Here is a 57,671-nt window from a genome sequence, read left to right as displayed (position 1 = left end):
ACAGGTCGCCCTCGTCGGTGATCGCACCGGACTTCAGCAGGTCGATCGCGCCCTCGTAACCCAGCGCCTCGATGTCGAACGCGCCGCGGCCCGCCACGTGGTAGACGCGCTCACGCAGCTGAGCCGGACAGTACTGCTGGTTCGGGCAGCGGATATCGGCGTCCCCCTCCTTCTCCGGCCGCAGTTCGGTGCCGCATTCCGGACAATGCGTCGGCATGACGAACTCGCGCGCGTCCGCGGGGCGCGCGTCCACCACCGGGCCGAGTACCTCGGGGATCACGTCGCCCGCCTTGCGGATGGTGACCGTGTCACCGATCAGCACGCCCTTGCGCTTGACCTCGGCGGCATTGTGCAGAGTGGCCATCGCGACCGTGGACCCCGCGACGGACACCGGTTCCATCACCGCGAACGGCGTGACCCGGCCGGTGCGGCCGACGTTCACCTGAATGTCCCGCAGCTTGGTCGTCGCCTCTTCGGGCGGGTACTTATAGGCGATCGCCCAGCGCGGAGCGCGCGAGGTGGCGCCGAGCCGGCGCTGCAACGCGGTCTCGTCGACCTTGATCACCTGGCCGTCGATCTCGTGCTCGATATCGTGGCGGTGCTCGCCCCAGTAGGCGACCCGCTCGATCACCGCGTCGATGCCCTGCACCCGCCTGGTGTGCTCGGATACGGGCAGGCCCCACGCCGCGAGCGCGCGGTACGCGTCGTACTGCGCGGTCGGCGCGTAGCCCTCCATCCGACCGAAACCGTGGCAGATCATCCGCAGCCTGCGCCGCGCGGTGACCGATGGGTCCTTCTGCCGCAGCGAACCGGCGGCGGTGTTGCGTGGGTTGGCGTACGGCGGCTTACCCTCGGCCACGATGGCGGCGTTGAGCGTCTCGAAATCCGCCAGCCGGAAGTACACCTCGCCGCGTACCTCGAGCAGCTCCGGGATCGGGAACTCGTCGCTGGGCGTCAGCTCCCCGGGGATGTCGTCGATGGTGCGGGCATTGAGCGTCACATCTTCGCCGGTGCGCCCGTCGCCTCGGGTGGCCCCGCGGACCAGGCGCCCGTTCTGATAGACGAGGTTCAACGCGACGCCGTCGATCTTCACTTCGCAGAGGTAATGCAGATCGGGACCGGTTTCCGCCTCTACCCGGGCGGACCAGGCGCGCAGCGCGTCGATATCGAATACGTTGTCCAGCGACAGCATCCGCTCGAGATGGTCGACCGCGGTGAAATCGGTCGCGAACCCGCCACCGACGAGCTGGGTCGGCGAATCGGGTGCGCGCAAGTCGGGATGTTCGTCCTCCATGGCTTGCAACCGCCGCAACAACGCGTCGAACTCTCCGTCGGAGATGATCGGCGCATCCCGCACGTAGTAGCGGAACTGGTGCTCGCGCACCTCGTCCGCGAGCTGCCGCCACTCCACCCGCTGTTCCGGCGTCGCCGGGGGCGCCGCATCGTCGCTGTCACTCACGCATCGCACATTAGCCGAGCCCACCGACAGCCCACCGCCACGTTCCCGCACGTCGCTGCCCTGAACAACCGGAAATCCGGGCGGTTCGTTCCTGCCCGCCCGCCGCCGAGCACCGCCGACCGAGCGGCCCGCTCCACCTGTCGTGCGGTGTGCACACCACCACAACACGCCTAGCCATATTCGCCCAGGCCGCTAGTCTCGGACGACGACCGACCGGGGCCAATCGAGGAATCGACATCGCTCGCGCTGGCACGCCAGTTCCTGAACCGGACGGTGAACCTGACCTTCGACCGGCCTTATGGCAGCCACCACCCGACGTGCGGATTTCGCTACCTGGCCAACTATGGATACGTGCCGGGCACGCTCGCACCAGACAGCAAAGAACTCGATGCCTACTATCTCGGTCCCGCTGAGCCGTTGACCTCGGCACACGGGATCTGCATAGCCATCGTCCATCGGTGGCACGACGATGACGACAAGCTGATCGTCATCCTCAGGCGAACGAAAGCTCTTCCGGCTCTTCGGCGTACGCCCGCGCGACATCGTTGGCCAAGCGGAGAGCGCGGCGACCCCACTCCAGCGAGCCGCCCCCCAAACCGCAGGCGGGACTGACCGCCACGCGCTGCGCCAGGGTTCTACGGGCGAAGCCGAGCCGGTCGATCAGCCGGACACCCGGCTCTGCGTAATCGCGCCAGGTCACGCGGGTGTCCGGGACGCGAGTCGGCACGATGCCGAGCACCAATTGCTTGCCGGCCTCGAGGGTTTCCCCGATTTCGTCGAGTTCGCGCGTGCCGATCGTGTTCAGGTCGAAACCGATCGCGGCGGCGGCGCTGCGGCGTAGCAAACCCAGCGCGGGCGGTTCGGCGCAGCTGTGCACGAGCACCGGGGCGGGCTGGCCGGTGATGACGGTGTCCAGCACGGCGAGCGCTTCCGGCTCGGGCAGTGCGCGCACGGTGTTCAGCACGCTCACGCCCCGCAGCGAGCCGTCGAGCACCGCGGTCGACGACGGTTCGTCCAGTTGCAGGATGACCTGTGCGCCGAGCCGCTTACGCACCTCGGCGACATGCTGGGCCAGCCCCTCGGCCAACGACTCCGAAAGGTCCCGCACCGCACCGGAATCGGTGAGCACGCGATGGCCGCCGGGTAGCTCCAGCTGGGCGGCCAAGGTCAGCGGGCCCGCCGCCTGCACCTTGACCAGGCGGTCGCGGCCGGACAAGCCGGCGTTCTCCCACGCTTCCTCGAGCGCGTCCAGATCGGTGCGCAACAGGTCATGGGCCCGCCGCGAGACCGCCCCCGGGCGCGGTGCGAGCCGGTAGCCCCGCGGTGTGGTGTCGAAACGCAAGTCGACCAACAGCGCGGAGGCGCGCCCGATCAGATCCGCGCCCGCGCCGCGATCCGGCAGTTCCACCAGGTGTGGCAGGTCACCGAGTTCGCCGACAATGGTCGCGGCGGCTTCCCGCGCATCGGCGCCCGGCCAGGAGCCGACTCCGGTGGCGATGCCTCCCGATATCCGCGCCGGCGCGGTCATCGTGTCCGCCCCGCCGTCTTGTGCCACGTTATCCGCGCCGGTCTCCTGCACCGCTGCTGTACTCCGTCCGTTCGATTCCGCCATCACCGGCCTACACCGACTTCAGCGAGCAGATCGGCCTGCTGGTCACCGAACCGGCGGCCAGGTCGAGCGACAACACCGCAGGTCCAGCGTGCCGCAGCCGATCCGGGTCACCGCGCCGCCGCAGACCCCGCTTCGTTCTGGACCGGCTCCCGCGCCGTACCGGAGATGGTCCCGCTACCGATCACCTCGTCGCCCTCCGGATCCGGGCGGTAGAGCACCACGGCCTGGCCCCGCGCGACGCCGGTCAGCGACGCACGCAGGCGCACGACCAATCCGCCATCCACCGCCTCGGCCACCGCCGGCGCGGTGCCGCCGTGCGCGCGAACCTGTGCCACGCATTCGATCGGGCCCGCGGGCGCCGAACCCGACGTCCAGATGGCGCGCTCCGCCTCGACCGTCCAGACGCGCAGGTCGTCGGCCGAACCGACGCGGACCGTGCCGGAATCGGGGTCGATGTCGGTCACATACCGCGGCTTGCCGTCAGCGGCGGGGCCCGGCAAACCGAGACCCTTGCGCTGGCCGACGGTGAACCCGTGCACGCCCTCGTGCTGCCCGAGTACCTGGCCATCGGAATCGACGACCGCACCGGGCCGGATGCCGATCTTCGCGCCGAGGAAGGCGCGGGTATCGCCGGACGGGATGAAACAGATGTCGTGGCTGTCCGGCTTGTTCGCGACAGCGAGCCCGCGCTCGGCGGCCTCGGCGCGGATCTGCGGCTTGGGCGTGTCACCCACGGGGAACATCGCGCGCGAGAGCTGCTGGGCGGTCAGCACGGCCAGCACGTAGGACTGGTCCTTGTCGGCGTCGACGGCGCGGCGCAGCACGCCGTTGTCCAGACGCGCGTAATGGCCAGTGGCAACCGCGTCGAAGCCGAGCGCCACCGCGCGGTCGGCGAGCGCGGCGAACTTGATCTTCTCGTTGCAGCGCAGGCACGGATTCGGCGTCTCGCCCGCCGCGTAGGCGGCCACGAAATCGTCGATCACGTCCTCTTTGAACCGATCGGCGAAATCCCAGACGTAGAACGGGATGCCGAGCAGGTCGGCGGCGCGCCTGGCGTCACCGGCGTCCTCCTTCGAACAGCAGCCGCGCGACCCGGTGCGCAATGTGCCCGGTGTCGCCGACAGCGCCAGATGCACGCCGACCACCTCGTGACCGGCGTCGACGGCACGCGCCGCCGCCACGGCCGAATCCACACCACCGCTCATCGCGGCGAGTACCCGCATCAGACACCTCCTCGCGCACCGGCCAGACCCGCGACCCTGGCCCGCTCCACTACCTGCGGCAGTACACCCAGCACCGTGTCGATGTCGGCGTGGGTCGAGGTGTGTCCCAACGAGAAGCGCAGGGATCCGCGCGCTTCTCGCGGTTCGACACCCATGGCGATCAGCACGTGGCTCGGTGTGGCGACGCCCGCGGTGCACGCCGAGCCGGTCGAGCATTCGATCCCGGCCGCATCCAGCAGCAGCAGCAGCGAATCCCCTTCGCACCCGGGAAAAGTGACGTGCACGTTGCCGGGCAGGCGCCGCTCGCCGACGGGGCCGTTGAGCACCATGTCCGGGACCGCCGTGCGGATACCCTCGATCAGCGCATCCCGCATTGCAGCTAATTCAGCTGTGCGCGTGGGCAATTCGGCTACGGTCTGATGCAGCGCGGCGGCCAGCCCGACGGCCGCCGGCGTGTCCGCGGTCCCCGAGCGCAGGTCGCGCTCGTGCCCGCCGCCGTGCAGCAGTGGGACACACGGCACCTGCCTGCCCAGCAGCAGCACGCCCGCACCGTGCGGGCCACCGACCTTGTGTCCGCCGAAGCTCGCCGCGGACAGCCCGCTGGCCGCGAAATCGATCGGCAGCTGAGCGGCGGCCTGCACGGCGTCGCTGTGCATCGGCACCCCGAATTCCTGGGCAACCGCGGCGAGTTCGCCGATCGGCTGGATGGCGCCGACCTCGTTGTTCGCCCACATGACGGTGACCAGCGCGACATCGTCAGGATTCGCGGCGAGCGCGGCACGCAGTACCTCGGGCGTGACGACACCCTCGGCGTCCACCGGCAGCCAGGTGACGTCCGCGCCCTCATGCTGTTGCAACCACTCCACGGCGTCGATCACCGCGTGATGCTCGATCGCGCCGGCAATGATCCGGTTGCGGCGCGGCTCGGCATCGCGGCGCGCCCAGAAGATGCCCTTGACCGCCAGGTTGTCGCTCTCGGTGCCGCCGGAGGTGAAGATCACCTCCGAAGGCCGGGCCCCCAGATCGGCCGCGATCGACTCGCGCGCCTCCTCCAGCGCCCTGCGCGCGGCGCGACCGGAGCCGTGCAGCGACGACGCGTTACCTGTAGTGCGCAGGGCAGCCGTCATCGCCTCGATGACCGCGGGCAACATCGGTGTGGTAGCCGCGTGATCGAGGTAGACCGTCTGGGGCGCACCGTTGACCGGACCCGAAAAAGCCGACTTCATGACCAGTAAAGGATAGCTGTCACGGGCAGCCGGTTATTCCCGCCCACGGTGCCGGCCCCGACATGCGCATTCGTTCCGTCGCGCCTGCCCGCTGAATCGCTCACATGTTCGATGCGGTCACATTGTGGTCGACCTATCATCCAGCCCCGCGCGGAACCAGGGCCGACACCGCCTCGACGGCCGATTCCCCGGCATCCTCGTAGACGCTGGCGTAGACATCGACCACGATCGCCGGATCGGAGTGACCGAGACCTCCGGCACGTCTTCATATCGACCCCGACGCGAGCCTGAGCGACGCGGCCGCGGGGTCCGTGGCCACCAGCACGGATTCGCCGGCGGCCACGGGCTCGATGCACGATCGTGGAGTCGGTCACCGCGCAGGCAGCGGCGCTTCCCCGACTTGATAGCCCAGGTTGGTCAGCACCTCACCGGTCGCCTTGGCGAAGTTGAGTGTGATGAAGTGCAGGCACGGCGCACCTTCGCGGATCAGGCGTTGCGCCATCTCCGTTGCGATCGCGATGCCCTCGGCGCGTACAGCGGCCTGGTCCTCCTCCGGACCGGTTCCCGCGGCCCGGTGCAAACGGGCAATCACCGGTTCGGGCAGTGGCCGACCACACAGTTGCTCGGCACGAGCTACCGTCCGCAATGAGGTGATCGGCATCAGCTCCGGAATGATCGGCTTGCTCGCCTCGGCCGGGTCCAGCGCAGCGACCCGATCTCGCAATCGCAGATAGTGCTCGACGTCGAAGAACATCTGCGTGATCGAATACTCCGCACCCGCACGGAGTTTGGCCACCAGGAACTTCGTATCGTGGTCCAGGTCCGGCGAGCGGTGGTGTCCCTGCGGGAACGACGCCACACCGACGTGGAAATCACCCAGATCCCGTACGATACGCACCAATTCCTCGGCATAGTCGACCCCGTCGGGGTGTCGCGTCCACGGTCCGAGAGGATCCCCCGGCGGATCACCGCGCAGCACCAGCAGATTCCGGATCCCGGAATCAGCGTAGGAACCGACCAGCGAACGCAACTCGGCCACGCTGTGGCCTACCGCGGTCAGATGCGCCACCGGCAGCAGTGTCGTCTCCTGTGCCAGCTCGCCGGCGATACGCAGGGTGCGGTCCCTGGTGGACCCGCCCGCGCCGTAGGTCATCGACACGAATGCCGGGTGCATGCGCTCGAACTCGCGCACCGCCTGCCACAGCCGGGCTTCGCCTGCGATGTCACGTGGCGGATTGAACTCCACCGAGAACGGCACACCCGCGCCTTTCTGCCTACGCAGGCTCTGCGTCACCGAATGCCCTACGCTGCCTGTGGTCTCACCGCAACCAGGTCGTCGCGAAGCGGTCGTTGTCCTACTTCTGCTCCTGGGCCCGCGCCGAACCCGCACCGCGGGGCGCCCACCCGTGGCGGGCGCCCACCGGCCGACCGGTGGTGAGACGAGCTTCCAGTCTTCGAGGCCCTGGTAGAGCGGGACGCTGCGGGCCAGCTCGCAGACCCGCCCACGCAGGGTCTCCACATCGGAGGTGCCCGCCACAGCGGCGGCAATGATCTCAGCCACCTCGGTGAACTCGGTGTCACCGAAGCCACGGGTGGCCAAGGCCGCGGTGCCGATGCGCAGACCCGAAGTGACCATCGGCGGACGCGGGTCGAACGGAACGGCGTTGCGATTCACCGTGATACCGATCTCGTGCAGCAGGTCTTCGCCCTGCCTGCCGTCGAGCTCGCAGTTGCGCAAGTCGACCAGCACCAGGTGCACATCGGTGCCGCCAGTCAGCACCGACACACCCTTTTCTTCGACATCGGCGCCGGTCAGACGCTCGGCCAGAATGCGGGCACCCGACAGCGTGCGCTGCTGACGATCGCAGAACTCCTCGGTCGCGGCGATCTTGAACGCGGCGGCCTTGGCAGCGATCACGTGCATGTGCGGACCCCCCTGCTGACCGGGGAACACCGCCGAGTTGATCCTCTCGGCGAATTCCTGCTTGGCCAGGATCAGGCCGGAGCGGGGGCCGCCCAAAGTCTTGTGCACGGTCGAGGACACGACATCGGCGTAGGGCACCGGCGAGGGGTGCAGGCCCGCGGCGACCAGACCGGCGAAGTGCGCCATGTCTACCCATAGGTAGGCGCCGACCTCGTCGGCGATCTCGCGGAAGGTCGCGAAGTCCTGATGACGCGGATAGGCCGACCAGCCTGCGACGATCACCTTCGGTTGCGACGCTTTGGCGATGTCACGCACCTCGTCCATGTCGATGCGGTGGTCTTCCTTGCTGACCCCGTAGGAGTGCACCTCGTAGAGCTTGCCGGAGAAGTTCAGGCGCATGCCGTGCGTGAGGTGACCGCCGTGCGCGAGGTCGAGGCCGAGCAGTTTGTCGCCCGGTTCCATCAGCGACATCAGCACCGCGGCGTTCGCTTGCGCGCCGGAATGCGGTTGCACGTTGGCGAATTCCGCGCCGAACAGCTCTTTCGCGCGGTCGCGCGCCAGGTTCTCCACCACGTCGACGTGCTCGCACCCGCCGTAATAACGCCGTCCCGGGTAACCTTCGGCGTACTTGTTGGTGAGCACGCTGCCCTGCGCCTGCAGCACCGCGCGCGGCACGAAGTTCTCCGAGGCGATCATCTCGAGGGTGTCACGTTGACGGGCGAGCTCACCCGCCATCGCGGCGGTCAACTCGGGATCGAGCTCACCGAGAGATTGGGTATTCACCGAACGAGCGGTGGGAGTGGATTCGGCCACGATGTGTTCTCCGTCGGATGGCAGGAACGGCCGTCACCCTGGCGGCGCTCAACCACGAGTCCCGAACTCGAACAACACTATTCGGGACGGAGTCGGCGCGCGCCCGATCCATGAGGCGACGACCGCCGGACACGGTGCGCCCGGCACAGCTTCAGGTCTTCGGACTCACAGGCACCGGCCGGGGACCCCCGCTGCCAGCTACTGACCATCGCTTCCCGGACACATCCGTGCCCAGTACTGTTGACGGCGTTCGTTCCTGCTTACCGCTGCGGGACAACCCCGGATTCCACCGGGTTCCCCTCGCCACCTCGAACGCCACACGGCGCGAGATGCCGATACCGGCGACCGAGCGGGGACTCCCGACATCCAGGTCGCTGGCGAACCAGCTGCACCGACAGAGTACGACACTCCACCCACATCACGCCTGTAACTCACCTCACACTCACGGCCCCCGCCCACCCCGAACCGGCGCATCCACTGATCACGCGCCATCCACACTGAAAATCGTGAGCCAATTCAGGACCGACGCCAATTCAGGACCGACACAGCCGCGCCGGTACGCAGGCCGGACGAGGATCGGTATGCAGCAATGTGTCAACACCTCTGCGAGTTGACCGACTACCGCGAGCCCCGCCGCGAGCTCAGCCGACTGATCGAGCTGGGGATTGCGGCCGCGGTTATGCCTCAGCTTCCGCGACAACCAGCTCGCAATCCGGGATGAGACTCACGAGCTGGTTCGCGATGGTCTGGGCGACGGACACGAACGACCGCACCCTGGCATTCCCGTTCCCCCGCCGATAGCCCACACCGGCCACGCTGTACTGGGCTTCGACCAGGCGAACGGCGCGCAGCGTTTGCTCCCCGTAGCCGCTCAGCCGCCATGCGCTCGCGCTCATCGGATTCACGACCGGGTTTCGCGCCATCTCCATGCTGACGGCGGCCAAGTCCAGTGCGGGCGACGCGATCAGCCGGCCGGAAGCTTCGTTGCGAAGCTCGGTCAGATTCCAGAAATCACGCCAGCCCCGCGGCGCGTGCACAAAGTCGAGCATCGGCTCGCGCAGCACCGACTCCATGGAGACTTCGTGTTCTCGAGCGAGCGGATGGTCCGGGCTGACCGCCAGGAGAGACGGTTCCCGGTAAAGTGGGACCATCCCGAGATCGGGATGGTCGTACGGCGAGCGAACAATCGCGACATCTACGTCGCCGTGCAGGACAGAGTCGAACTGTTCCACGAAGTTCAAAAGCTTGATTTTCATTCGAACATCGGGGTTGCGCCGCTGAAAGGTATGCAGAATCGGACCGGTCATCTCGGCCGCCGCGACCCGCCCCTCGACGAGTCCGATCGTGAAGATCGGACCATCTTCCGCTCCCGCCGATTTCACGGCCGCCTTCGCCTCCTCGGCACATTCCAGAATGTGCCTGGCCCGAGGAAGAAGGGCTGCCCCGGCGGTGGTGAGCGCCATTCCGCGATAGGAGCGTTCGAACAGCCGTGCGCCGATCTCTCGTTCGAGCGCCTTCAGCGCTACGGACAGCGCCGGCTGAGCGATCAGCGCGCGGCGCGCTCCTGCGTGCACACTGCCTTCTTCCGCGACCAAAACGAAATAGCGCAGCGAGCGCAGATCCATGTGTCATCCCTGCCGATCAGCCAGGCTGCGTCAACATGGCGTGCCGCTGCCTTGCTGTGCGTCCGGACACAAATTCGACAGGCAGCGCCCTTTCACGCATGAGCCGCGCGATCAATTCCTGCATTTCGATGGGGCGCTTCAAGAGCATGCGGAGGCCGTATACGACCATAGAGCCTCCTGAAAAGGAGCCGGCGAACAATCCAACAAACATAAGGGCGCAGCAAGGCGGGCGTCAACGGGGCGGGCCTATCCGGCGGACCGTTGTCCATACTCAGATATCCCGGGCACGAACTTGCGTGAGGTACTTCCGCAACGTGTCGGCGGCGTCGACGAGCGCCGTCTCCGTCTTGGTCAGCAACCCCACCATGGCGAAGAAGCCGTGGAACACCCCGTCGTACCGCTGTGCCCGCACTTCCACTCCCGCCGCGGCCAAGGCCTCGGCGTAGGCTTCGGCCCCGTCCCGGACCGGGTCGTGCTCGGCGGTCAGTACGAACGCCGGTGGCAGCTTCGCCAAGTCCGCGTTCATCGGGAATACCAGCGGATCCGACCGGAATTTTTCCACGTCGCCGAGATACTTCTCCCAGAACCAGAGAGCGTCGACCGTGGTCAACAGCGGCCCATCGGCGTAGTCCGTCCAAGACGGGCGTGAGGTGTCGTATTCCGTGGCCGGATAGGCCAGCAGCTGCAGGGCGATCCGCGGCCCACCGGCCTCCCGAGCCACGATGCAGACGCCCGCCGCGAGTTGCGCGCCAGCGCTGTCCCCGCCAACGGCGATCCGGCCAGGGTCCGCGCCGATGTCGGCGCCATTGGACGCTACCCATTCGAGCGCGGCATACCCGTCCTCCACAGCGGCCGGAAAGGGAGCCTCGGGCGCAAGACGGTAGTCGACGGACACGACCACGCATTCGACGCGCAGAGCGAGCTCCCGGCATACGCCGTCCGCGTCATCGAGCCCGCCCAGGACAAACCCTCCTCCGTGGAAGTACAGCAGGACCGGCAGGTCGTCCCGGGCCGAAGGCCGGTACACCCGGACGCCGAGAGACCCGGCGGGTCCGGGAATCGATCGCTCGGTCACCGCGTGGACTGCCCGCCCGGGCGGAGCCTGGTCCGCAAGTTTCCGGAGGAACATGCGTCCGCCATCCACACCCAGGTCGGATAGCCGTCCAGGCAATTGTTCGGCGAGCGCTGTCACCAATTCCTGCGCATCGGGATCGAGGCTCATTTCAAGCCGCCTTCGTTGTCGAGCCGGCCGCCGGCCGGAGCAATGGATCAATGAGTCGGAACCGGACAATCGAGCACTGCCGAAAGGGATTCGCCGATTTCATACCGACTCCTTCGCCGGAACGGCAGTGAAAGCGAATCCGTCATATCCTTTCTCGACGACTTCCGCGCAGATTCTGCGGTACTCCGCTGCGCCGCCGATGAAGCCGATCAACGGCGAGCGTGGTTTTCCAGGAATATTCGCACCCATATACCAGGAGTCCGCTCGGGGGTACAGCGACGCCGCCACCATAGTCTCGATCAATTCGAGCCAATTTTCCTCGGCAGCGCGAGTAGCCTCGACCTCCGAGTGACCGTTGTCGATCATGTACTCGATCACATCGGTCGCGAATTTCACGTGGTCTTCGATGGCCAGGGGGTTGTTGTAATTGGCCACCGCACTATGCGGTCCGGTGATCATGAAAAAATTGGGAAACCCCTCCGAGGCGATTCCCAGGTAGGTCCGAGGGCCGTTCCTCCATTCATCCTCCAACGGTCGACCTTCACGACCGACGATCCCCATCCGCAGCAAGGCTCCGGTAAAGGCATCGAAACCCATGGCCAGAATTATCACGTCGAGTTCATATGTTGCGTTACCCGTCACGATGCCGGCCGAGGTGACCTTCTCGATCGGATGGCTCTTGACATCCACCAGCGTCACGTTTTCGCGATTGAAGGTCTCGTAGTATTCGGTCTCCAGCGGCGGACGCTTCGTGCCGTACGGGTGGTCGCGCGGGGTCAGCAGCTCGGCGATCTGCGGGTTCTCGACCCGCTCGGCTATCCGCTCACGAATGTACTCTGCGGCGATTTCATTCGAATCCTCGTCGATCATCACATCGTCGTAGCTGGAGAGGAGGAAGTAGAAGCCACCCTCTTCGTACAGTTCGTCGAAGACCGCGCGGCGCGCCACTGGATCGGCCCGCTTCGCCGATCCGTGTGGCGGAGCGGAGGTGACACCCATCACACTGTTCCGCGCCGCCTTCCGGATCTCGCTGTATCTTGCGATGACGTCGGCCTGCTCGGCCGGGTCGGTCGGCCGGTTGCGCAGCGGGGTCGCATAGTTCGCGGTGCGCTGGAAGACATACAGCTCGGACACTTCCTCCGCGATCGAGGAAATAACCTGGATACCCGAAGAACCGGTGCCGATGACGCCGACCCGCTTGCCGGCCAAGTCCACGCCTTCGTGCGGCCAGCGATGAGTCGCGTACACCTGTCCGGAAAAGTTCTCGATACCAGGGAATTCGGGGACCTTGGGAATCGAGACGTTACCCGCACCAGAGATGATGAACCGCGCTGTTCGGGTGACACCGTCATCGGTGGAAACATTCCACAGCGAGTTGGCTTCATCCCACACCATCGAGGTGACCCGGGTGTTGAACTGGATGCTGCGCCGGAGGTCGAAGCGGTCGGCGACATGGTTCAGGTAGGCGAGAATCTCGGGTTGACCCGCGTACCTTTCACTCCACTTCCACTCGCTCTGAAGTTCTTCCGAGAACGAGTACGAGTAGTGGATGCTCTCGATATCACACCGGCAACCCGGGTACCGATTCCAGTGCCATACCCCGCCTACGTCCGACGCACCATCGAAAGCACGCACGCGCAAGTTCAACTCATTACGAACGCGATGCACCGCGTAGAGTCCGGCGAACCCAGCTCCGATCACGACCACGTCGAGATCGGCTCTTATCTCATGCATTCCCACGAAAACCTCCGGCCAAAACCTCACCTGTGACGGTCATCTCAGTTTCAGCGGCAACGGCACAGTGGAGGTAATACCGGATGCGTATCACCAGGAGTGCGAATGCGCACAGCTGACCGCCGGGTCGTGGAGCTGGTTGCCGTAGCCGTGGTGGCGGTTTCATCGGAGGTACTCGTATCGCGGCCGCTGGTCGTAGGCTCCTCGGCCCAGTGCGCCGTGCTCGACGAAGATGGCACCACTTGGTCAGCACCTTGCGGGAAATGCGAGGTCGGCCTGAACCGTTCGAACCGTCAGAACCCGGCCCACATGCGGTTTCGCCGTTGTCAATGAGAGTGGCGGATGGTGCACCGGCACAATGTGTCCCCGTGCCGGTGCGCCGCCCGATCACTCGGTGAGATGTTCGATTCAGGTTCGCCGCTCAGGCAACCGAGTATCCCTGCGCCCGTTCTATTTTCAGGCGCCTCAATAGTTCGTCGAGGTCTTCCGGGGCGGCCAGGGTCGAGATACGCGCCTGCAGGTCCTCGGCGGTGAGCGCCGCGACGCGATCGTCGGCGCTGTCGAACAGCAGCGCGCCCGGAGGCGGTGCAGTGCGGAGGAGGCCGAATCTTGCGCCGCGCTCCGATCAGCGGACGTGGCTACTGCGCGGCCGTACTGCGGCGACCGCGCAGTGACCGGAGGCGTCGCGGCCTCCGCACCTCCGGTGTGTCTACCGCAACGGTCGGGTCCTGCACCCGGGTGTGCCCTGCCTTGATCCACACGGTGTCGTCCAGCGCACCGTGCCGTGAGCGTTCCGCGCCGCGGACCGCGGCCTCGCAGCGCCGGGCCAGATCACGCCGATCCGAGCCGGGCTGTTGGACCGGTTCGAGCACCACCTCGGCGACCATCCCACGTGATCGCAGTATCCGTCGCGCGGACGAGGCGAAGGAGTCCACACCGACGAACCCGGGCACGGTGCAGGGCACGCCGTGGCGGTCCAGATACCGCAATCGCACCGGCTGCACGGGGACGCCCGCGTCCACCGCAGCCTGGAACAGCGCCGGCCGCATCGTGCCGTAGGCGCGGCCACACCACGTGGTGCCCTCCGGGAATACGGCGATCCGCTCGCCGGCGGCCAGTCGGGCACCGACCGTCGTCACCACGCCGGGCAGTTCGCGCAGCCGTTCCCGCTCGATCGGGATGACCCGCATCAGCTTCGCGAGTTTGCCGATCAGCGGCCAGTCCAGCATGTCCGCGCGCGCCACGAAGCCGAGCGGCTGGACCGAGGCCAACGCGACGATATCGGTCCAGCCGATATGACCGGTGACGACCAGCACGCCGCGGTCGGGCACGCCCGGCGCGAACGCAGCGTCGCCCTCATCGGCGACGCCGCGCTCGTCCGCGGCCGCCCGGTTGTCGACGATGCGCAGCCGCATGCCGAGACAGCCGAGCAACAGACGCGCGTAGCGCCGCTGGATCCGGTCGCGCTGGGCGGACGGTGTCGTCATGTGCGCGACCGGGTAGCTGAGCAGTAGTCCGGCGACCCCGGCCAGCCGGGCGGCCACCCGTCCCGCGCCGACCTTGTCGATCGAATCCAGGCAGCCGGGACCGCAGGGGCTGGAGGGCATCCACGCGTGTGCAGCGGACATAGCAGGCGGCGCGTCGAAGACCACGGTCCTCACCGTCCCCCGTCGAAGGTGGCGGCGGCGTCCCGTAACCGGCTGAGGTAGCGCGTGTTGATGGTGTCCAGGCCGAGCAGCACGACGAAATCGGCGACCGCGAAATCGGGGTCGTGCGCGGGCTCGCCGCAGATCTCCGCGCCCAACCGGAGGTAGCCGCGCACCAGCGGCGGTAGCTTCGGGCGCGACGGTGGGGTGAGCTCGTCGAGCGTCTTCCCGTCGACGATCACCGGGTTGTGCGGATGCACCCGGCGCTCCGGGTCACAGCCGTGGCGGCCGAGCAGCATATCGCGCACGCCACGCACGTTCACGCCGGGCTGGTCGGCCGGGGTGTCCTGCATCGGCACCGACACGCAACCCATCACCCAGTCGTAGCCGGTGAGCTGGATGTAGTGCAGGATGCCCGCCCACATGAGGGTGAGCACCGACCCGTTGCGATGGTCGGGCACCACACAGGCGCGGCCCATCTCCACGATCCGCATGCCCGCCGGATCCAGTTGGGCCAGATCGAATTCCGTCGCCGTGTAGTACCCGCCCGCGGCGGCGACCTTGTCCGGCGGCAGCATTCGGTAGCAGCCGACGAACTCGCCGCTGACGTCGTCGCGCACCAGCATGTGGTCGCAGTGATCGTCGAAGCGGTCGGCGTCGAGTCCGGTTCCGGCGTCCGGGATCTGGAAGCCGGGCTCGTTGGCGAACACGCCGTAGCGCAGCCGCTGCGCCGCGACGCGGTGCTCGAGATCGGAGGAGACCACCAGCGAGTAGCGCGACCGCTCTTCCCCGGAGCCCGACGGTCCAGCCGGGGCTGTCAGCACGGACGAGATAGTCATATCCATGATGAAGCCAGTCCGACAATGCGCCCCAGCAACCTCGAAGTGTCGCGCCGATGCCCGTTCGGTGAACGAGACGGCCGTCACACCGAGCGTTCACCGAACGGTTCCACCGCGTTCGTCCACCCGCGCTGTCGAGCGGAGCGCAGCCAAGTAGCGCCCAGCGCGGCCCCGCAGGAGCCGCCAACCGGGCACAGCTCAGGCGACGTAGCGTTCCGGAGCGGCCACAGTCGTCAACTGTGCCTGCTCTTCGGCGAATCCGGGGCGCCCGGTGCCGATGAAGGCGACCAACCACGAAGCGACCGCGGCGAAGCGGTTGCGGAAGCCGACCAGGTACAACAGGTGCACGGCGAGCCACACGAACCACGCGAACACGCCGCGGAAAGTGATGCGCTCGTTGAGTTTCACCACCGCGCTGAACCGGCTGATCACCGCCATGCTGCCCTTGTCCCAGTACTCGAAGGCGGTGCCGGGCTGCTTTTTGCGGCGGATGATGTCGGCGGCATGCCTGCCCTCTTGCATGGCGACCGGCGACTGTCCGGGATAGCCGTTGAGCGAGGTCATGTCGCCGATCGCGTAGATGTCCGCGTGACCGCCGACGGTGAGATCCGGATTGATCAGCAAACGGCCCGCCCGGTCGGTCGCGACGCCGGTGGCCTCCGCCAGGATCTTCGCGAATCCGCCCGCCTGCACACCCGCCGACCAGACCACCGTTTCGGCCGCGATGCCGCGCTCGGCCCCGTCGGCGCACTTCACCGTGACCTCGCCGGCCTCGATGTCGGTGACGAATGTGCCGAGCAGCACATCGACGCCGCTGCGTGTCAACGACCTCTTCGCGTACTCCGACAGCCCGCCGCCGAACGGCGGGAGCACCGCGCCCGCACCCTCGACGAGTGTGACCGAGATCTCCTGGTGGTAGTGCCGTTTCGCCAGCTCCTTCAACTGCCCGGCCACCTCGACACCAGTCGCGCCCGCACCGACCACGACGAAGCTCAGCAGCCTTCGCCTGGTCTGCTCGTCGGCATTCGCGGCTGCGGAGAAGACGCGTTCGATCTGCGCGCGCAGCCGGCGCGCGTCGTCGATGGTCTTGAGCGAAAAGGTCTTCTCCGCGAAATCGTCCCGCCCGAAGTAGGACTGGCTTGCGCCGGTGGCCGCGATCAGCGAGCCGTAGCGGATCCGGTGCCGCACACCGTCGTTCTCGTAGGTGACGATCGCTCGGTCGGGATCGATGGCGACCACCGTGCCGAGGCGCACGTCCGCCTCCCGGTGCCTGCGCAGGACGTCCGCGATCGGCGGCGCGATCTCATCCGATGCCAGCACACCCGTAGCTACCTGATACAACAGCGGCTGGAACAGGTGCTCGGGCGTGCTGGAGATCAGCACGAAGTCCACCCCCGACTTGGCCAGCTGCTTGGCGGCGGCGAGCCCACCGAAACCCGATCCGACGATGACGACACCAGCGGTTTCGATGCCCGCTTCCACATACTGCATGACAGCCTCCTTCTCTCATTACGAACCGTTATCCAGAGGGCAGATATTTCAGGTGTCAGAGCGCATAATTAAGATGACTCTTATCTTGATCCGTAATTAATGGGAGGCGCTGTGGAACTTCGGCAGCTCACCTACTTCGTCGCGGTCTGCGAGGAGCTCAGCTTCAGCGGCGCCGCCGCGCGCTGCTACATCTCGCAGTCGGCGATCAGCCATCAGATCTCCCGGCTCGAGCGCGACCTGGGCGTGCAACTGTTCGAGCGCTCGACCCGCTCAGTCGTGCCCACCGATGCGACCGCTCGGCTACTTCCGCTCGCGAAACAAATGCTGAGCCTGGAGTCGGCGATCCGCGCCGCGGTGCGCACGGCGGGACCGCGCATCCGGCTGGCCGCGAACATGTCCTTCGCTGCCCGCTCCCTGTCGGCTATCGCGGGCGCGCGGGCCGCGCACTCGGAAGCCGAGATCGAGTTCGTGATCAAACCCTTCCGCCAGCGCATCGCGGCCGTCACCGACGGCGACTGCGATCTCGCACTGATCCGCGGCCGCGTCGACCAGCCCGGCCTCATGGCGGAGCAGCTCTGGGTCGAAGACCTCGTCATCGCCACTTCCAGCGCACATCCCCTGGCGACCAGGGACGTAGTGACCTTGTCCGACCTGAGTTCGTATCCGCTGCTACTGCCGCCGGAGCAGGAACAGGTACTACTGCACACCGTGATTCGCAGCGCGTTCGCCGAACTGCCCACCGGACCGACCTTCGGGCCGCCCATCCCGCCGGACCACACCGCCACGATGGAACTGATCAACCGGCCGGACGCATGGACGGTGCTCTACGCCGAGAGCAGCACCGAGGGACTGGTGGTGCTCCCCCTGGCCGAGCACAAGCTGCGCATCCCGGTCTCGGCGGTCCTGCGCTCCGACGCCAAGCGTTCACCGATCCTGGACACATTGCTCACCGCTCTGCACCGCTGTTGAGTGGGTTCGCGCAATCGCGGCCGCGCCGCCTCGCCCCGCATACCGCTGCGCGGGCGGCGACGATCCCGGCTGCGACGGATTCCTCGGCACGCTGCGTAGTGGCTGAATCCCTGGCGCCGCCGTGTCCTGCAGAGCGATCACGGAAGCGGAGTGAATCCGATTCCGATCGTGCTCGGTCCTTGCGCAGCGATGTCGTCGAGAATTCCGTGAATGCCGGAGAACTGGAACGGCGCCCACGGATTGAGCGGATTGATCGCGGAAATGATTCCGACCAAACCGCTGCGCGTGGTCACCGGTCCACCGCTATCGCCCGGAATGATCGCAGCCCACGAACTGATGACGTTGTTCTTGTACTCGATCACGAGACCGCATGTCGTTCCGGACACCTGGCCGTACTTGCACATGATGTCCGAGAGCGGAACAGGGTCCGCACCGATCCGGTTGATCACGGTCCCGTTCGGCGTCCTGTTGACCGGATTGATCTTCGTTCGGTCCAGCTTGATGACCGCGTAATCCTTGGACGAATCGGCGGGAAAACGCAACGACGGAAACCCGGGCCAATTCGTAGTCCACGTGGCGTAGTACCCGATCGGACCCAGTCCTTGATTCCCCGTGAGGTACACCTCCTGGGTTCCGGTGTTCCGCGTCATCATGTGCCCAGCTGTGAGAGCCACCAGATTGCCGAGCCTGTCATATCCGACCGCCCCTACCGTGCCCCAGCTTCCGCAGGGCAGTCCGCCATCAGACATGATCGACGTCCCCGGACCGAAGTCCACCCCGGATGGCGCGGGCGTGCCCACGTAAGTGAACGAGATTCCGTTACTGACCCCGCTCGGGGTGGTCACGGTGACCTGCACGACTCCCGTTGCGGACGGAGAGATCGCCGTGATCTGCGTCGCGGAGTCGATCGTGAACGAGGTCGCCGGCGTGGCACCGAATAAAACTGCCGTAGCTCCGGTCAGATTCGTCCCGGTCAGAGTGACCGTGGTTCCACCGATGATCGGCCCCGAACCCGGACTCGCCGAGACCAGAGTGGGAGCTGGCGACAGGGAAGTAATGGTAGACATAGCACCGCCTCCTCGACCACGGTGAAGTGTGTTCCGCTACCAGGGCGGCCGAACCGCTTTGTCCTGGCTACATTCAGTAATGCGGCTTCACCTGCGCTCTCGCAATAGGTCTCGCGATCCGTTTTCTTCCGTTTTCAGATGAAGGGCGTATCCGGGCAGTCCTGTGGAAGTCGCTGGGGCGCGCAGAGTTCAGCCCACGCCGTGCGCGCGAGCCGATTGGAATCGGGAAGCAGTCGCGCCCCGAGACCAGGGGAAGGTCAGCCGGCCCCGGACAAAGTAAGCGGCAATGCGCAGAGGCTCGAGGCTCGCCCCGCCGAACATCGACAGCCGAAAAGTGCTCGCTGACCTACTATTTCGAAAGTTGCCGATCTGGTCGGGGGATCTCGGGCACGTCGAGCCAAGATCTGTGCAGCGCCAAAGCCGCACAGCAAAACGGTGGCTCCGACCGAATCGTCGGAGCCACCGTTGTCGCTCGGCTGACGTGGATCAGCCCTTGTGCGTCTGGACCGCTTCGGTCAGCTGCGGGGTGACCTTGAACAGGTCGCCCACGATGCCGTAGTCGGCGATCTCGAAGATCGGCGCCTCTTCGTCCTTGTTGACCGCGACGATCGTCTTCGAGGTCTGCATGCCCGCGCGGTGCTGGATCGCGCCGGAGATGCCGAGCGCGATGTACAGCTGCGGCGCGACCGTCTTGCCGGTCTGGCCGACCTGGAACTGGCCCGGGTAGTAGCCCGAGTCGACGGCCGCGCGGGACGCGCCGACGGCCGCACCGAGCGCGTCGGCCAGCGCCTCGACCACCGCGAAGTTGTCGGCGGAGCCGACGCCGCGGCCACCGGAGACCACGATGCTCGCCTCGGTGAGCTCCGGACGGTCACCCGCCACGATCGGCTCCCGGGAAATCACCTTGACCACGCCTTCTTCCTGCGCGGGCACCTCGACGGTGACCTTCTCGCCCGCGCCGGCCTGCGCGGACGCCTCGATGGCGCCCGGGCGGACCGAGATCACCGGCACGTCGCCGGTGGCCTTGGCTTCGACGGTGAACGCGCCACCGAAGATGGAGTGCACGACACTGCCATCGGACTTCAGTTCGATGACGTCGATCAGCAGGCCGGAACCGATGCGGGCGGCCAGGCGACCCGACACTTCCTTGCCCTCGGCGGTGGCCGCGACGAGGACCGCGGCCGGGGAGACCGATTCGGTCAGACCGGCCAGCACGTCCACCTTCGGGGTCACCAGGTAGTTGTCCACATCGTCGGATTCGGCGATGTAGATCTTCTCCGCGCCCGCGGCGGCCAGCGCGTCGGCCAGCTTCTCACCGGTGCCCGCGGTGCCGAGCACGACGGCCGCGGGCTCGCCCAGGACGCGCGCCGCGGTGAGCAGTTCGGTGCTGACCTTCTTGATCGCACCGTCGGCGTGCTCGACGAGCACAAGTACTTCTGCCATTTGTGTTCTCTCCTAAGAAGTCTCAGTCCAGGAGGGCAGAACGAGCGACATCGCGTAGCGGTTTCGTTCCGCCCGGCCGGGTGCGGGTGTCCCGCATGAGCGCAGCCGAATCAGATGATCTTCTGGCCGATCAGGTACTGGGCGATCTTGGTGCCGCCATCGCCCTCGTCCGCGGCCTTCTCACCCGCGGTGCGCGCGGGCTTCGGTGTGGCCGCGGTGACGGTGGTGCCCGCGTTCTCGACACCGACGGTCGACAGGTCGACGCCGAGATCGGCCAGCGTGAAGGTCTGCACTTCCTTCTTCTTGGCGGCCATGATGCCCTTGAAGGACGGGAAGCGCGGCTCGTTGATCTTCTCGGTGACGCTCACGATGGCCGGCAGCGTCGCCTCCAGCTTGAACACGCCATCGTCGGTCTCGCGCTCGCCGGTGACCTTGGTGCCGTCCACGGTCAGCTTGCGCAGGTGCGTCAGCTGCGGCAGGCCCAAGTACTCGGCGATGATCGCGGGGACGGCGCCGGCGCGGCCGTCGGTCGCCTCGTTGCCCGCGATCACCAGCTCGACACCCTCGACCTGCCCCAGCGCGCTCGCCAGCACCCAGGCCGTCTGGACGGCGTCGGAGCCGTGAATGGCCGGGTCGTTGATGTGGATCGCCTTGTCGGCGCCCATGGACAGGGCCTTGCGGATGGCCTCGGTGGCGCGGTCCGGACCGGCCGCCAGCACGGTGACCTCACCGCCCTGGGCCTCCTTGAGCAGCAGCGCCTCTTCGACCGCGCGCTCGTTGATCTCGTCCAGCACGGCGTCGGCGGCCTCGCGATCGAGGGTGAAGTCACCGTCGGTCAGCTTGCGCTCGGACCAGGTGTCGGGAACCTGCTTGATGAGTACGACGATGTTCGGCATCGGTTTTCGTCGACCTCCTGTTCTGGTCACACATTGGTGGTGTTGGTCGCACGAGCTGCGCCGTACGGCCGGATGAATGGCTCAGGCCGTGACATTACCTTACGTTAAGTTACTTGCCGGTAACTTAATGGCCGCGCTTTCTGATCCCGGCACCAGGCAACAAAGCGCGCCGGATCACGGTCCGCGTAATGGCAAAGCCCCCGCTGGCGGCACGGTCGGGTGCGGATCTCCCGCGTCGACACCGTGCCAGTAACGTCGGACCGATGAGCGAGGCTGTGACTCCTGCCGCAGTGGGCAATTCCACAGGCGTTTGCGCGGACCCCGAGACGATTGCCGGCGCCGTCGAACCACTGCCGCTGACCGGCGAGCGCACCGTACCCGGCATCGCCGAGGAGAACTACTGGTTCCGCAGGCACGAGATCGCCTACGCGCGCCTGCTGCACCGCTGCGCCGGAAAAACCGTACTGGAGGCCGGTTCCGGCGAAGGCTACGGCGCGGACATGATCGCCGACGTGGCCACCAAGGTGATCGGAGTGGACTACGACACCACCGCCGTCGAGTACGTGCGCGCGCGCTACCCACGGGTGGAGATGGTGCACGGCAACCTCGCCACACTGCCGCTGGCCGACGCCTCGGTCGACGTCGTGGTGAACTTCCAAGTGATCGAGCATCTTTGGGACCAGTCCCAGTTTCTGCGGGAGTGCCTGCGCGTGTTGCGGCCCGGCGGCGAACTGCTTGTCAGCACGCCCAACCGAATCACCTTCTCCCCTGGCCGCGACACCCCGCTCAATCCCTTCCACACCAGAGAACTGAACGCCGCCGAGTTGGCCGGACTGCTGGTCGACGCGGGTTTCGAGGTGGCGCGGATGGTCGGCGTGCACCACGGGCCCGGCCTGAAATCGTTGGACGCCAAGCACGGCGGATCGTTCATCGACGCGCAGATCGAACGGGCGCTGGCCGGCGAACCCTGGCCCGCCGAACTGACCGCGGATGTGGCGAGCATCACCGTCGACGACTTCGTGCTGCTCGCCGAGGACATCGAGGCGAGTCTGGACCTGGTCGCCATCGCGGTGAAGCCGTGACCGATCACCGCACGGTGCCGGGCGAACACTCCGCAAGTCCGGTGCCCGGCCAGTTCACTCTGGTCCTGCACTCCCACCTTCCCTGGCTGGCCCATCACGGCCGCTGGCCGGTCGGCGAGGAATGGCTGTACCAGTCCTGGGCAGCGTCCTACCTGCCGGTCGTGGAAGTCCTGCGAACCCTTGCGGCCGAAGGTCGTTCGCATCTGCTCAGCCTGGGCATCACCCCGGTACTCGCGGCTCAGCTGGACGACCCGCACTGCCTGGCGGGCATGCATCACTGGCTGGGCAACTGGCAGCTGCGCGCCGACGAGGCCGCCGTCGCGGGCAACATCGCGCTCGGCCGACGCGAGCACCGTTCGGCCGCCGCGGCGCTGGCGGAATTCGAGCGCCGCTGGCAGCACGGCGCGGCGCCGATCTGGCGCGAACTCGTCGACGCCGACACCATCGAGTTGCTCGGCGGGCCCCTGGCGCACCCGTTCCAGCCGCTGCTGGATCCGCGGCTGCGGCAGTTCCAGCTCACCGAGGGCCTCGCCGACGCCCGTCATCGCTGGGGCCGTTCACCCACCGGAATCTGGGCACCGGAATGCGGCTACACACCCGGTATGGAGATCGGCTATGCCGCCGCGGGTGTGACACATTTCATGGTCGATGGACCGGCGCTGCGCGGCGACACGACGCTTGGTCGGCCGGTGCGCGATTCCGAGGTGGTCGCCTTCGGCCGCGACCTGCACGTGAGTTACCGAGTGTGGTCGCCGAAGTCCGGCTATCCGGGCCACGGCGCCTATCGTGATTTTCACCACTACGACCACGCGACGGGTCTCAAGCCCGCGCGGGTCACCGGCAAAACCGTCGCCGGACCGGACAAGGCACCCTACGACCCAGAGCTGGCCGCCGCGGCCGTGGCACGCGATGTGGACGACTTCGTGCGGACGGTGCGCCGGCGGTTGGTCGAGGAGTCCGCACGGATCGGGCGGCCCGCGCTGGTCGTCGCGGCGTTCGACACCGAACTGTTCGGGCACTGGTGGCACGAGGGCCCACAGTGGCTGGCCCAGGTGCTGCGCGCGCTGCCCCAGGCCGGCGTCACCGTCGGCACGCTGGCCGACGCGCACGAGCGCGGCTACCTGGGTGAACCGGTACCGCTGAACGACTCGTCCTGGGGCTCCGGCAAGGATTGGCGGGTGTGGGCGGGCGAGCCGGTGCGCGACCTGGTCGAACTCAACGACGACATCGTGCGACTCACGCTGGACACCATCGACAAGATGCGCGCGACCCAGGGCCGGTCGCCCGGAATGCGTGACCGGGTCGCCGATCAACTACTGCGTGAGGCGATCCTGACCGTGTCGAGCGACTGGGCGTTCATGGTCAGCAAGGAATCCGCTGCGGGCTACGCCCGCGACCGCGCGCACCGGCACGCACACGCGGTGCGAGAAATCGCCGCGGCAGTCGGGGCGGGCCAGGTCGCCAAGGCGCGGCAGTTGGCGGCAGGATGGGGGGCGGCTGACGGACTCTTCCCCGGCGTTGACGCGCGACGACTGACCTCCGCGGGGTCGGTACCCAACGCCATCGGGACAGCATCCGCCAGCGCTCCGGGATCGGGCCACGCCACCGGGGACCAGAGCATCGACCCAGCGGACCCGGGTTCCGCCGCAGAAGGACATGCATGAGAATTTTGATGGTGTCGTGGGAGTACCCGCCGGTCGTGGTCGGCGGGCTCGGCAGGCACGTGCATCACCTCGCTGTCGAACTGGCCCGAGCGGGCCATGAGGTGGTCGTGCTGTCCCGGCGCCCTTCCGGCACCGACGCCTCGACCCATCCCACCCACTCCTTCATCGCCGAAGGCGTGCTCGTAGTCGCGGTCGCGGAAGACCCGCCGGTGTTCGACTTCGGTGCGGACATGCTCGCCTGGACGCTGGCCATGGGCCACGCGATGGTGCGCGCCGGCCTCGCTCTCGGCAAGCCGGGCATCGGCGACGGCTGGACGCCCGATGTGGTGCACGCGCACGACTGGCTGGTCGCGCACCCCGGTATCGCACTGGCCGAGTACTACGACGTACCGCTGGTGTCGACCATGCACGCCACCGAGGCCGGACGGCACAGCGGCTGGGTCGCGGGCAAGGTCAACAAGCAGGTGCATTCGGTCGAGTGGTGGCTGGCCAACGAATCCGACGCGCTGATCACCTGCTCGGCATCCATGCAGGACGAGGTGGAGCGGCTCTACGGTCCGGAGCGGATCCCGATGACGGTGATCCGCAACGGAATCGACGTGGACGCCTGGACCTTTCGTCCTCGGTCGCCGCGCAGCAGTCCGCCCCGGCTGCTGTTCGTGGGCAGGCTGGAATACGAGAAAGGCGTCCAGGACGCGATCGCGGCGCTGCCGCGCATCCGCCGCGCTTATCCCGGCACCACGCTGACCATCGCCGGGGTCGGCACCCAGTTCGAGTGGCTGCGCGAACGTGCCCGGGTACACCGCGTCGCCCGCGCGGTGAACTTCGCTGGACAGCTCGCCCACGAAGAGCTGCTCGGCTGGCTGCACGGCGCGGACGCGATCGTGCTGCCGAGCCGGTACGAACCCTTCGGCATCGTCGCTTTGGAAGCCGCCGCGGCGGGCACACCGCTGATCACCTCGACGGCGGGCGGGTTGGGCGAGGCCGTGATCGACGGCGTCACCGGTGTCTCGTTCGCACCCGCGGACGTGGACGGCCTCGTCGCGGCAGTCCACGCCACCCTCGACGACCCGGCCGCCGCGCAGCAGCGGGCCGATACCGCCCGGGAACGGCTGACTGCCGATTTCGCGTGGGACGTCGTGGCCGCGGAGACCGCGCAGGTGTACCACGCGGCCAAGCGGCGGGTGCGCAACCCGCTCGGTCGCCCGACCATCGTCGAACGCCCACTCCCGGAACGCGATCCGGAATAGGCGGCTGCCTCGCCTTCGCTCGGCCCGGCGCGTATGCGGCTGCTCGAGCCTTCGCTCGGCCCGGCGCGTATGCGGCTGCCTCGAGCCGGTTACGCCTCGATCTTCTTGACGATGCGCTCGATGGTGAGCCAAGTGCGAGTGGTGATGTCCTTGCCGTAGGTCTTGTCCAGCCAGGCCATGAAGTCCGGGGTCTTGCCCGGGACACTGTTGTCGATCACCGCGAGGAAGGCGCGCGCCGCCTTGTCGTAGCCGACGATCCTGGTGAGCGGGTCGGGTTGTTCGGGCAACGTTTTCGGCGGCTTCGCGTTGTCTTTGAGGAATGTCGCGATCAAATAGGTTCCGCGGCCGTGCTTCAGACCGGTGAACGGGTCGGCATCCAGCAGCGCGCGCAGTTCTTCATGGCTGCGGATGATCGTGCCGCCCCCGATCCCGAGTTCGGTGCTCAGCGCCTGCTGGATGCGCTGCTCCAGTTCGGGCACGTCGGTGTCCGGGCTGCGGAACACGATGTTGCCGCTGGCGAGCACCGACGCGACATCGTCGAACCCGAGTGATTCGAACACGGACCGCAACTTCGCATTGCTCATGTTCGGATTGCTCGGCATGATCCCGCGCAACAATGCGGCGTAGGCGTTCATACCGCCGAACCTACTCGCCCGCTGCGACAAGCCGACCGACCTTGTCGGTGCGCTCCCCCACCGGCGCCGTGGCAGACAAACTCCATCCAGCAGCGCCCCTACGGCTGCCTCATTGTTGCCCGGTGAACAGGACTCTCCCCGGCGGCGCCCGACACAGATTCCTCGTGGCGGTCGGTCAGCTGATGGAGGGCAGCAGAAGGACCACGTCCAGCGGCACCCGTTCTGCGGCTGCCTCGCCTTCCGCAACCGGCGACATCCCGACGAGCCCCGGATAGTCCGTTCCCCGCACAGCGCCCGACCAGCCCTTGGCCGGCCCAGCAGGTCAGGCGGTCCGGGTGGCGCCATTCTTCTTGCGGGCGATGTCCTCCAACGCCGCAAGATATTTGGCACGTTCTTCGGCGCCGGCCTCCCAAGCCGCCTTGCGGTTCTTGACTACTTCGGCCGGTGCGCCGACGGCGATGCTGTAGTCCGGGATTTCGCCCCTGACCACCGCGTGCGCGCCGAGCACACAGCCGCGGCCGACGCGAGTCCCGCGCAGCACGGTCACCTTGGCGGCGACCCAGGTATCGGGTCCGATGCGGACCGGGCTCTTCACGATGCCCTGGTCCTTGATCGGCACCGTGATGTCGTCCATCTTGTGGTCGAAGTCGCAGATGTAGCACCAGTCCGCGACCAGGGTGGATTCGCCGATCTCGATGTCGAGGTAGGTGTTGACGACGTTGTCCTTGCCGAATACCACCTTGTCGCCGATGCGCAGCGAACCCTCATGGCAGCGGATCGCGTTGCCGTCGCCGATATGCACCCAGCGCCCGATCTCCATCCGGCTCAGTTCCGGCGTCGCGTGGATCTCCACCCGGCGGCCGAGGAACACCATGCCGCGCAGCACGATGTGCGGATTGGCCAGGCGGAACTTGAACAGCCGGTAGTAACGAACCAGGTACCACGGCGTGTACGCCCGGTTCGCGAGCACCCAGCGCAGCGACGCCGGCGTCAGAAATCGCGCCTGCTGTGGATCCCGGCGGCGCGAACCGCGCCAGCGCGAGCGCAACGGTGCGCCCCACATGCTCGTCACGAACGGTTCTCCTGTCGTGGTCCTACCGGCTGCCGCCCGCCTCGGCGGCGACGAATAGAGCCTATCGCTGTCGGGAAGCACCCTGACGATCGCCTGCGACGACAACGGTGGGACTCGTTCACCCCCGCAATGGTCTCCCGTACAGTGACTCGTGCGCCGGAGAGGGCGACGGCGAACCCGCCGGTGCGAAGACCTTCGGCCGGTGGTTGGAGATTCTCACTGAGAATGTCACTGAGAGTCTCAACGGTCTCGTGCGAGCCAATGAACAGGAGTGCGGCAGGTGCGAAGCGGCGGCGTACTGGCTACTTCCCTGTGGCGACCGTCCCGCACACGTGCAGCGGCCGTGCTGGCCGCGGTTGCCGCGTTGGCTTTGACCGGCTGCGGTACCGATGTCGACGACATCACCGTCGGGTCGGGCGACGGCTGGACGAGCGCCTACCACGATGGCCGCAACAGCGGCACCAGCCCGGTCACCGGCTCGCGCAAGCTCGCCCTGAGCTGGTCGCGTCCGATCGGCGGGCCGATCGCGCAGCCGGTCACGCTCGGTCCGGACGGCCAGATATTCGTCACCACCCGCCTGTCGAACTGTTCGATCTTCAGCTTCCAGATGGCCACCGGGCGCAAGCGGTTCTGCAACCCGCTGGGCCCGAGCGCGATCTCCGCCCCCTCGGCAGTCGACGGCATGACCAACGTCTACGTCGGCGACGACAGCGAGGTGAACGCGTTCAACTACCTGGGGCAGCCACGATGGAGCACACCGGTGGCCGGGACGCCGGTCTCGGTGCAATTCACCGGCGACGGAAACCTGCTCACGATCACCCAATCGGGTCAAGTCGACGTGTTGTCCCGGCAGACCGGCGACCGGGTAGTGCCGACCGTGCAACTGCTCGGCCAACCGGACTTCCTCGCGAACGCCGGCCTCACCTGGCCCGCCGCCGGTCAGGGACTCGACGACTGCGCCACTGGTGGACCGCAGTGCCCGGTCGCGAACATCTCCGCCATCGACACCTCCAGCGGGCGCTTCTACGTGACCTTGTGGCAGCCGGGCCAGCCCCGCGCAGCGGTGGTCGCGCTGCGCTACGCCCACGGCGAGATCAAGCGGGAATGGAGCGCCGACCTCCTGGAACGCGGTAGCGCGACCAGCCCGGCCCTGTCCGCGGACGGCGCCACCCTCTATGTCGGCGACAACAGCGACCGCCTGATCGCGCTCGACACCTCCGACGGGCGAACCAAGTGGGTCCAGCGCCTGGACTGGACGCCGCGCGGTGGCATCTCGGTCGCCGGCGACGGCTTGATCATCCCGTCCGGCGACGACGGTTACCTCCTGGCCCTGCGCGATCACGGCGACACCGTCGAAACCGTTTGGGAGCGTAAGGATCTCGCGTTGCGTGGCACCCCGGTGCAGACGGCGGGCGATACCGGCTACACCACCGCGTCGATCGGTGCGGGCCTGAACCTGGTCACCTTCGACACCCGGACCGGCGCCACCGTGGATTCCGATGTGCTCCCCGGCGCCCACGGCGCCACAACGGGTACGGCGGTCGGCGCCAAGGGCGAGGTCGTGGTCGCCACTCGTATCGGCGAGATCTTCGCGTTCAAGCCGGAATAGCCGGCCGCCGCCCGGGAATCGTGATGTCGGCCTGTGCAATCCAGTCTGTCCGGACAGAGGAGGCCATCGCATGAATTGGCCAGTTCAAGAGGCCGAACAGCGGTTCAGTGAGCTGATCAGAAGCGCAACAACGGATGGCCCGCAGGTGGTGACGCACCACGGCGAAGAGATCGCCGTGGTGATCGACATTGCCGAGTATCGGCGGCTCCGGGGCGAGATCGTCGACTTCGAAGACTTCCTCCGGTCCGAACCCGGCCTGGAAGATCTCGACCTGACCCGCAGCCGCGAAGTACCACGCAACCTGGACTGGATGGTCTGACGCGTGGCCTTTCTTCTCGACACGAACGGTGGCAAAGCAAAAGAGTGCGGCTCTGCGCTAGCGCATTCGCGCATCCACCGCAGTGCACAGGAAGGCTGTCGGCGCCCGTCCGATGCGGGTGATGACCAGGGTGAACGGTTGGGAGCCCGCCGGTTTCAGGGTGCGCCGCAGCCGGTCGGGGTCCACGTCGACGCCGCGGGCGAGGATCTCCAGCGGCCCGCAATCGTGGCGGCGGAGTTCGGCGCGCAGGGTCTTCTCCCGGTAGTCGAGGCGATCGATGATTCGAAAACCCCGCGTCCCGGCGGGGACGCGGGGTCCGGTCAGATACGCGATGCGTGGATCGAGTTGCCAGAGACCGTGTTCGGCCGCGTAGTGGCGGACCAGTCCGGCGCGCACGATCGCTCCGTCGGGGTCGATGATCCAGTCGCCGGGTGCACCGTCGGCGATGTCGTCGGGTTCGGCGTCGGTGAGGGTACTGCGGGTACCCGCGGAAGTGAGCACCGTGGCGCGGCGCGTGACCCCCGCATCGGCAAGCCCTGGGGACCATAGGCAGGCCTCGCGCACCGCACCGTCCAGGGAAACGACCTCGATCTCACCCGCCCAGTCCAGCCGGTCGAAATCCAGCCCGGGAGCGCATTTCACGGCCAGATCGCGGCCTCGGTAAGCCGCGAGCAGGTCCGGTAGCGGTGGCTGCAATTTCGCCGGATCGTGGGTGCGCCGACCGTCCGCACGTCGCGCCGGGTCTGCGATGATCACGGTGTCGGCGCTGCTCGGACGCAACGCATCCGCCTTGGCCAGCACCACATTTCGCGTCGGCGAACCGGTGGCGGACGGCCCCGGTTCCGCTACCGGAAACCAGCGCTGCCCCAGATTATGCGCGGCGATGGCCAGACGCACGTCGTCCAGATCGCTGCCGACCACAGCCGGGCATACGCTGGCCAGTTCGACGAGTTCGGCTCCGATGGAGCAGGTTACGTCGTGCACCGCACGCCCGGCCAGGCGCGCGGCACGGTGCCGGGCGACGGCGGTCGGGGTTGCTTGCTGGAGGGCGTCGTCGGTGAACAGCCACCCGCCCGGGTCGGCGAGCTTGGCCGTGGCGCGGCGGCGCAGCCGGACCGTCTCGACCAGAGCCGCCGCCCGGTCACTATAGACGCGGCGCACCTGCTCGAGATCCTTCAGCAAGGAGGTAGGGGTCAGAGGCAGCCGGTCCACCTCGGTCAGCGCGGCCCGGCCGGCCGCACTACCCAGGTACCCGACATCATCGTGAGTGAACCCGTAGCCCATTATCGGCCTCCCAGAGGCCCTCGCACCGAACCGGCCCTCCCGGTTGCGGGAGCCGTCGTCGCACCAGTCGCGATACCGCAAGCCTGGTTCCCGTTTTCACGGCGTTCCATGTCCGGATTCCGAACCGGCGGAGGCGATTTAGGTGCGGACCCAGCCGGTCCGACGCCGACCGTGTCGCCCAGCTGGGCGACACGGTCGCGAAAGAAATTGTGGCCCACTACTTTCCGGCGGCGCTGGGCTTCACGCCGGTGATCATGGCGTTGTAGAAGAACTGGCGCGGAACCACGCGGCGCAGGACGTTCTCGTCCACCCAGCTCAGCCCCAGCCACGCGCGGTACATCGCCATCCGGTAGCGCCAGGTGAGTTTCTCGGCGGGCACGGCCGCCTCGAAGGTGCGTACCGGCCAGCCCCACAGCGCGGCCGCGAATTCCTCGGTTCTGGCGGCCACCTCGACAGCGCCCGCCGAGCGAGCCATCGCCTCCAGCCGGCGTGGGTCGAAGGTATGCAGGTCGACGACCGCTTCCAGGGCCGCGGCACGCGAGGACTCGTCCAGCTCCGCCTGCGGGCGCCGCCAGTCGCGCAGCATCGGCAGCTTGGTCACCGTGGTGGTGGTCTTCCACGTGATCCGGCCCAGCCAGCGTGCGTAGAAGTTACCGACGGTGGTCGGCTCCCCGGCGAACACGAAGCGACCCCCCGGCTTGAGGACGCGCAGGCACTCTTTCAGCGCGAGCTCGACGTCGGGGATGTGGTGCAGCACCGCATGGCCGACCACCAGATCGAACGTGTCGTCCGCATACGGGATGGTCTCCGCGTCGGCGACCCGGCCGTCCACGTCCAGTCCGAGATGCTGCGCGTTGCGCAGCGCGACCCGCACCATTCCCGGCGACAGGTCGGTGACCGAACCGGATTTCGCCACCCCCGCCTGCATCAGGTTCAGCAGGAAAAAGCCGGTGCCACAACCCAGTTCGAGCGCCTTGTCGTAGGGCAGCGGGGCGGGACCGACCGCGGCGTCGAAGCGCCCGCGGGCGTATTCGATACAGCGCTCGTCATACGAGATGGACCATTTGTCGTCATAGGTCTCGGCTTCCCAGTCGTGGTAGAGCACCTGGGCCAGCTTCGTATCCTTGAGCGCGGCCTCGACTTCCGCCTCGGTGGCGTGGGGGTTCGGCGCGGGGTCCTCGGGACGTACCGTCATGGTCGGCAAGCCTACTCAAATCCCCAGCTGACGCCCGCTATCGGCCCACGAATTCAGCCGACCCCGGACCGTTGGCCAGATAAGAACCTGTTCCGATCAGGCGATCTTCCGTCGTGAACAAGGCCGACCATTCGGTCCGTGCCCGATCGAGACCGTGCGGACCCGCTTCGAAGACCGCTTTCGCGGCGGCCAGCGCGCGCGCCGGGCCGTCTTCGAACTGCCGCGCCCAGCGCATCGCGGCGGTGTAGACGTCGTCCGGCGCGACGATCTCGTCGACCAAACCGAGCGCCTTGGCCTCATCCGGTTCGATGAAACGACCGGTGTAGACGAGGTCTTTGGCCGGACCCGGCCCGATCAGCAGGGAAAGCCGCCGGATGCCCGCGAGCGGGATCAAGCCCGCCATGATTTGCGGCAGCCCCAGCTTGACATTGTCACCGATGACGCGGCGGTCGGCGGCGAGAGCCAGTTCCAGCCCGCCGCCCAGGCAGTATCCGCTGATCGCCGCCACGGTGGGCTGCGGGATCCTGGCCAGGCAGCCGAGGGCACGTTGTAGATCAGCCGCCATGGCATTGGCCTGCTCGCCCCCGAGCCCGGACAGCTCGGCCACGTCATCGCCCGCCGAGAAGACCCGCTCGTCGCCGTACACGACCACAGCGGCCACGCCCGGATCCGCGGCCACGGCGTCGGCCGCCTCGGCCAGTTCCCGCGCCAGCTGCATATTCACCAGGTTCATCGGCGGGCGGGCGATCCGGAGGACGGCCACGCGCCGCGCGGCGGCGCTCTCGGGCAGATCCAGGGTCACGAATTCGGCCATGAGTGGCCACGCTACCGCGCGCTCGCGTCGTGCAGCGAACCATCGGCACACCCACGGACGCGGAACACCGGTGTGCCGAGTGGCGGCCCGCCGCGGCACGAGTGGCCGTGCTCGCAGCACCGGCGGAACGTTATGCCGGAAAGGACACCGGCAGAACCGCTCACGGGCGCACGAAGCCCCTGCGCCGCTGGGCATCCGGGAGTTCGGCCACATAGCGCTGACTGCCCGGAAACGTCGGCACCAGCTTGCCATCCCTCTCCGACAGCACCGGCATGATCGGCTCGATCGCCCGCTGCGCGGCCAGAATGTCTGCGGTGGAGCCGAATTCGCCGAGCGCGACCAACTGCGCCCAGGTCGGCGGCAGCAGCACGTCGGCACCGGAACGCCAGCCCGCCAGCGCCTCGGCCGGGGTACTCCAGCGCACTTGCGCCGCCTCGGAAGTGGCGCCATCGGCGAGCTGTCCCGCCGGCAGCACCGCGACGAAGAACCGGGTGTCGTAACGGCGCGGCTCGACCACCGGCGTGATCCAATTCGCCCAGGGCCGAAGCAGATCCGCGCGCAGCACCAACTTCTCCTCGGCGAGGAAGCGCGCCAGCGTCAGCTCCCTGCGCTCCAAACGGCCCCGGGCATCCCGGTAGGCGGTCGTGTCGGAGACCACGCAGTCGGCGGCGGGACCGGCCAGCAGCACGCCGCATTCCTCGAACGTCTCCCGCACGGCCGCGCAGACCAACGCCTTCGCCCTGGCCTGGGTGATCGCAAATCGCTCGGCCCACCAGGCCGGTTCGGGACCGGCCCAGGCGATGTCCGCGGTGCCGTCGGACGGATCGACGCCGCCGCCGGGGAACACGGTCATGCCCGCGGCGAACGCCATGGCGCCGACCCGCCGCTGCAGGAAGATCTCGGGTCCCGTGGCGCCCTCGCGCACCAGCATCACCGTCGACGCGTCCTTGGGTACCGACGGCTGAGCGTCCGGCGCTTGTGTCTCACTCACCTTTGCACCCTAACGCGCTCACTGAGCGCTGCGACGGCGACGGCGTCAGCGGGTGCGGTGCTTGCCCGCGCGGCGTGCCCGGCGTGCGAAGTAGCGGCCGTCCACCCGGTTCAGCGCGATCGATTGCCGGAAAGCGTCGCTGAGGTTCGCGGCGGTGAGCACGTCCGACAGCAGTCCCTGCGCGACCACCTCGCCCTCGTTGAGCAGCAGACCGTGGGTGAATCCGGGCGGGATCTCCTCGACATGGTGGGTGACCAGGACGATCGCGGGCGAGTCCGGGTCGGCGGCGAGATCGCCGAGCCGCTCCACCAATTCCTCCCGGCCGCCCAGATCCAAACCCGCCGCCGGCTCGTCGAGCAGCAGCAGCTCGGGATCGGTCATCAACGCGCGAGCGATGAGCACGCGCTTGCGCTCGCCCTCCGACAGCGTCCCATAGGTGCGGTCCGAGAGATGTTCGGCGCCCAGGCTTTCCAGTATGTCGATGGCGCGATCGGTGTCGATATCGTCGTAGCGCTCGCGCCAGCGGCCGAGCACCGCGTATCCCGCGGAGACGACCAGGTCGCTGACCTTCTCGTCGACCGGGACCCGGCTGGCCACCGCGGCCGACGACAGGCCGATGCGCGGGCGCAGCTCACTGACGTCGACCTTGCCGAGCTGTTCCCCCAACAGATGCGCGATGCCCGCGGTGGGATGCATTTCGGCGGCAGCCATCCGCAGCAGTGAGGTCTTGCCCGCGCCGTTGGGGCCGAGGACCACCCAGCGTTCGTCGAGCTCGACCTGCCAGGTGACCGGGCCGACGAGGGTATGGCCCGAGCGGCGGACGGTCACGTCGGTGAAATCGATGAGCAGATCGGGATCCGGTTGCGGCACGCGCTCCATCTTGGCCCACCACCGGCCACGCTTGCCAAGCGGGGAGGAAAACGGGCCAGTCGGTGGATCGGGCACCTCCCCAGCGTGGTCACGGGTAGTGCCTCGGGCCGCCGCGATCGCGCGAGTTGAGCTTCTGCTCGGCCTGCTGGGTCAGCTGTCCAGCCCGAAGCGTTCACCAGGATTGGGCAGGCACCGCGATCACGGTCATCGAGCCCGGCGCCACCTCGGTGAATCCCGCGTCCCGCACGGCGACCGCGCTGCCGTCGGCCACCTGGGTGGCCAAGCTCGCCCAATGCCGGGCGTCGGCTTCACGTACCGCGCAACGGAATCCGAGTTCCGCCCAGCGCAGCGCGTGCTCGACCGGAAGCGCACCGGCCAGCAGCATGCCGGCATGGCCTACCTGGGCGGCCGCTTTGCCGAGCGTCATCCCGAGCGCGGCGTTCACCCACAGCACGGGCAGCTCGGGAGCCGGCGGGCCCGGGTCGTCGTGGTCGAGATCAGTGCCGCCGATCTGTAAGCGCTTGATCACCGGATCGACCGCACCCACCGGCCCGGGCACCAGTGCCCGAGCTTGCGCGCCGTCGATCTCGACGGTGACGCCGTCCACCCCACAGCAGGCGCGCCATTGGGCACCGCGGGCGCGCCGCGCCAGCTTGCGAATGCGCGACCGCTTCCACGCCAGGTAGCGCGCTTCCCACACGCCGCCCGCACCGACCCGCTCGTCCAGACACAGCGCTATCGCCGCCGTGGCCGCCGCGGCGAGCACCGCGCTGCGTGGCGGCGGATCGGTCTTCGGCAGGTGCAGAATGATCTGCATCGCCTGCACCATCGCCGGATCATCCGGATCTCCCGCACCGCCGTAGCCACCGGCCAGCTCGGCATGCCGCGCGCGAAATCCCGCGATGTCCGATGCGACCACGTCCGATACCACCGCATCCGATGCCACCGCCGCCGTCCGGGTCTCGCCGCCGGGGGTTTCGGCCCCGTATTCCGGGATGCCTGTCATGCTCAGCCCAATGGAACGCGCCGTAGGAGGCCGTCCCGGGCATCCGCGGCTTCCACCTCGTCCCGGGTGACCCCGAGGATGAACAGCACCGCATCCAGGTAGGGATACGACAGCGCGGCATCGGCAACCTCGCGCAACGCGGGCTTGGCGTTGAACGCGATACCGAGACCGGCGGCGTTGAGCATGTCGATGTCGTTGGCGCCGTCGCCGACCGCTACGGTCTGGTCCATCGGCACCCCCGCCTCGGCCGCGAACCCGCGCAGCGCGGTGGCCTTGGCCGCCCGGTCCACGATCTGTCCGACCACCCGGCCGGTCAGCTTACCCTCCACCACCTCCAGCGTGTTCGCCTGCACGAAGTCCAATTCCAACTCGTGCGCCAACGGTTCGATCACCTGCCGGAAGCCGCCGGAGACCACGCCGCAGCGGAAGCCGATGCGGCGCAGCGTGCGAATGGTGGTGCGCGCGCCGGGCGTCAGCGCGATCTTCTCGGCCACCGCCTCGATCACCGACTCATCGAGACCGGCCAGTGTCGCGACCCGCTGCCGCAGCGATTCGGCGAAGTCGATCTCCCCGCGCATGGCGGCCTCGGTGACCTTGCGGACCTCGTCCTCCACACCCGCGTGCGCGGCGAGCATCTCGATCACCTCGCCCTGGATCAACGTCGAGTCGACGTCGAACACGATCAGCCGCTTGCCGCGGCGCGACAGGCCGGCCCGCTCCACCGCGACGTCGACCCGTTCGGTGACCGCGACTTCGGCCAGCGCCGTGCGCAGCTGCGAATCCGTGTCGGGGCCGGAATCTATCGCGGTGACCATCAACTCCATACCCGTCACCGGGTAGTCGGCGATACCGCGGATGGTGTCGATGTTCGCGCCGAGAGCGGCCAGTTGCCGCGAGACCGCACTGAACGCACGGGCGGTGACCGGACTGCCGAGGATGACCACCGCGTGCGTGGACATCGGCTGCTTGCCGATCGCCGCGTCCACTTCCACCTCGACGTGCATGCCGACGGTGTTCATGGCTTCCTCGAGCTCGTCCTGCAACGCCTCGGGATCGTTCGGACAGATGACCAGGACGCCCAGGGTCAGCCTGCCCCGGATCACGACCTGCTCCACGTCCAGCAGGCTCACCTGATGCCGTGACATCGCTGCGAGCAGCACGGATGTCACACCGGGGCGGTCGGGCCCGGTGACGGTGACGAGGACAGTGGTGTCGGCCAACTGATGCGCTCCAAGTTCGGTGTGTTTGCCGTCGCTGTGCTGCACATCGGTGTCGCAGCTCCACGATGCGTATCGGTGTGCACAAATGAGTGTGCACCCGCTGGTCACCAGCAGGTGCACACCTGTCGCATGAATCCTACGGCGAAGCCGGATCAAATCCGGCTAGCGGCCCGCACGAACGACGCAGCCGGACGAAATCCATCCCCAACCGCGCCGGGCCGAACGAAAGCCGCATCAACGACACGGCCGGACGAAGTCCGTCCCCAGCCCGCGCCGGGCCGAGCGAAGGCGAGGCAGCCGCCTACTTCGCCGCTGCGACCGTCTCATGTACCTCGACGGCGTGCTTACCCGAGCCCCAGCCGACGTGGGCTTCGGCGCGCATGCGGTCGATCATGTGCGGGTAGTGCAGTTCGAACGCGGGGCGCTCGGAGCGGATGCGGGGCAGTTCGTAGAAGTTGTGCCGCGGCGGCGGGCAGCTGGTGGCCCACTCCAGCGAGTTGCCGTAACCCCACGGGTCGTCCACGGTGACGACCTCGCCGTAGCGGTAGCTCTTGAAGACGTTCCACAGGAACGGCAGCATCGAGGCACCCAGGATGAACGCGCCGATCGTAGAGATGGTGTTCAGGGTGGTGAAGCCGTCGCTGGGCAGGTAGTCGGCGTAGCGGCGCGGCATACCCTCGGCGCCGAGCCAGTGCTGCACCAGGAAGGTGGTGTGGAAGCCGATGAAGGTGGTCCAGAAGTGCCACTTGGCCAGGCGTTCGTCCAGCATGCGTCCGGTCATTTTGGGGAACCAGAAGTAGATGCCCGCGTAGGTGGCGAACACGATGGTGCCGAACAGCACGTAGTGGAAGTGCGCCACGACGAAGTAGGTGTCGGTGACGTGGAAGTCCAGCGGCGGGCTGGCCAGGATGACACCGGACAGACCACCGAACAGGAAGGTGACGATGAAGCCGATGGAGAACAGCATCGGTGATTCGAAGGTGAGCTGACCGCGCCACATGGTGCCGATCCAGTTGAAGAACTTCACACCGGTCGGCACCGCGATGAGGAAGGTCATGAACGAGAAGTACGGCAGCAGCACGGCGCCGGTGGCGTACATGTGGTGCGCCCAGACCGCGATCGACAGGGCCGCGATACCGAGGGTGGCGTACACCAGCGTGGTGTAGCCGAAGATCGGCTTGCGCGAGAAGACCGGGAAGATCTCCGAGACGATGCCGAAGAACGGCAGCGCGATGATGTACACCTCGGGGTGCCCGAAGAACCAGAACAGGTGCTGGTAGAGCAGGATGCCGCCGGTGGCCGGGTCGTAGATGTGGCCGCCGAGGTGACGGTCGTAGGCCAGGCCGAACAGCGCGGCGGTGAGCAGCGGGAAGGCCAGCAGCACCAGGACGCTGGTGACGGCGATGTTCCAGGTGAAGATCGGCATCCGGAACATGGTCATGCCCGGTGCGCGCAGGCATACGACGGTGGTCAGCATGTTCACGCCGCCGAGGATGGTGCCCAGACCGGAGACGGCCAGACCGAGGATCCACAGGTCGGTGCCGACGCCGGGCGAGTGCAGGATATCGGTCAGCGGCACGTACGCCGTCCAGCCGAAGTCCGCGGCGCCGCCCGGGGTGATGAAGCCCGCGGTCGCCATGGTGGCGCCGAACAGATACAGCCAGTAGCTGAAGGCGTTCAGGCGCGGGAAGGCGACGTCGGGCGCACCGATCTGCAGCGGCAGGATGATGTTGGCGAAGCCGAACACGATCGCGGTGGCGTAGAACAGCAGCATGATCGTGCCGTGCATGGTGAACAGCTGGTTGAACTGCTCGGGCGAGAGGAACTGCAGGCCGGGCCGCGCCAGTTCACCACGCATCAGCAGGGCCATCAGGCCACCGATGAGGAAGAAGGCCATCGACGTGGTCAGGTACATGACACCGAGGACCTTGGGGTCCGTGGTGGTGACCAACTTGTAGATGAACGAGCCCTTCGGCCCGGTCCGTGCCGGATAAGGCCGAGTCGCTTCCAACTGAGGGACTGGCTGGGGCTCTACGGCAGTCACTGATCCTCCTGAAAGGTGCCTTTAGGTCGCTCCGCAGGCTCCGCTGATCGCATCCACCCCGATATATCGGAACAGACGACAGTTCGCTTGCGCTCATCGCATCGTAAACGGTGCTTATCCGGCGGGCCGAGGGGGTCCTACTCTCTGTCGTATTCGATCGACCGCACCTGCGTCGCCGCGTATTCGCGACAATCTCGCGGATCGCCCGGCCGCGAACTGGGAAAGCGTGCCCTCGCTTCGCCCGAAACGGATGGCCGAGCCGGTGGGCCGCGGACCAGGCGGCCGCGAACACGCAGCGCCGCAGGCGCTGCGAAACGAGCACGGTACCCTCACCCGCATGACGCTGCGCGCCTTCGTTCACCTCCGAAACCGCACAGCCTCTTTCGCACACGCTGCCTCGCCGGGCCGCCGGGTAGTCGCCGTCGCCGTGTCGTGCGTGACTGTTCTCGCGGCGGGATGTGGCGGGAACAGCGACGATGACGTCTCCATCGTGCGCACCACCACCAATATCGCGGGCGCGGGAGTGGTAGGGCTGGAGCGCGATACCGCTCGGGCGTGCGCGCTGCCGAGTGCGCCGGACCCGGCGAGCGGGGCTACTCGCAGTGTCACGCACGCCGCGGGCGTCTCGGACGTCCCGGCTGACCCGCAGCGCATTGTGGTGCTCACCACGTCCGCGTTGGACGCGGTCTGCGCGCTCGGTCTCTGGGAGCGGGTTGTCGGCGCGGTGACCGTCGAGGGACCGAGTCCGCAGCCGGCCTACCTCGGTACCGGTGTGCTGAAGATTCCCGGTATCGGAACTGCGGCGGCACCGGATCCGGCCCGGATCGCGGCTCTGCGCCCGGACCTGATTCTCGGCGAGATCCCCACCGGCACGGCCGGTTTCGCCGCGCTGCAGGCTATCGCCCCGACCGTGCTGGTCGGCGCGAATACCAGCTGGCAGGCCGAGTTCGCCGCGTTCGCAGCGGGTTTGGGACGCAGCGAGGCGGCCGCGACCGCGCTGCAGAACTATCGCACCGAGGCAGGCGACGTCGATACCGCGTTGGCGGCGAGCCAAACCCAGGCGTCGGTGCTCCGGTTCACCGCCGATGCCAACCAGGTACAGGGCGCCGACAGTTTCGCCGGGCAGGTGCTGGGCGACGTGGGTGTCCAGCGTCCCGCCGCCCAGCGGGGCGCCTCGTTCGACGTCCGCCCGGATCAGTTCGCCACCAAGGTGGAGGGCGACGTGATCTACGTGATCCTCGCCGGCGCCGACGGGAAGCGGCACGGCGAAGCTGTCATGCGCACCGACGAATGGAAGGAACTCGGCGCCGCCACCGATCGCCGGGTGTTCGCCGTCGAGGACACCGTGTGGCACGGCGACGGTCTCACGGCCGCGCGGGCGTTGCTCACCGACGTGCGCGGCACGCTGAACGGCTACGTCAACGACTGAGCGCCGAGCACACCCTGGGTGGGGTTTTGCCCACCCAGGGAGTGCGCGGACCAACGCTGGGGTTGCTGTCGCAGATCTGTCCTGAGGACGAAATTGAGAGGTACGCAAAGCCCCTCTCATTCGACACCCGAGGACACGACATGCGCACGCTGACCGCTCCGCCCGCCGACCACCTGCACGTCCTGCCGCCGGCTCAGCCCGTGGCCGATGTTGATCCGGATGCGGTCGACCCGGATGCGGTCGTGCTGTCCACCGCCGACTGCGACCTCACCTACGCGGAGTTGGATCGCTGGTCCAACCGGATGGCCCGCCTGCTGCTCGAACTCGGCGCGGGCCCGGGCACGCGCGTCGCGCTGGCGATCGGTCATCCGATGGAATCCATCGTGGCCGAGCGGGCCGCCACCAAGATCGGCGCGGTCACGGTTCCGGTCACCGGCGACGGCTCCTTCGCCTTCGGGACCAGGGTCGGGATCACCACCCGGGACGAGCGTCCCGAGCGGGTCGACGGGATTGCCTGGCTGGTGCTGGACGACCGGTCCACCCTGCAGCGCTACCTCACCGGTTCCGACGCCCCGCTCAGCACCGCCGACCTGGATCTTCTTCGGGCATCCGCCTGACCGGCACAACCATCCGCCTGATCGGCACAACCCGCCCCACGACCCGGACAGTGCTGTCCGGGTCGCGCAGTGTGCGCAATACCCCCGCAGCGCCGACCGCACCGGGTCAGAATTGACTTGCCGCGTGCTGCGCGGCGACAGGTACTACCGCTTACCGCGCGGTGGCTACGAGCGGTCACTCCTGGTAGCCCGACCGCGGTCAGAACGTAGGACACGTCATGCAACAGCCTTCCCTTTCGGCCAAAGATACGGACACAGTTCTTCCCGACGGGGCCTTCGCCCTGTCGGCAGCGCAGCGTGGCATCTGGTTCGCCCAGCATGTCGCCGGCGCGACTCCGATATCGATCGCGCAGTACGTCGAACTGAACGGACCGATAGATCTCGACCTGCTCGAGCAGTCGGCACGCCGGGCCGGACGTGAATTCGGCACCGGTTATCTGCGCCTGATCGAGGTGCAGGGGCATCCGTTCCAATTCGTCGACACCACACTGGACGACAGTCTGGACACCATCGACTTCCGCGCCGAACCCGACCCGGAAGCCGCCGCCCACGCCTGGATGCGGGCGGAGTACGAGGCCCCGCTGGAGCTGACCCGTGACCGGCTGGTGCGCATCGCCATGCTGCGTATCGCGCAGCAGCGCTGGTTCTGGTATTCGCGGGTCCACCACATCGTGCTCGACGGCATGGGCGCCCTGACCGTGGTGCAGCGCACCGGCGAGCTCTACAACGCCGGTATCGCGGGTCGCGAGCCGGCACCGGCGAAAGCGGAGGATCTGCGCCGAATCGTCGAGGCGGATCTGGCCTACCGCAGTTCGGATCGATTCCTCGCCGACCGGGAGCACTGGCTCGCCCACCTGGACGGCATGACCGACCCGGTGAACCTGGCGGGCCGCACCGCGGGCGTGGACGGACACCCGATCCGGGTCGAGGGCGACCTGCCCGCCGACACCGCGGGGATGCTCGCGGCTGTCGCCGAACAGGTGTCCTCCGGCGTCGCGCCCACCGTGGTGGCGGCCTTCGGCGCGTACCTGTCCGCGATGACCGGTTCACCGGAGGTCGTGCTGAGTCTTCCGGTCTCGGCGCGCACCACCGCGACGCTGCGGCGTTCCGGCGGCATGATCGCCAACGTGGTCCCGCTGCGGCTGCGGATGACGCCGACCACGACGGTGGGCGAGGTGATCCGGGCCGCCCAGAGCGAGCTGACCGGGGCGCTGCGCCGGCAGCGCTATCGCCAGGAGGACATCTTCCGCGATCTTGGGTGGCCGATGGACGAGGCCGGGTCGTTCGGCCCCTCGGTGAATCTGATGATGGTCGAGACCAGGATTCAGCTCGGTCCGGTCACCGGCCGGCTGCACGTGCTGACCTCCGGCTTGATCGACGACCTGTTCGTCAATCTGTATCCGGGCGTCGGCGGCGAGAGCACGCATATCGACTTCCAGGCCAACGGCAACCTCTACTCCGACACCGACCTGGCCGCACAACACCGCCGGTTCCTGTCGTTCCTGCACGGCTTCCTCGCCGCGGGTCCGGATGCGCCGCTGATCACCCTCTCGGTGCTGTCCGACGACGAGCTCGCGCGGTACGCCCCCGCCCGCGGTGCCGCGGGCGTCGCACCGCGCACGCTTCCCGCGATCCTGGCCGCCGGCGCTGCCCGTGATCGGCAGGCGACGGCGTTGGTCGAAGGCGCGACCGCGCTGACCTACGGCGAGGTCGACGACTACACCAATCGGCTGGCCCGGGTGCTGATCGCGGCGGGCGCCGGACCGGAGCGCACCGTCGCCATCTCGATTCCGCGTTCGATTCGGTCGGTGCTGGCGACGATCGCGGTGGCCAAGACCGGTGCGGCGTTCGTGCCGATCGACCCGACTTATCCGGCCGACCGGATCGAGCACATGGTGGGCGACAGCGGGGTCGTCGCGGGGGTAACGGTCGCGGCGGCGCGAAAGTCGTTGCCGAACCGGGTGTCCTGGCTGACTCTGGACGACGAGCGCACCGAGCAGGCCTTGGCCGAGCAGGACGGCGCGGCGATCATCGATGCCGAGCGAACCGCCGCGACGCACCCGGACCAGGTCGCGTACATCATCTACACCTCCGGGTCCACCGGGCTGCCCAAGGGGGTCTCGGTCACGCATCGCGGGTTGGCGAATCTGGTCGCGAGTTCCGGCGCCGGTTTCGGAGTCGACGCGGATTCGGTTGTCGCCCATGCGGTATCGCCCAGTTTCGACATCTCGGTCGAGGAAATTCTGGTCTCGCTCGCGGCCGGCGCGACCCTGGCGGTGGTGCCGCCCGCCGCGTACGCGGGCGAGGAACTCGCGCAGGTGCTGCGCGAGCATCGCGTCACCCACCTCAACGTGACTCCGGCCGTGGTGGGATCTCTGGACCCGGCGACCCTGCCCGATCTGCGCACCGTGATCGTCGGCGGCGATGCCTGCCCGCCCGAACTCGTCGCGAAGTGGTCGGGCCGCGCCTTGTTGAACGGCTACGGCCCCACCGAGACCACCGTGACCGTCACGCTCAGCGCCCCTTTGGCGCCCAACGCGCCGGTCAGCATCGGCGGTCTCGCCCGCGACGTGTCGGCTGTCGTTCTGGATCCGTGGCTGCGGCCGCTGCCGCCGGGCACCACCGGCGAGCTCTACCTCGCCGGCCCGGGCGTGGCGCGCGGCTATCACCGGCGCAATGGGCTCACCGCGGACCGTTTCGTCGCCGATCCCTACGCGACGGGCGAGCGGATGTACCGCACCGGCGATCTGGTGCGCTGGGTCGAGCGCGACGGCCGGATCGAGCTGGAGTACCAGGGCCGCAGCGACTTCCAGGTGAAGGTGCGCGGCTTCCGAGTCGAATTGGGCGAGATCGATGCCGCCCTGCAGCGGCAGCCCGACATCGATTTCGCGCTCACCCTTGGCGTCGAAACGGCCACGGGCGCTACCGCATTGGTGTCCTACGTGCTGCCGAAGCTCGATCGCGAAGTGCTGCCCGAAGCACTGAAAGCGGCTGTCGGAGAATCGCTTCCGGCATACATGGTGCCCGCCGTCGTGATGGTGCTCGACAGCCTCCCGCTGACCCCGCTGGGCAAGGTGGACCGCAAGGCGCTGCCCGCACCGGAGTTCGGCGCACGCAGCGCCCCGAGCAGGCCGCCGTCCACGCCGCGCGAGCAGACGCTCGCCGCGCTGTTCGCCGAGGTTCTCGGCCTGGACGCGGTGGGCGTCGACGAGAGCTTCTTCGCGCTCGGCGGCGACAGCATCATCTCGATCCAGCTGGTGTCGCGCGCCAAGGCGGCCGGGATCGGGTTCAGCGCGCGGGATGTCTTCGAGCGCAAGACCGTCGCGGCACTGGCCGCGGTCGCCACCGAGGTGGCGACCGGGGAGGTGCACGAACTGCCCGGCGCCGGGGTCGGTGCGGTGGAACTTACGCCGATCGTGCACGCGATGCTCGACCAAGGCGACACCTGGCGGCGGTTCGCCCAGGCCGTGCTGATCGAGTTGCCTGCCGGAATCGAGCGCCCCGCGCTGCTCGCGGCGGTGCGCGCGCTGGTCGACCGGCACGATCTGCTGCGCTCGACGCTGCGCCGCGCCGGCGACGGCTGGAGCTGGACGGTCGCCGGCCCCGGCGCGGTGGCGGATGACCTGCTCGAGGTCGTCACCGCCGAGGCCGACATCGAGGCGACCTGCGAGCGCGCGTTGCAGCACGCCGCCGACCAACTCGACCCGGAGACCGGCGTCGTCGCGCGCTTGGTGTGGATCGAGCGCGCGGACGCCGCACCGCTGCTGTGGCTGGTGCTGCACCATCTGGTCACCGACGGCGTCTCCTGGCGCATCCTGCTGCCGGATCTGGCCGCCGCCGCCCTGGGCGGCGAGCCGGCGCCGGTCGGCACCTCGTTCCGGCGCTGGGCGCACGGGCAGCGCGAGCACGCCGCTACCCGGATCGCGGAACTGCCACTGTGGCAACGCATTCTGGCCACACCCGACCCCGCGCTCGGCGCGGCGCCGATGAACCCCGAACTCGACGTGGTGGCCACCATGGCGCACCTGACGACGGTGGTGCCGCCGCAGATCGCGCACTCCGTACTCACCACCGCACCGGACCGATTCCACTGTGGCGCCGACGACGTGCTGCTCGCCGCGCTCGCGCTGGCGGTGGGCCGCTGGCGCGGACGGACCTCGGCACTGTTCACTTTGGAGGGCCACGGCCGCGCGGAGTCCATCCTGCCCGGCGCCGACATCGCCCGCACGGTGGGCTGGTTCACCACCGTCTACCCGGTCGCCGTCGACCTGAGCGGGATCGATCCGGCGGACGCGTTCGCCGGTGGAGCCGCCGCGGGCGCTGCTATCAAGGCAACCAAAGAGCAGTTGCGGACGCTGCCCGACAAGGGCATCGGATTCGGCATGCTGCGCTACCTCGTTCCGGAGACGGCGGCGGTGCTCGCGGACGCGCCCACCCCGCAGATCAGCTTCAACTACCTCGGCCGCGCGAGCACCGGCGGCGACGCGCAGCCCTGGCTGCCGCGCCGGTTCGCCGCGACCCAGGACGATCGCGGCCCCTTGGCCGCGGCGGTCGACATCAACGCCGTACACACCGATTCCGGTTTCGAGGTGACCTGGGGCTACGCCGCACGCCTGTTCGACGAGGCGGACGTCGCCGAGCTCGCCGCGCTGTGGACGCAGGCCCTCGGCGCGCTCGCCGAACACGCCGAATCCGCCGGCTCCGGCGGCCGCACCCCCTCGGACTTCGATCTGGTCGCCGTCACCCAGGCCCATATCGACACCTGGGAGCGCGACTACCCGAATCTCATCGACGTGTGGCCGCTGTCTGCCTTGCAGTACGGTCTGCTCTTCCACGCGCTGTACGACTCCGACACCGCCGACGGCTACACCGTGCAGTCGCTGCTCACCCTGGCGGGCACCGTGGACTCGTCTCGATTGCGCCGCGCCGCACAGGCTTTGGTGACCAGGCACGAGAACCTGCGCGTCGCGTTCGTCGAAACCGACGATGGTCCGCGCCAGCTGGTCGTGGCCGACGCCGAGATCGAATGGCACGAGGTGGATGTCACCGGCATCGCCGACGAGGGCGAGCGCGATCGCGAGATCGACCGGTTGATCGCGGTGGACGCGCGCACCCGATTCGAGCTCACGCGTCCGCCACTGCTGCGCTGCACACTGCTGCGGATCGCTCCGGACACTTACCGTTTCCTGCTCACCAACCACCATTTGGTGCTGGACGGCTGGTCGACACCACTGCTGGTGCGCGAGTTGCTCACCCTCTACGTCACTGATGGCGACGCTTCCGTGCTGCCGCCCGCGCATTCCTATCGCGAGTTTCTGAGCTGGCTGCGAACCAGGGACGACGCGCAATCGCTGGCCGCATGGGCCGATTCGCTGGCCGGCGTGGATACACCGACCCGTGCGGTGCCCAGCTTGGCCGGCATCGAATCCACCGAAACCGGGATAACGTCGGTGGATCTGTCCCGCGCCACCGTGGCCCAGCTGGAGACGGCGGGCCGGGAAGCGGGCGCGACGGTGAACACCCTGGTGCAGGCCGCGTGGGCGATGCTGCTGGCCATGCTGACCGGCCGCACCGACGTGGTGTTCGGCGGCACCGTGTCGGGCCGGCCGCCGGAGCTGGGCGGAGTCGAGGAGATGGTCGGCCTGTTCATCAACACGCTGCCGGTGCGAGTGCGGCTGGATCCGGCGGAGAAAGTGACCGACCTGCTCGCCCGGGTGCAATCCGAGCAGGCGCGACTGCTGGATCATCAGCACATCGGCTTGGCCGCCATCCACCAGGCGGTCGGCCTGCCCGAATTGTTCGACACCCTGACCGTCTTCGAGTCCTACCCGATCGACCGCGCGGCGCTGTCGCAAGCGCTGGACATCGCGGGCATGCGGGTGCTGGATGTGGAAGGCACCGACGCGACGCCATATCCGCTGAACCTCATGGTGATTCCGCTACGCGGCGCAGACGGTCGGGACACGCTGCGGATCACGCTGAAATACCTGGCCGACCAGCTTGCTCCCGACGCGGCCCGGCCACTGCTGGATCGCTTCGTCCGGCTGCTCACCCAGATCGCCGACAACCCGCGCGCACTGGTTTCCCAGCTGCAGTATTGCGACGACACCGAACGCGCGGCGCTGCTTCCCGTGCACGGCCCGGAATCGGCCTGGTCGGCCACCTTGCCCGAGCTGTTGACCGCGGGCGCGCGGATCAATCCCGCCGCGATCGCGGTCAGCGCCGGTGAGCTCACCATGACCTACGGCGAACTCGACGCGTGGTCCAACCGCTTCGCCCGCGTCCTGCTGCGCCGCGGTGTCGGGCGTGAGGTATTCGTCGTGCTCGCGCTGACCCGATCGCTGGAATCGGTGGTCGCGGTGTGGGCGCTGGCCAAGACCGGCGCCGCGTTCGCTCCGCTGGACCCGAACTACCCGGTGGAGCGCATCGAGCACATGCTCACCGACTCCAAGGCGCCGATCGGCGTCACCGTCACGGTGACCGGCGAGAGCCTGCCCGGCACCATCGACTGGCTGCTGCTGGACGACCTCAACACCATCCGCCGGGCGATGACGGTGTCCGACGCGCCGATCACCGACGCCGAGCGCGGCGGACCCATCGACCTCGACCAGACCGCCTACCTGATCTACACCTCCGGCTCCACCGGCAAGCCGAAAGCGGTCCTGCTCAGCCATCGCGGTATCGCGAACCTGGTTGCCGCACAACGGGAAACACTCGATCTCGACCACACTGCCAGCGCGCTGCAGGTGGCCTCGCCCAGCTTCGACGCCTCGGTGTTCGAGCTGCTGACCGCGCACGGCGCCGGCGGCCGGCTGGTGGTGTCGCCGCCGGACGTCTACGGCGGCGCGGAACTCGAGCGTTTGCTGCGCACCGAGCGGGTCACCCACGCGGTGATCACGCCCTCGGCGCTGGCCACCATGGAACCCACCGGCCTGGACCACCTGCGGGTGCTGTCGGTGGCCGGCGAGGCGGCGACCCCCGAACTGATCGAGCGCTGGGCGCCCGGCAGGCGCATGGTGAACCTGTACGGTCCCACCGAGTTCAGCATCTGGGCGACCGGACCCGGCGAGCTCGTCCCCGGTGCACCCATCACCATCGGCGGACCGATCCGCGGCGCCGCCACGATGGTGCTGGACGCCTGGCTGCGGCCGGTGCCGGTGGGCGTGCCCGGTGAGCTGTATCTCGCGGGTCCCGCGCTGGCGCGCGGCTACTTCAACCGGTTCGAGATGACGGCGAGTCGTTTCGTCGCCGACCCGTTCGGCGAAGCCGGCGGGCGGATGTACCGCACGGGCGACATGGTGCGCTGGGTGGCCGGGCCCGACGGCGGCGAGCAGCTGGAATACCTGGGCCGCAGCGACTTCCAGGTCAAGATCCGCGGCCTGCGGATCGAGCTGGGCGAGATCGACGCGGTGCTCTCCCGCGACGACGAGGTCGACTACGCGGTCACGATCGGGCGCACCGGTCCGGCCGGGACCACCGTCCTGGTGTCGTACGTCTTGCCGGCCGAGGGCGTGCGGCTGGACGTCGAGCGGCTGCGCGCCCAGGTGGCCGCCGAGCTGCCGGGGTACATGGTGCCCGGCTACTTGATCGTCTTGGACTCGATTCCGCTCACTCCGGTCGGCAAGCTGGATCGCAAAGCCCTCCCGGTGCCGGACTTCGCGCAGACACACCGTCCCTACCTCGCGCCGCGCACGCCGGTCGAGCAGGCCGTGGCCACGGTGTTCGGCGACGTGCTCGGGCGCGAGCGGGTCGGTACCGATCAATCGTTCTTCGAACTCGGCGGCAACTCGCTGAGCGCGACCAGGGTGGTGGCGCGGGTGAACACGGCGCTCGGCTCGCGGATCGCGCTGCGCGATCTGTTCGACGCGCCGACGGTGGCCCAGCTGTCCGCCCGAGTCGTGCCGGCGACGAGCGGAGCGACCGGCCGGTTCGCCCTCGCGCCGCGAATTCGTCCGGACCGCGTCCCGCTGTCGCCCGCGCAGCAGCGCATGTGGGTGCTCAACCGGATGGATCCGGCCTCGTCCGCCTACAACATCGCGGTGGCGCTGCGGCTGACCGGTAACTTGGATGTCGACGCACTGCGCGCCGCCCTCACCGACGTGGTCGAGCGGCACGAGAGCCTGCGCACGCTCTATCCCGCGGACACCGACGGGCCGCGCCAGGTGGTGCTGGACGCCGAGGTGACCACGCCCGCGATGCCGGTGCTGGACACCGCGGACGGTGCGGCGCTGCGCGCCCGCATCGGCGAGCTGGCCGGCACCGGATTCGACCTGGCCACGCAAGCACCGCTGCGCGTCGGCCTGTTCCGGCTGCACCCATCGGCGGAGCCGCCCACGGGTGCCGCGCCGGTGTTGTCGGGCCCGTGCACCGCAGACGCACCGGTCGCGTCCGCACCGACCGGGACCGCCCCGGTCTCGTCGAGTTATGCGGCCGGGCCCGAAGCGATATCGGCGACTGCGCCGGTGCACGTCGTGGTCTTGGTGGTGCACCACATCAGCGCGGACGGCGCCTCGATGGCGCCGCTGGCCGCCGACCTGGCCGCCGCGTACACGCAACGGTCCAGCGGCGGACACGCCACCCGCGCCCCACTGCCGGTGCAGTACGCGGACTTCGCGCTCTGGCATCGCGAGGTGCTCGGCGACGAGACCGACCCGGAATCGACCGCCGCGCACCAGATCCGGTTCTGGCGCGAAACCCTCGCGGGCGCGCCCGATGTGCTGGAACTGCCGTCGGATCGTCCGCGGCCGGCGGTGCAGACCATGCACAGCGCCGATGTCGGCTGCACCGTCGACGCCGAAACACACGCCGCGCTGCTGGAATTCGCCACGGCACAGCGAGTCAGCCCGTTCATGGTCGTGCACGCCGCGCTCGCGGTACTGCTCGCCCGGCTCGCCGGCACCGACGACGTGCTGATCGGCACCCCGGTCGCCGGTCGCGGCGAGGAGGCGCTCGACCAGCTGGTCGGCATGTTCGTCAACACCCTGGCGCTGCGCACGCCGGTCGATCCCGCGATCGACTTCGCGACTTTCCTGGACACCGTCCGGTCCACCGACCTGGACGCCTTCGCCGCCGCCGACGTTCCGTTCGAGCGACTGGTCCAAATGCTGGACCCGGCCCGTTCCACCGCGCACCACCCGCTGTTCCAGGTGTCGCTGTCGTTGCAGAATTTCGTCGAACCGGTGTTGGAGTTGCCCGGCGTGCGTTTCGAGGTGGAGGATTTCGACCGCAATGCCGCCCAATTCGACCTGACCCTGGATCTGCGCGAACGGTTCAGCGAGAGCGTCCCGGCAGGCATCGACGGTGTGCTGACCTACGCGACGGATTTGTTCGACGAGGCGACGGTGACCTCGTTCGCTGCCCGGTGGCGACGCGTGCTGACGACCATTCTCGCGCGACCCGACGTACGCATCGCCGACATCGACATCCTCGACGACGCCGAACGCGCGACGTTGGTGCCGGTACGCGGTCCCGAAACCGCCCCAACGACAACGCTTCCGGGCCTGTTGACCAGGACCGCACAGCAGCACCCGGACCGGCCCGCCATCGTCGCCGGCGAATACACCACCACATACCGGGAGATCGACGCGCACGCCAATCGCCTCGCACGCATTCTGCTCGAGTCGGGCGCGGGCCCGGAAACCGTAGTGGCGCTGGGGCTTCCGCGCTCGGCGGAACTGCTCACCGGCATGTGGGCCGTCGCCAAGGCCGGTGCGGCGTTCCTGCCGGTCGATCCGAAGCATCCGATCGACCGCATCGACCACATGCTCACCGACTCCGGCGCGCGGCTCGGCCTCACCCTCGCCGCGTACCGCCCGCTGCTGCCCGACAGCACGAATTGGCTGGTGCTCGACGACCTCGCCCTCGTGGAACGCTGGGGCGCCGCGAGCAGCCACGCGCCGCACGAGCGCGACCTGCCCCGCCCCATCCGGCCGGACAATGCGGCGTGGCTGATCTACACCTCCGGTTCCACCGGCACGCCGAAAGGCGTCTCCGTCTCGCATCGCGGCCTGGCCGATCTGGTTGCGGCGCAACAGTCGTCGCTGCGCCTGAACGAGCATTCCCGGGTGCTGCAAGTGGCGTCGCCGAGTTTCGACGCGTCGGTGTTCGAAGCGATCATGGCGTTCGGCTCCGGTGGCGCGTCGGTGGTCGCGCCGCCGGACGTGTTCGGCGGCAGCGCGCTCGCCGAGTTGATCGACGCCGAGCGGGTCACGCACATGGTGATCACCCCGTCCGCGCTGGCCACCCTCGACCCCGCCGAGGTGACCAGCGTTCGGGTGCTCGCGGTGGCCGGTGAGGCGGTCGGCGCCGAACTGGTCGAACGCTGGGCCATCGGCCGCACCATGGTCAACCTGTACGGTCCGACCGAATCCACCATCTGGGCAACGGGTTCGGCGGCGCTCGAGCTCGGGTTGCCGGTGTCGATCGGCACCCCGGTGCAGGGCGCTGCCGTGCTGGTCCTCGACGACCGGTTGCGCCCGGTCCCGGTCGGCGTGGCGGGCGAGCTGTACCTCGCCGGGCCCGCCCTGGCCCGCGGCTACCACGCCCGAGCAAGCCTGACCGCCGCGCGCTTCATGGCCGACCCGTTCGGCGCGCCGGGCGAACGGATGTACCGCACGGGTGACCTGGTGCGCTGGATCCGCACCGCGGCCGGACTGGAGCTGGAGTACCTGGGCCGCACCGACTTCCAGGTCAAGGTGCGTGGCCAGCGTATCGAGCTCGGTGAGATCGATGCGGTACTCGGCCGCGCCGAAGGGGTCGATTTCGCGGTGACGCTCGGCGTGCCCGGCCCCACCGGGGCGACCGCGCTGGCCGCCTACCTGGTCCGCGCACCCGGGTTCGACCTCGACGTGGCGCGGGTGCGCGCCTTCGCCGCCGACATCCTGCCCGGCTACATGGTCCCCTCGGCGTTCGTCGTGCTGGACGCGATCCCGCTCAACGCGGTCGGCAAGCTGGACCGCAAGGCGCTGCCCGTCCCGGAATTCACCGCCGACCGTACCGAGTACCGCGCGCCGTCCACGCCGACCGAGCAGCAGCTGGCCACGATTGTCGGCGAACTGCTGGGGATCGCACGAGTCGGCGCCGACGATTCCTTCTTCGCACTCGGCGGCGACAGCATCCTGGCGATCCAGCTGGTGTCGCGGGCCAAGCAGCACGGCATCACCTGCACTCCGCTGCAGGTGTTCGAGCACCGCACCGTGGCGGCGCTGGCCGCGGCGGTCGAGGCCGCCGGCACGGCGGTGACGCTGGACGAACTGCCCGGCGGCGGGATCGGCGAACTGCCGCTGCCGCCGATCGCGCACTACATGCTGCAGCGCGGCGGGAACTACGACCGCTTCGCCCAGACCGCCGTGCTGGAGCTGCCGGTGGGCATCGAGCGCGCGCAGATCGTCGCAGTGCTCACCGCCGCGGTGGATCGGCACGACATGCTGCGCGCCCGGCTGGCCACCGATGCCGATGACGGCCCGCGCATCGTGGTCGGCCCGCCCGGCTCGGTCGAGGTGGACGCGCTGGTGCACCGCGTCGAGTTCGACGCCATCGAGCCGATCGAACTGCACGAATTCGCCATGACCGAGCTGGACGCCGCCGCGAACCGGCTCGATCCGGGAACCGGCACGCTGCTGCAGTTCATCTGGCTGGACCCGGTGGGCGCCGCGGGCGCACGCACCGGCCCGGGGCGGCTGATCGTGCTGGCCCACCACCTCGCCATCGACGGCGTGTCCTGGCGCATCCTGGTTCCGGACCTGGTGGCCGCCTGGGCCCAGGTGTCGGTCGGCAACACGCCGGTGCTCGCGGAGCCCGGGACCTCGATGCGACGCTGGGCGCACGCGCTGGCCGAGCAGGCGCGCTCCGAACCCCGGCGCGCCGAGTTGGCCTACTGGCGCGACGTTGTCGCCGGACCCGACCCGCTGATCGGCGGCCGGGAGCTGGACCCCGCGCTCGACAACACCGGCACGCTGCGCATGGTGGAGCGGGAGGCGTCCGCGGAGGTCACCGCCGCGCTGCTCACCACCTTGCCCAGCCTGTTCCAGGGCAGCGTCAACGACACGCTGCTGGCGACCCTCGCCTTGGCGCTGGTGCGGTGGCGCGACACCGAGCCGACGGCGCTGCTTCGACTGGAAGGCCATGGCCGCCAGGAAGAAGTCGTCCCCGGCGCCGACCTGTCCCGCACCATCGGCTGGTTCACCAGCATCTACCCGGTGCGCCTCGACCTGACGGGGATCGACATCGACGACGCGCTCGTCGGCGGACCCGCGCTCGGCGCGGCGATTCGCGCCGTGAAGCATCAGCTGCTCGCGGTGCCGGACAAGGGCATCGGGTTCGGCCTGCTGCGCTATCTCGACCCCGAGAGCGCGCGGCAGCTCCCGCAACGCCTCCCAGGGCGGGTCGGCTTCAACTACCTCGGCAGGTACTCCACCGGCGACATCCCGGCGGGTCTGGAGGGCTTGGGCTGGCTGCCGACCGACGATCTGGGGGACGTGCACGTCGCCGAACATCCCGACGTGCCCTTGCAGTCGGCGATCGATGTGAACGCCGTCGTGATCGGCGACCACTTGCGCGCGAGCTTCGGCTTCCCCGCGACCCTGCTCAGCGCCGACGAGGTCGCCGAGCTGGCCGATCTCTGGGTCGAAACGCTCAGCGCCGCAGCTCGTTACGCGCAGACTCCGGCGGCCCGGACCGCGGCCGAGGAGGAGGCCGCGGCCATCGCGCCGCCGGCCACTCCGGCTGCGGGCGGTCTCGGACTGGACGTCGTCCTGCCGATCCGGCTCGGCGGCGACGAACCCGCCCTGTTCTGCATCCATCCCTCGTCCGGGATGGCATGGACATATCTGGGATTCGCCGACACGCTGGCCCCCGGCCGGCCGATCTACGGCCTGCAGGCCCCTGATCTCAGCGGCCACGAGCCACCCGCGCGCTCGATCCAGGAGTTCGCCGACCGCTATGTGCGCGAGATCCGCCGCCTGCAACCGGAAGGTCCATACCACCTGCTCGGCTGGTCCTTCGGCGGGCTCATCACCCAGGCCGTGGCGACCGAGCTGAAGCGCGACGGCGCCGACGTCGGCGTGGTCGCGCTGCTGGACGCCGACACCGCCGATATCGACGGCGACAGCATCGAGCGGCTCACCGCGGGCTCGTTCATCAGCACGTTCGGCTCGGTGTTCGGCATCCACGACGTGCCCGCCGAAGCGACCGCGCAGCAGGCGGCGGACCTGATCCGGGAACGGCTCGGCGGTGTCTCGCTGGTCGACGCCGCCACCCTGGAGCGGATGGCCGGGTCGTACAACGCCGCCGCACGCACCAGAACCGGCTATCGCCGCCCGGTGTTCGATGGCGACATCGTGTACTTCAGCGCGACCGTCGACACCTCCGACATCTTCGGTCCGGACGGCTGGCGTCCGTACGTGACCGGCGAGATCATCAACCACGACATCGAGGTCACGCACGACGAACTGACCGCGCCGCAGGTGCTGCCGGTCATCGCGCGCGTGCTCGAGGCACATTTGGGAGGCCGAGGATGAGCTTCGATCAGGGAGTCGTCGTCGAGGGAATCGAGAAATCGTTCGGCCCGGTCCGGGCCTTGCGCGGAGTCGACTTCGCGGCGCAGCCGGGCGAGGTGCTCGGCATCCTCGGGCCGAACGGCGCGGGCAAGACCACCACGGTGAATATTCTGTCGACCTTGATCCGCCCGGATCGCGGCCGTGCGCTGGTGGGCGGGCACGACGTGGTCGCCGACCCGGCGGCGGTGCGCCGCGGCATCATGCTGACCGGCCAGTATGCCGCGCTCGACGACATGCTCAGCGGCTACGAGAACCTGGTGATGTTCGGCAGGCTGATGGGCCTGCGCAAGCGGGCCGCCCGCGCCCGCGCCGACGAGCTGCTCGCCGAATTCGATCTCGAGCGCGCGGCGAGCCGCCGGGTCGGCACCTACTCCGGCGGTATGCGCAGGCGCATCGACATCGCCTGTGGTCTGGTCGTGCGCCCGGATGTGGTGTTCCTGGACGAACCGACCACCGGACTCGATCCGCGTAGCAGGCAGGGCGTCTGGGACCTGGTGTCCGGCTTCAAGAAGGCGGGCATCACCACCCTGCTCACCACCCAGTACCTGGAGGAGGCGGACGCGCTCAGCGACCGGATCATCGTCATCGACCACGGTGTGGTGATCGCCGAAGGCACCGCCGACGAACTGAAGTCACGGACCGGAGGCAGCTACTGCGAGGTGGTGCCGCAGGATCTGAACGACCTGCCCGCCATCGCCGCGGCGCTGGGCTCGCTGGTGCCGCAGGAGAACCGAGCCGTGCTCAGCGCCGAATCCGACCGGATTTCCATCCCGGCGCCGGACGGCGCGAAGACGCTCGCCGAGGCGCTGCGCCGGCTCGACGGCTCGGGCCTCGAGCTGCTGGACATCGCCCTGCGCCGCCCCTCGCTCGACGACGTTTTCCTGAAGCTCACCGGGCATCTGGCGACGGTGGAGCAGACCGCCCAGCCGGAGGTCGTGTCGTGACCGCCGGGACGTGGCTCGCCCCGACCCGCGCTACGCCGCTGCGACCACAGCAGTGGTGGGTGCTCACTACCCGGCTGATCGCGCCGTCGGTACAAAGCGGCGAGGTGCTCACCTCGGTGCTGGCACCCGCGGCGTTCACCGCCAGCTTCTACATCCCGCTGAAGACCGTGATGACCTTCTCCGGCACGGGTTTCAGCAGCTACGCCCAGTTCATGATGCCGCTGGTGGTGCTGCAGGCCGCAGCGTTCACAGCGGTCTCGGCGGCATTCCGCGCGGCCACCGATTCGGTCGCCGGACTCAACCGGCGCTTCGGCGCGATGCCGATTCCGCCGCTGGTTCCGGTCGCCGCGCGCATGTCCGGCAATCTCTTCCGCTTCGCCATCGCGCTGATCACCGCGCTGGTCTGCGGCCACGTCATCGGATTCCGCTTCTATCTCGACACCGCGCACACCACCGGCTTCGTGCTGTTCTCCTTTCTCATCGGGCTCGCGCTGATGCTGGGCGGCGACGTGATCGGGACGGTCTCGCGCAACCCGGAGGCGACCGCGCAGGCGCTGGTGCTGCCGCCGCTGATCTTCGGCATGCTGTCCACGGGCTTGGCTCCGGCGCATCAGTTCCCCACGTGGGTGCAGCCGTTCGTGCGCAACCAGCCGGTCTCGCAATGGGCCATCGCCTTGCGGGCATTCGCCGGTGACACCGGGCCGAATGCCGGCCAGGTGACGTGGTCGCTGCTGGCCCCGCCGTTGGCATGGGCGATCGGGATCTTGATCATCTGCGTTCCGCTGTCGATGCGGTTGAGCTCGAGGAGGGCGTGATGGCACTGCCGGCCGATCGCAGGGGCGAGCTGATCACCGGCTCGGAAATGTCGATGTCGGCACTGGCGCGGCACACGCTGATCCAGACGCAGCGATTGCTGCTGCGCTGGGCGCGCAACCCGGTCACGCTGCTGGAGACGCTGATCATCCCGTGCCTGCTGTTGATCATGCTGAACACCGTGGTCGGCCGGCAGATCCAGAAATTCACCGGCGAGAGCGCGCTGTACGGATCGGTGCCGATGGTCGCCCTGGTCGCCGCCGTGTCCGGGGCCGTGGCGGGCGGCATCCTGCTCGGCAGGGAGCGCGACGCGGGTCTGCTCGCCCGCTTCTGGGTGCTTCCGGTGCACCGCGCCTCCGGTCTCGCCTCCCGCATCCTCGCGGAGGGGTGCCGCATCTTCGTGTGCGCCCTCGCCGTCATTCTGGTCGGCTACCTGCTCGGGTTCCGCTTCCACCAAGGCGTCGGGGCGACGATCGTCTTCCTGGCCCTGCCGGTGTTCTTCGGGCTGGCCTTCGCCACCATCGTCACCGCGGTCGCCGTCTTCACCGCGAAAGCGACGCTGGTGGAGGCGATCACCATCCTCACCTCGTTGATGATGTTCTTCAGTACCGGCTTCGTTCCGCTGGTCGCCTTTCCGAAGTGGATTCAGCCCGTGGTCCGCAACCAGCCGATGTCGGTGGCCGTCGACTCCATGCGCGCCCTCGCCTTCGGCGGGCCCCTGGCCCGGCCGCTCACCCTGACGTTCGCGTGGTCACTCGGCGCGATCATCGTCTTCGCCGTCCCCGCGGCCATCGGCTACCGCCGCGCCAGCAGGCGATGAGCTTTTCGCTTCGCGGGTTGTCCGGCCGCGAGCTGCCCGCCCGGCGCCCGGATCGCCGGCACGTCGATGGTGATCGGCAGCCGCGCCCAGGCACGGACCGATGTGGGCCCCGGCGGGGGCGTGCCGCACAATAGGGAGCCGCGCGCGGCGCGTCCCGGCACTCTTGCACCCGGACATCTGCCGCGGCGGCACAAGGTGTTGTGCTACGCGGACTTGTCACCCCCAAGGAGTAGTGTTCCAGGGAGAAGACATTCCGTGCCGACAGCGAGCTGGACGAAAGGCGTGAAGGCAGTATGAAACTGATCGATCGGGCGTCGTTACTCATATAAGTTGTACACCATGGAGCAAGGGTTACGGGTGGTCGGCAGAATCCGCATCAGCCAGCAAACAGAGGAGTCGACCTCTGTAGAGCGTCAGCAAGAGATGATCCGCAAGTGGTGTGACATGCACGGTCACACTCTCGTGGGATGGGCCGAGGACATCTCGGTATCGGGATCTCTCTCCCCCTTCGAGACGAAGGGTTTGGGACCGTGGCTCACGGTCGAGCGCGTGGACGATTATGACGCTCTGGTCGCGTGGAAGCTCGACCGCTTCGGCCGTCGAGCCATCCCACTTAACGCGCTGTTTGGGTTCTGCATGGACCACAAAAAGACGTTGGTCTGCATCTCCGACAACATCGACTTGTCGACGTGGGTCGGTCGACTTGTCGCGAACGTCCTCGCGGGTGTCGCGGAAGGTGAACTTGAAGCGATCCAAGAGCGAGTGAAATCCAGCCGGGAGAAGCTTCTCCGTGACGGACGCTTCGCTGGGGGCGCGATCCCGTACGGATTCGAGAAGTACAAAGCGGATGTCGGATGGAAACTCCGACCACATCCTGAGCAGTCCAAGACCATCTTGAAGATGGTTTCTCTGGTACTGAGCGGGATGTCTGTCTCCGAAGTGGCCCACACCCTCACCGAGGAATCCGTACCGACCTCTAAGGGCAAGTCGAAGCGATGGGACTCGGTAACGGTATGGCAGATCCTCACCAAGCGTTTGCTACTCGGCCACGCCACCAAAGATAACCAGACCTGCCGAGACGAGGATGGGGAGCCGATCTACCTCTCTGACCCAATTCTGAGCATCGAGACCTGGGACCAACTACAGACCGCACTAGACGCGCGGCGTCTTCCCCAGGCCACCCAAACTCGCAAGCCGTCGCGGCTGCTCGATGTGGCGAAGTGTATGGATTGCGGAAACAACTACTCC

General features: G+C 68.3%; 38 protein-coding genes, 1 pseudogene and 1 riboswitch (2 of these 40 only partly in view). Of the genes and pseudogenes, 14 read left to right on the top strand and 25 right to left on the bottom strand.

The window, feature by feature from the left end; translation table 11 throughout:
• Positions 1-1,459, bottom strand: partial view of an NAD-dependent DNA ligase LigA gene (gene ligA, locus ACT86A_RS02040; RefSeq protein ID WP_445090220.1) — the 5' portion only. 656 nt of this gene lie to the left of the window's left edge; the window shows 1,459 of its 2,115 coding nt (coding positions 1-1,459); the start codon lies at positions 1,457-1,459; its stop codon lies beyond the left edge, outside the window.
• Positions 1,460-1,732: 273 nt separating this feature from the next.
• On the opposite strand from ligA, the gene ACT86A_RS02035 reads away from it, so the two are divergent.
• Positions 1,733-2,071: an inorganic diphosphatase gene (locus tag ACT86A_RS02035; protein WP_445090219.1), complete on the top strand. Its 339-nt coding sequence runs from the start codon at positions 1,733-1,735 to the stop codon at positions 2,069-2,071.
• Here the strand turns inward: ACT86A_RS02035 and ACT86A_RS02030 are convergent.
• The 11 genes and pseudogenes from ACT86A_RS02030 to ACT86A_RS01980 form a co-directional block, all read right to left on the bottom strand.
• On the bottom strand, positions 1,953-2,987 hold the full coding sequence (locus tag ACT86A_RS02030) for a methionine synthase (protein ID WP_445090323.1): 1,035 nt from the start codon (positions 2,985-2,987) through the stop codon (positions 1,953-1,955). The genes ACT86A_RS02035 and ACT86A_RS02030 overlap by 119 nt on opposite strands.
• Positions 2,988-3,178: 191 nt before the next feature.
• Positions 3,179-4,294, bottom strand: coding sequence for a tRNA 2-thiouridine(34) synthase MnmA (mnmA, locus tag ACT86A_RS02025; RefSeq protein WP_445090218.1), 1,116 nt, complete (start codon positions 4,292-4,294; stop codon positions 3,179-3,181).
• Positions 4,294-5,520 carry a cysteine desulfurase family protein gene (locus ACT86A_RS02020; RefSeq protein WP_445090217.1) on the bottom strand — a complete coding sequence of 409 codons (1,227 nt, stop codon included), beginning with the start codon at positions 5,518-5,520 and terminating at the stop codon, positions 4,294-4,296. The genes mnmA and ACT86A_RS02020 overlap by 1 nt, the downstream gene beginning before the upstream one ends.
• 370 nt (positions 5,521-5,890) lie before the next feature.
• Entirely contained in the window at positions 5,891-6,766 is an 876-nt protein-coding gene (locus ACT86A_RS02015) for a methylenetetrahydrofolate reductase (RefSeq protein ID WP_445090322.1), read from the bottom strand.
• A 192-nt stretch (positions 6,767-6,958) separates the two neighbouring features.
• Positions 6,959-8,257: pseudogene (gene glyA / locus ACT86A_RS02010) on the bottom strand (serine hydroxymethyltransferase); the annotation flags it as partial.
• Positions 8,258-8,411: 154 nt separating this feature from the next.
• Positions 8,412-8,556, bottom strand: a riboswitch (cobalamin riboswitch).
• Positions 8,557-8,934: 378 nt separating this feature from the next.
• Positions 8,935-9,882 (bottom strand): LysR family transcriptional regulator, encoded by a 948-nt coding sequence (locus tag ACT86A_RS02005; protein WP_445090216.1) that lies wholly within the window; start codon positions 9,880-9,882, stop codon positions 8,935-8,937.
• A gap of 271 nt (positions 9,883-10,153) precedes the next feature.
• Positions 10,154-11,104, bottom strand: coding sequence for a LipP1 family hormone-sensitive lipase (gene lipP1 / locus ACT86A_RS02000; RefSeq protein ID WP_445090215.1), 951 nt, complete (start codon positions 11,102-11,104; stop codon positions 10,154-10,156).
• 99 nt (positions 11,105-11,203) lie between these two features.
• On the bottom strand, positions 11,204-12,838 hold the full coding sequence (locus ACT86A_RS01995) for a flavin-containing monooxygenase (RefSeq protein WP_445090214.1): 1,635 nt from the start codon (positions 12,836-12,838) through the stop codon (positions 11,204-11,206).
• Positions 12,839-13,476: 638 nt separating this feature from the next.
• Entirely contained in the window at positions 13,477-14,499 is a 1,023-nt protein-coding gene (locus ACT86A_RS01990; protein WP_445090213.1) for a lysophospholipid acyltransferase family protein, read from the bottom strand.
• On the bottom strand, positions 14,496-15,323 hold the full coding sequence (locus ACT86A_RS01985; RefSeq protein WP_445090212.1) for a GNAT family N-acetyltransferase: 828 nt from the start codon (positions 15,321-15,323) through the stop codon (positions 14,496-14,498). The genes ACT86A_RS01990 and ACT86A_RS01985 overlap by 4 nt, the downstream gene beginning before the upstream one ends.
• Positions 15,324-15,521: 198 nt before the next feature.
• Complete coding sequence (locus ACT86A_RS01980) at positions 15,522-16,814, bottom strand: NAD(P)/FAD-dependent oxidoreductase (RefSeq protein ID WP_445090211.1); 1,293 nt, start codon at positions 16,812-16,814, stop codon at positions 15,522-15,524.
• Positions 16,815-16,925: 111 nt separating this feature from the next.
• Between ACT86A_RS01980 and ACT86A_RS01975 the strand changes: the two genes are divergently transcribed.
• Positions 16,926-17,783 (top strand): LysR family transcriptional regulator, encoded by an 858-nt coding sequence (locus ACT86A_RS01975; RefSeq protein WP_445090210.1) that lies wholly within the window; start codon positions 16,926-16,928, stop codon positions 17,781-17,783.
• A gap of 137 nt (positions 17,784-17,920) precedes the next feature.
• Here the strand turns inward: ACT86A_RS01975 and ACT86A_RS01970 are convergent, their stop codons facing one another.
• The 3 genes from ACT86A_RS01970 to ACT86A_RS01960 form a co-directional block, all read right to left on the bottom strand.
• Positions 17,921-18,850, bottom strand: a complete 930-nt coding sequence (locus tag ACT86A_RS01970) for an IPT/TIG domain-containing protein (protein WP_445090209.1) — start codon at positions 18,848-18,850, stop codon at positions 17,921-17,923.
• 486 nt (positions 18,851-19,336) lie between these two features.
• Entirely contained in the window at positions 19,337-20,293 is a 957-nt protein-coding gene (locus tag ACT86A_RS01965; protein WP_445090208.1) for an electron transfer flavoprotein subunit alpha/FixB family protein, read from the bottom strand.
• Positions 20,294-20,403: 110 nt separating this feature from the next.
• A complete protein-coding gene (locus ACT86A_RS01960; RefSeq protein WP_445090207.1) occupies positions 20,404-21,189 on the bottom strand; it encodes an electron transfer flavoprotein subunit beta/FixA family protein in 786 nt (261 codons plus the stop codon).
• 263 nt (positions 21,190-21,452) lie between these two features.
• Here ACT86A_RS01960 and ACT86A_RS01955 point away from each other — a divergent pair, with 263 nt between their 5' ends.
• The 3 genes from ACT86A_RS01955 to ACT86A_RS01945 are packed head-to-tail and all read left to right on the top strand — an operon-like array spanning position 21,453 to position 25,185.
• Positions 21,453-22,271, top strand: a complete 819-nt coding sequence (locus ACT86A_RS01955) for a class I SAM-dependent methyltransferase (RefSeq protein ID WP_445090206.1) — start codon at positions 21,453-21,455, stop codon at positions 22,269-22,271.
• A complete protein-coding gene (locus tag ACT86A_RS01950; protein ID WP_445090205.1) occupies positions 22,268-23,935 on the top strand; it encodes a 1,4-alpha-glucan branching protein domain-containing protein in 1,668 nt (555 codons plus the stop codon). The genes ACT86A_RS01955 and ACT86A_RS01950 overlap by 4 nt, the downstream gene beginning before the upstream one ends.
• Positions 23,932-25,185, top strand: a complete 1,254-nt coding sequence (locus tag ACT86A_RS01945) for a glycosyltransferase family 4 protein (protein WP_445090204.1) — start codon at positions 23,932-23,934, stop codon at positions 25,183-25,185. The genes ACT86A_RS01950 and ACT86A_RS01945 overlap by 4 nt, the downstream gene beginning before the upstream one ends.
• Positions 25,186-25,274: 89 nt before the next feature.
• Here the strand turns inward: ACT86A_RS01945 and ACT86A_RS01940 are convergent, their stop codons facing one another.
• Positions 25,275-25,820: a DUF1697 domain-containing protein gene (locus ACT86A_RS01940; RefSeq protein ID WP_445090203.1), complete on the bottom strand. Its 546-nt coding sequence runs from the start codon at positions 25,818-25,820 to the stop codon at positions 25,275-25,277.
• A gap of 322 nt (positions 25,821-26,142) precedes the next feature.
• Positions 26,143-26,892 (bottom strand): acyltransferase, encoded by a 750-nt coding sequence (locus ACT86A_RS01935; RefSeq protein ID WP_445090202.1) that lies wholly within the window; start codon positions 26,890-26,892, stop codon positions 26,143-26,145.
• Between the two features lie 271 nt (positions 26,893-27,163).
• Between ACT86A_RS01935 and ACT86A_RS01930 the strand changes: the two genes are divergently transcribed.
• Both ACT86A_RS01930 and ACT86A_RS01925 read left to right on the top strand, forming a co-directional pair.
• Positions 27,164-28,501, top strand: coding sequence for an outer membrane protein assembly factor BamB family protein (locus tag ACT86A_RS01930; RefSeq protein WP_445090201.1), 1,338 nt, complete (start codon positions 27,164-27,166; stop codon positions 28,499-28,501).
• Between the two features lie 70 nt (positions 28,502-28,571).
• The gene (locus ACT86A_RS01925; protein WP_445090200.1) at positions 28,572-28,820 is read left to right on the top strand and encodes a type II toxin-antitoxin system Phd/YefM family antitoxin; all 249 of its coding nucleotides are present in this window, start codon (positions 28,572-28,574) and stop codon (positions 28,818-28,820) included.
• A 57-nt stretch (positions 28,821-28,877) separates the two neighbouring features.
• On the opposite strand, the gene ACT86A_RS01920 is transcribed toward ACT86A_RS01925, so the two are convergent.
• The 8 genes from ACT86A_RS01920 to ctaD all read right to left on the bottom strand — a co-directional run bounded on the left by ACT86A_RS01920 (position 28,878) and on the right by ctaD (position 38,244).
• Positions 28,878-30,104, bottom strand: a complete 1,227-nt coding sequence (locus ACT86A_RS01920) for a THUMP-like domain-containing protein (RefSeq protein ID WP_445090199.1) — start codon at positions 30,102-30,104, stop codon at positions 28,878-28,880.
• Between the two features lie 217 nt (positions 30,105-30,321).
• The gene (locus ACT86A_RS01915; RefSeq protein WP_445090198.1) at positions 30,322-31,299 is read right to left on the bottom strand and encodes a methyltransferase domain-containing protein; all 978 of its coding nucleotides are present in this window, start codon (positions 31,297-31,299) and stop codon (positions 30,322-30,324) included.
• 37 nt (positions 31,300-31,336) lie between these two features.
• Positions 31,337-32,113, bottom strand: coding sequence for an enoyl-CoA hydratase-related protein (locus ACT86A_RS01910; RefSeq protein WP_445090197.1), 777 nt, complete (start codon positions 32,111-32,113; stop codon positions 31,337-31,339).
• Between the two features lie 160 nt (positions 32,114-32,273).
• Positions 32,274-33,044: an NUDIX hydrolase gene (locus tag ACT86A_RS01905; RefSeq protein WP_445090321.1), complete on the bottom strand. Its 771-nt coding sequence runs from the start codon at positions 33,042-33,044 to the stop codon at positions 32,274-32,276.
• Between the two features lie 105 nt (positions 33,045-33,149).
• Positions 33,150-33,983, bottom strand: coding sequence for an ABC transporter ATP-binding protein (locus ACT86A_RS01900; RefSeq protein ID WP_445090196.1), 834 nt, complete (start codon positions 33,981-33,983; stop codon positions 33,150-33,152).
• 163 nt (positions 33,984-34,146) lie between these two features.
• Positions 34,147-34,980 carry an aminoacyl-tRNA hydrolase gene (locus ACT86A_RS01895; RefSeq protein ID WP_445090195.1) on the bottom strand — a complete coding sequence of 278 codons (834 nt, stop codon included), beginning with the start codon at positions 34,978-34,980 and terminating at the stop codon, positions 34,147-34,149.
• Between the two features lie 2 nt (positions 34,981-34,982).
• On the bottom strand, positions 34,983-36,200 hold the full coding sequence (gene serB, locus ACT86A_RS01890) for a phosphoserine phosphatase SerB (RefSeq protein ID WP_445090194.1): 1,218 nt from the start codon (positions 36,198-36,200) through the stop codon (positions 34,983-34,985).
• Positions 36,201-36,501: 301 nt separating this feature from the next.
• Positions 36,502-38,244 (bottom strand): aa3-type cytochrome oxidase subunit I, encoded by a 1,743-nt coding sequence (ctaD, locus tag ACT86A_RS01885; RefSeq protein ID WP_445090193.1) that lies wholly within the window; start codon positions 38,242-38,244, stop codon positions 36,502-36,504.
• Between the two features lie 337 nt (positions 38,245-38,581).
• Here ctaD and ACT86A_RS01880 point away from each other — a divergent pair, with 337 nt between their 5' ends.
• From ACT86A_RS01880 to ACT86A_RS01850, 7 genes are all read left to right on the top strand, one after another.
• Positions 38,582-39,673: an ABC transporter substrate-binding protein gene (locus ACT86A_RS01880; protein ID WP_445090320.1), complete on the top strand. Its 1,092-nt coding sequence runs from the start codon at positions 38,582-38,584 to the stop codon at positions 39,671-39,673.
• Between the two features lie 140 nt (positions 39,674-39,813).
• Positions 39,814-40,290 (top strand): AMP-binding protein, encoded by a 477-nt coding sequence (locus ACT86A_RS01875; protein WP_445090192.1) that lies wholly within the window; start codon positions 39,814-39,816, stop codon positions 40,288-40,290.
• Between the two features lie 218 nt (positions 40,291-40,508).
• Positions 40,509-53,807, top strand: a complete 13,299-nt coding sequence (locus ACT86A_RS01870; protein WP_445090191.1) for a non-ribosomal peptide synthetase — start codon at positions 40,509-40,511, stop codon at positions 53,805-53,807.
• Complete coding sequence (locus ACT86A_RS01865) at positions 53,804-54,790, top strand: ATP-binding cassette domain-containing protein (protein ID WP_445090190.1); 987 nt, start codon at positions 53,804-53,806, stop codon at positions 54,788-54,790. Before ACT86A_RS01870 ends, ACT86A_RS01865 begins: the two co-directional genes overlap by 4 nt.
• Positions 54,787-55,605, top strand: a complete 819-nt coding sequence (locus ACT86A_RS01860) for an ABC-2 transporter permease (RefSeq protein WP_445090189.1) — start codon at positions 54,787-54,789, stop codon at positions 55,603-55,605. The genes ACT86A_RS01865 and ACT86A_RS01860 overlap by 4 nt, the downstream gene beginning before the upstream one ends.
• Positions 55,605-56,423 carry an ABC transporter permease gene (locus ACT86A_RS01855; RefSeq protein ID WP_445090188.1) on the top strand — a complete coding sequence of 273 codons (819 nt, stop codon included), beginning with the start codon at positions 55,605-55,607 and terminating at the stop codon, positions 56,421-56,423. The genes ACT86A_RS01860 and ACT86A_RS01855 overlap by 1 nt, the downstream gene beginning before the upstream one ends.
• A gap of 357 nt (positions 56,424-56,780) precedes the next feature.
• On the top strand, positions 56,781-57,671 hold the 5' portion of the coding sequence (locus tag ACT86A_RS01850) for a recombinase family protein (protein ID WP_445090187.1). Its footprint extends 525 nt past the window's final position; only the first 891 of its 1,416 coding nucleotides appear in the window; it begins with the start codon at positions 56,781-56,783; the stop codon falls past the right edge of the window.

The sequence above is a fragment of the Nocardia glycosmidis genome, assembly GCF_052545115.1.
This window is presented reverse-complemented; position numbering and strand designations above follow the sequence as displayed.

Excerpts from the sequence above, each read along its gene's own strand:
- ACT86A_RS01925 (WP_445090200.1), top strand. The coding sequence starts at position 28,572 with ATGAATTGGCCAGTTCAAGAGGCCGAACAGCGGTTCAGTGAGCTGATC.
- lipP1 (WP_445090215.1), bottom strand. The coding sequence starts at position 11,104 with ATGAGCCTCGATCCCGATGCGCAGGAATTGGTGACAGCGCTCGCCGAA.
- ACT86A_RS01880 (WP_445090320.1), top strand. The coding sequence starts at position 38,582 with ATGACGCTGCGCGCCTTCGTTCACCTCCGAAACCGCACAGCCTCTTTC.
- ACT86A_RS01865 (WP_445090190.1), top strand. The coding sequence starts at position 53,804 with ATGAGCTTCGATCAGGGAGTCGTCGTCGAGGGAATCGAGAAATCGTTC.
- ACT86A_RS01895 (WP_445090195.1), bottom strand. The coding sequence starts at position 34,980 with ATGACAGGCATCCCGGAATACGGGGCCGAAACCCCCGGCGGCGAGACC.
- ACT86A_RS01945 (WP_445090204.1), top strand. The coding sequence starts at position 23,932 with ATGAGAATTTTGATGGTGTCGTGGGAGTACCCGCCGGTCGTGGTCGGC.
- ACT86A_RS01960 (WP_445090207.1), bottom strand. The coding sequence starts at position 21,189 with ATGCCGAACATCGTCGTACTCATCAAGCAGGTTCCCGACACCTGGTCC.
- ACT86A_RS01995 (WP_445090214.1), bottom strand. The coding sequence starts at position 12,838 with ATGCATGAGATAAGAGCCGATCTCGACGTGGTCGTGATCGGAGCTGGG.
- ACT86A_RS01910 (WP_445090197.1), bottom strand. The coding sequence starts at position 32,113 with ATGGCCGAATTCGTGACCCTGGATCTGCCCGAGAGCGCCGCCGCGCGG.
- ACT86A_RS01875 (WP_445090192.1), top strand. The coding sequence starts at position 39,814 with ATGCGCACGCTGACCGCTCCGCCCGCCGACCACCTGCACGTCCTGCCG.
- ACT86A_RS02030 (WP_445090323.1), bottom strand. The coding sequence starts at position 2,987 with ATGACCGCGCCGGCGCGGATATCGGGAGGCATCGCCACCGGAGTCGGC.
- ACT86A_RS01855 (WP_445090188.1), top strand. The coding sequence starts at position 55,605 with ATGGCACTGCCGGCCGATCGCAGGGGCGAGCTGATCACCGGCTCGGAA.
- ACT86A_RS01905 (WP_445090321.1), bottom strand. The coding sequence starts at position 33,044 with ATGCTGGTGCGCGAGGGCGCCACGGGACCCGAGATCTTCCTGCAGCGG.
- ACT86A_RS01970 (WP_445090209.1), bottom strand. The coding sequence starts at position 18,850 with ATGTCTACCATTACTTCCCTGTCGCCAGCTCCCACTCTGGTCTCGGCG.
- ACT86A_RS01940 (WP_445090203.1), bottom strand. The coding sequence starts at position 25,820 with ATGAACGCCTACGCCGCATTGTTGCGCGGGATCATGCCGAGCAATCCG.
- mnmA (WP_445090218.1), bottom strand. The coding sequence starts at position 4,294 with ATGCGGGTACTCGCCGCGATGAGCGGTGGTGTGGATTCGGCCGTGGCG.
- ACT86A_RS01920 (WP_445090199.1), bottom strand. The coding sequence starts at position 30,104 with ATGGGCTACGGGTTCACTCACGATGATGTCGGGTACCTGGGTAGTGCG.
- ACT86A_RS01870 (WP_445090191.1), top strand. The coding sequence starts at position 40,509 with ATGCAACAGCCTTCCCTTTCGGCCAAAGATACGGACACAGTTCTTCCC.
- ACT86A_RS01985 (WP_445090212.1), bottom strand. The coding sequence starts at position 15,323 with ATGACTATCTCGTCCGTGCTGACAGCCCCGGCTGGACCGTCGGGCTCC.
- ACT86A_RS01965 (WP_445090208.1), bottom strand. The coding sequence starts at position 20,293 with ATGGCAGAAGTACTTGTGCTCGTCGAGCACGCCGACGGTGCGATCAAG.
- ACT86A_RS01915 (WP_445090198.1), bottom strand. The coding sequence starts at position 31,299 with ATGACGGTACGTCCCGAGGACCCCGCGCCGAACCCCCACGCCACCGAG.
- ACT86A_RS01955 (WP_445090206.1), top strand. The coding sequence starts at position 21,453 with ATGAGCGAGGCTGTGACTCCTGCCGCAGTGGGCAATTCCACAGGCGTT.
- ACT86A_RS01980 (WP_445090211.1), bottom strand. The coding sequence starts at position 16,814 with ATGCAGTATGTGGAAGCGGGCATCGAAACCGCTGGTGTCGTCATCGTC.
- ACT86A_RS01900 (WP_445090196.1), bottom strand. The coding sequence starts at position 33,983 with ATGGAGCGCGTGCCGCAACCGGATCCCGATCTGCTCATCGATTTCACC.
- ACT86A_RS02005 (WP_445090216.1), bottom strand. The coding sequence starts at position 9,882 with ATGGATCTGCGCTCGCTGCGCTATTTCGTTTTGGTCGCGGAAGAAGGC.
- ACT86A_RS02020 (WP_445090217.1), bottom strand. The coding sequence starts at position 5,520 with ATGAAGTCGGCTTTTTCGGGTCCGGTCAACGGTGCGCCCCAGACGGTC.